A 57,671-nucleotide genomic window follows, 5' to 3' on the forward strand; every position below is an offset into this window, starting at 1 on the left:
TGGTGCTCGCCATGGAGCACGGGGTGCTGCCGCGCACCCTGCACGTGGACGAACTGTCCTCCCGCGTCGACTGGTCGGCCGGGGCTGTGGAGGTGCTGTCGCAACCGCAGGACTGGCCGGACTCCGGACATGTGCGCCGCGCGGCCGTGTCGGCGTTCGGTGTCTCCGGAACGAACGCCCACGTCATCCTGGAACAGCCCCTCGCAGATGAGCCGCCCATGGTTGGCGAAGCGGAGCCGGCGCTGGTGCCCTGGGTGGTGTCCGGGCGCAGCCGGGACGCGCTACGGGCGCAGGCCGGGCGGCTGGCCGAGTTCGTCGACCGGGCCGGTGAAGTGTCGCCGGTCGAGGTGGGGGCGGCGCTGGTGCGGTCGCGCTCGCTCTTCGAGCACCGTGCCGTGGTCTGGGGTGCCGAACGGCAGGACCTGGTGAACGCCCTGCGGTCCGTCGCTGCGGGGGAGGCGCCCGGCATCGGGGTGATCGGCTCGGTGGGGGAGAGCGGTCGTACGGCCTTCCTGTTCGCGGGACAGGGCTCTCAACGACTGGGCATGGGGCGGGAGTTGTACGACCAGTATCCCGCCTTCGCGGACGCCTTCGACGCCGTATGCGCGCACCTGGACACCGAACTGCCCCGCTCTCTGCGGGAGGTGGTCTTCGGCGAGGACCAAGAGGTACTGAACCGCACCGAGTACGCGCAGCCTGCTCTCTTCGCCCTTGAAGTGGCTCTGTTCCGGTTGCTGGAGTCGTGGGGTGTGCGGCCGGACGTGCTGGCCGGTCATTCGATCGGTGAGATCGCGGCGGCGCATGTGGCCGGGGTGTGGTCGCTGGCGGACGCGTGCAAGCTGGTGGCCGCGCGGGGCCGACTGATGCAGGCGCTCCCCGAGGGGGGCGCGATGGTGGCGGTGCAGGCCTCGGAGGACGAGGTGTTGCCGCTGCTCACAGGCGAGGTGGGCATCGCCGCTGTCAACGGCCCGCAGTCCGTGGTGATTTCAGGCACCGCGAACAAGGTCGAGGAGATCGCGGGACGCTTCCGCGCCGAGGGCCGTAAGGTCACCCCCCTCCGCGTCAGCCACGCCTTCCACTCACCGCTGATGGACCCGATGCTCGCGGAGTTCCGCGAGGTCGCCGCGAGCCTGTCCTACGGCCGCCCGAAGCTCCCCCTCGTCTCCACGGTCACCGGACTCGCCTCCACCGACGAGGAGTTGACCTCCCCCGAGTACTGGGTCGACCACGTCCGCCGCACCGTCCGCTACGCCGACGCCGTACGCACCCTCGCCGACGAACACGCCACCGCCCGCTTCCTGGAACTCGGCCCCGACGGCACCCTGAGTGCGCTCGGGCAGGACTCCGCGGTCGGCAAGCTGTTCGCCCCGGTGCTGCGCAAGGACCGCCCGGAGGCGGAGTCGGTCGTGGCGGCCGTTGCCGCCGCGTTCACCCTTGGCGCCGAGGCCGACTGGTCCGCCCTCTTCCCGGCCGCCGTCGCGCCGGTGGACCTGCCGACGTACGCCTTCCAGCACGAGACGTACTGGCCGGCCCCCGCGCGTCCGGAGCAGGTCGCCACCGGTGCGGGCGGGACCGACGCCCGTTTCTGGGAGGCGGTCGAGCGCGAGGATCTGGAGTCGCTGGCCGGGGAGTTGGATCTGGAGGCCGAGGTGGTGGGCGCCGTCCTGCCCGCCCTGACCTCGTGGCACCGCCGGAGCCGGGAACAGGCCGACCTGGACGCCCTGCGCTACCGCGTCGGCTGGCACCCCCTCACCGGCGTCCCCACCACCGCCGCTCTCTCCGGACGCTGGCTGGTGATCGAGCCCACCGAGGACGCCTGGGCGCGCTCGGTGACGGACGCGCTCACCGCGCACGGCGCCGAGGTGGAGCGCCTGCCCTACGAGAACGGCACCGGCCGAAGTGACCTCGCGGCGCTTCTCTCCGCCGCCGGGCCCGTCGCGGGCGTGGTGTCGCTGCTGGCCATCGCCGATGGCACGTGCGACGGCGCCCCTGTGGCCGTGCACGCGACTCTCACCCTCGTTCAGGCTCTCGGCGATGCGGGGGTGACGGCGCCGCTGTGGGCCGTCACGCGGGGCGGGGTGTCGGTCAGCCGGTCCGACGGCGCGCCCGATCCCGTACAGGCCGCCGTGTGGGGGCTCGGTCGGGTCGCCGCACTGGAGATCCCCGGGCGTTGGGGCGGCCTCATCGACCTCCCCGCGTCCGTCGACAGCCGCACCACCGGCCGTCTCGCCGCCGTGCTGGCCGGGATCGGGGACGACGACCAGCTCGCGGTCCGGGCGTCCGGCGTCTTCGGCCGTCGCCTCGAACGCGCCACCTCCACCAACGACACCGGGTCCTGGCGGCCGCGGGGGTCGGTGTTGGTGACGGGTGGGACGGGTGCGTTGGGTGCCCGTGTGGCCCGGTGGGCGGCGGGCAACGGTGCTGAGCATGTGCTGCTGGTCAGTCGTCGTGGTGCCGGGGCGCCGGGTGCGGTCGAGTTGCGGGACGAACTCACTGCGGCTGGTGCCCGGGTGACGATCGTGGCTTGTGATGTGGCGGATCGTGCGGCGGTGGAGGGGCTGCTGGCGGAGTATCCGGTGGATGCGGTGGTGCACGCCGCCGGCACGGTCGTGAACACGTCCCTGGATGCCGTCTCGGCCGACGAACTGGCCCAGGTGTGGGCGGGCAAGGTGGCCGGTGCCGTGCACCTGGACGCGGTGCTGGCCGATCGCCCGTTGGACGCGTTCGTCGTCTTCTCGTCCATCGCGGGGGTGTGGGGCAGTGGCGGGCAGGCCGGTTACGCGGCCGCCAACGCCTGTCTGGACGGGCTGGTCGAGGCACGTCGCGCCCGTGGGCTGGCGGGCACCTCCATCGCGTGGGGGCCGTGGGCGGAGGCGGGTATGGCCGCCGATGCCCAGGCGGCGGAGGCGCTGCGCCGCCGTGGCCTGATCGCACTCGACCCCGAGCGCGGAGTCGCCGCCCTGGCGCGGGTGGTGTCCGGCACGGATCCGGTGGTCGTGGTCGCGGACGTGGACTGGGCCCGCTTCACCCCGGCCTACACCAGCGTCCGCCCCAGCGCCCTCCTGACCGGCATCCCGGAAGCCCGGCCCGCACCCGACACCACCCCGGCCGACTCCACGACCGGCACCGGCCTGCGCGAACGGCTCGCCGCGCTGTCCCGTCCCGAAGCCGACCGCGAACTCCTGGACTCGGTACGCGCCGCGGCCTCCGCCGTGCTCGGCCACACCGGTGCCGACGCGGTCGAGGCCACCCGGTCCTTCCGGGACCTCGGCTTCGACTCGCTGACGGCTGTCGAACTGCGCAACCGGCTCTCCGTCGAGTCCGGCCTGACCCTCCCCAGCACGCTCGTCTTCGACCACCCGACCCCGGCCGCGCTCGCCCGGTTCCTGCGCACGGAACTCCTCGGCGACGGGACACAGGACGCCGGACAGAGCCCCGTACCGGTTGCCCCGACCACCGACGACCCGGTCGTCATCGTCGGTATGGCCTGCCGTCTGCCCGGCGGTGTCGCCGGACCGGACGACCTGTGGCGACTGGTCGCCGAGGGCACGGACGCGATCTCCGAGTTCCCGACCGACCGGGGCTGGGACCTGGACGCGCTCTGCGGCACCGGCGACGGCCGCAACGGCCGCAGCCACACCCGCGCCGGTGGATTCCTGGCCGACGCGGCCCAGTTCGACCCCGGATTCTTCGGTATCTCCCCCCGAGAGGCGCTCGCCGTCGACCCACAGCAGCGGTTGCTGCTGGAGGCGTCCTGGGAGGCGCTGGAGTACGCCGCCATCCGTCCCGACGCCCTGCACGGCAGCCGTACCGGAGTGTTCGTGGGCGCGGGCAGCTCCGGATACGGTGCCGGGCTGCGGGAGGTGCCCGAGGGGCTCGACGGACAGTTGCTGACCGGTGTCGCGGGCAGTGTGGTGTCCGGCCGTATCGCCTACACGTTCGGATTCGAGGGGCCGGCCGTCACCGTCGACACCGCCTGTTCCTCGTCCCTCGTGGCGCTGCACCTCGCGGCGCAGTCCCTGCGCTCCGCCGAGTGTGACCTGGCCCTGGTGGGCGGTGTCACGGTGCTCGCGGACCCCGGCGCGTTCGTGGAGTTCAGCGCGCAGGGCGGACTCGCCGCCGACGGCCGGTGCAAGGCGTTCTCCGACGGCGCCGACGGCACCGGCTGGGGCGAGGGCGTGGGTGTCCTGGTCGTGGAGCGGCTGTCGGACGCCCGCCGCAACGGGCACCACGTGCTCGCCGTTGTCGCCGGGTCCGCCGTCAACCAGGACGGCGCCTCCAACGGCCTCACCGCCCCCAACGGCCCCGCCCAGCAGCGCGTCATCCGGCAGGCGCTGGCGTCGGCGGGCCTCACCCCGGCCGACGTGGACGCCGTCGAGGCGCACGGCACGGGCACGGTGCTCGGCGACCCCATCGAGGCGCAGGCGGTCCTCGCCACGTACGGCCAGGACCGCTCCGCCGATCAGCCGCTGTATCTCGGCTCGTTGAAGTCGAACATCGGGCACACCCAGGCCGCCGCCGGTGTCGCCGGGGTCATCAAGACGGTCCTCGCGATGCGGCACGGAGTCCTGCCCCGCACCCTGCACGTGGACGAGCCGTCGTCCCACGTCGACTGGTCGGCCGGGGCCGTCGAACTCCTCACCGACGCCCGGGAATGGCCCGCGCACGAGGACCGCCCGCGCCGCGCCGGAGTCTCCGCGTTCGGCGTGTCCGGCACCAACGCCCACGTCATCCTCGAAGCACCCGCCACGCCCACCGCGCCTGCCGCACCCACCCCGCCCGCCGCCCCCGTGGCGCCCGCGCGGGAGCGGACGACCGACGAACCCGCCCTGCTGCCCTGGCTCGTGTCCGCCCGTACCCGTGCCGCCCTGCGCGCCCAGGCCGAGCGGCTGGCGAACTACCTGGACGAGCGCCCCGGCGCTGCCACCCCCACCGAGATCGCCGCCTCCCTGGTCCGTACCCGCGCGGTGTTCGAGCACCGGGCTGTCGTCCTCGGTACCGACCGCGACGACCTCCTGAACGGCCTGCGCGCCCTCGCCGAGGGCGACCGGAGCGAGGGCACCCTCGTCGGCTCCGCGCTCGCCGACGGCCGTACCGCCTTCCTGTTCGCGGGCCAAGGCTCGCAACGGCTCCGCATGGGACGGGAGTTGTACGACACGTACCCCGTCTTCGCCGACGCCTTCGACGCCGTATGCGCCCACCTGGACGCCGAACTGCCGCGCCCGCTGCGGGACATCGTGTTCGGTGACGACCAAGAGGCCCTCAACCGCACCGAGTTCGCCCAGCCCGCCCTGTTCGCGCTCGAAGTGGCCCTGTTCCGGCTGCTGGAGTCCTGGGGCGTGCGCCCCGACGTACTGCTCGGGCACTCCGTCGGAGAGCTGGCCGCCGCGCATGTCGCCGGGGTGTGGTCCCTGGAGGACGCCTGCCGGCTGGTCGCCGCGCGCGGTCGCCTGATGCAGGCGCTCCCCGAGGGCGGCGCGATGGTGTCGCTGCAGGCCTCCGAGGAGGAGGTGTTGCCGCTGCTCACAGGCGAGGTGGGCATCGCCGCTGTCAACGGGCCGCTGTCCCTTGTGGTCTCCGGCACCGAGGACGCCGTACACGAGATCGCGGAAGCCTTCGAGGCGCGCGGCCGCCGCACCCGGCGCCTGCGCGTCAGCCACGCCTTCCACTCCCCGCTGATGGACCCGGTCCTGGACGACTTCCGGGCCGTCGCCGAGTCGCTGACGTACGCCGCGCCCCGCATCCCCGTCGTCTCCGACGTCACCGGGGAACCCGCCACCGCCGAGGAGCTGACCTCCCCCGACCACTGGGTACGGCACCTGCGCCACTGCGTGCGCTTCGCCGACGGCGTGCGCACGCTGGCCGCGCAGCACGTCACCCGCACCCTGGAACTCGGCCCCGACGCCACCCTCACCACCCTCGCCGCGTCCGGCACCGACCTGGCGGACGCCCTGCACGTGCCCGCGCTGCGCGACGACCGTCCCGAGCCGCGCGCCCTGCTGGAGGCAGCCGCCACGTTGTTCACCCGGGGCGCCGCCGTCGACTGGACGGCCGCCCTGCCCGCCCTCGCCGAAGCGCCGTGCCCGGCGCTGCCCACCTACGCCTTCCAGCGCCGCCGGTACTGGCTGGAGGTGCCCGCCGGCACCGGCGACGCCGCCGCCCTCGGCCTCGACGCCACCGGGCACCCGCTGCTCGCCGCCGCCGTGCGGGTCGCCGACGGCGACGCCGCCGTCCTCACCGGGCGGCTGTCACTGCGCTCCCACCCCTGGCTGGCCGACCACCGGCTCGCCGGGCGGGTCGTCGTGCCCAGCACCGCCTTCCTCGAACTCGCCGTCCACGCGGGCGACCGCGTCGGCTGCGACGAGGTCCGCGACCTCACCCTCCAGGCACCGCTGACCGTGCCCGAGCACGGCACCGTCCGCGTCCAGGTCCGCGTCGGCGAACCCGACTCCCGCGGCACCCGGCCGGTCACGATCCACTCCGCCGACGGCGAAAGCCCGTACGACGACACCGTGTGGACGCTGCACGCCGAAGGACTGCTCGCCCCCGCCGCCGCACGGACGGGCGTGCCGTCGCTCGCCGAGTGGCCGCCGCCCGGCGCGGAAACGGTCGACATCGGGGACCTGTACGAGCGGCTCGCCGCCGGCGACGGCCCCGCGTACGGACCGGCGTTCCGCGCGCTGAAGACCGTACGGAGGCACGGCGACGACGTGTACGCCGAGGTCGCCCTGCCCGACGGCGAGCGTGACGCGGCCCGCCGCTACGCCCTGCACCCGGCGCTCCTCGACGCGGCACTGCAGCCCCTCGGGCTCGGCCTGCCCGCCGGACTCGACGAGCACCTGCTGCTGTTCGCCGTCCAGGGGGCCGTCCTGCATGCCGAGGGCGCCGCGGTCCTGCGCGTCCGTCTCGCCCGTACCGGCGACAACGCCCTGACCCTGCTCGCCGCCGACACCACGGGCGCACCCGTCCTCACCGTCGACTCCCTGCGGCTGCGGCCCGCGGTCACCGAAGAGACGCGTGCGGACTGCGCCGCGGTCACCGCCGAGATCCGTACGGACTCCGCCGAGACCCGCCCGCGCCCCCGCCGCCGCCGCCTCGCCGACGACTCGGCCGCCGTGGGCGAGAGCACCGCTCTCGTCGACCGGCTCGACGGCCGCTCCCCGGCCGAACGGCAGCGCGTCCTACTGGACCTGGTCCGCCGCACCACCGCCGCCGTCCTCAACTACGCCGACCTCGACGAGGTCGAGCCCGACCGCGTCTTCAAGGACCTCGGGTTCGCCTCCATCACCGCCGTCGAACTGCGCAACCGGCTCAGCGCCGACCTCGGCGTCCTGCTGCCCGCGACCCTGGTCTTCGACCACCCGACCCCGCTCGCGCTCGCCGCGCACCTCGACGACGAACTCTTCGGCACCGCGACCCGGGCGGCAGCGCCGGTCGCCGCCCGCGCCCGCCTCGACGACGACCCGATCGTGCTGGTCGGCATGGCCTGCCGCTACCCGGGCGGAGTCTCCAGCCCCGAGGAGCTGTGGGAGCTGGTGGTCAACCGCGGTGACGGCATCTCGCCGTTCCCCGCCGACCGGGGCTGGGACCTGGCGAAGCTGTACCACCCGGACCCCGACCAGCCCGGCACCTGCTACGCCCGCGAGGGCGGCTTCCTGCACAACGCCTCCCACTTCGACCCCGGCTTCTTCGGCATCTCCCCGCGAGAGGCCCTCGCCATGGACCCCCAGCAGCGCCTGCTGCTGGAGACCTCCTGGGAGGCCCTGGAGCGCGCCGGCATCGACCCCGCGTCCCGGCGCGGCAGCCTCACCGGTGTCTTCGCCGGCGTCACCTACCAGGACTACGTGAACATCCTCGGCGCCGCCAAGGACGACTTCGAGGGCTACATCGGCACCGGCAACTCGCCGAGCGTCCTGTCCGGCCGTATCGCCTACGCGCTCGGCCTGGAGGGTCCCGCGCTCACCGTCGACACCGCCTGTTCCTCGTCCCTGGTCGCCCTGCACCTGGCCGTGCAGTCGCTGCGGCAGGGGGAGTGCGAGATGGCGCTCGCCGGCGGTGTCACCGTGATGTCGACTCCGGGCTCGCTCATCGAGTTCAGCCGCCAGCGCGCGCTCGCCGAGGACGGCCGCTGCAAGCCGTTCTCCGCCGAGGCCGACGGCGCCAGCTGGGCCGAGGGCGTCGGCATGGTCGTCCTCGAACGGCTCTCCGACGCCCGCCGCAACGGCCACCCGGTGCTCGCCGTCGTCCAGGGCAGCGCCCTCAACCAGGACGGCGCCTCCAACGGCCTGACCGCCCCCAACGGCCCCTCCCAGCAGCGGGTCATCCGCGCCGCGCTGGAGGACGGCGGCCTCACCCCGGCCGACGTGGACGCCGTGGAGGCGCACGGTACCGGGACGACGCTCGGCGACCCGATCGAGGCGCAGGCCCTGATCGCCGTGTACGGACAGGACCGCCCCGCCGAACAGCCCCTGTGGCTCGGCTCGCTCAAGTCCAACATCGGCCACTCCCAGGCGGCGGCCGGTGTCGGCGGCGTCATCAAGACGGTGATGGCGCTGCGCCACGGCGTCCTGCCCGCCAGCCTGTACGCCGACACGCCCACGGAGGAGGTCGACTGGTCCGCGGGCACGGTACGGCTCCTCGCCGACGCCGTGCCGTGGCCCGAGACCGGCCGCCCGCGCCGGGCCGGCGTCTCCTCGTTCGGCATGAGCGGCACCAACGCCCACGTCATCCTCCAACAGGCCCCCGACACACCCGCCGAGGCCCCCGAGGGCGACGCCGAGGCGCTGCCGCTCGTCCCCGCCCCGCTGTCCGCCCGTACCGCCGACGGACTGCGCGCCCAGGCCGGACGGCTCCTCGCCCACCTGCGCGCCCACCCCGGCACCGCCCTCACCGACCTCGGCCTGTCCCTCGCCACCACGCGCACCGCCTTCGAGCACCGGGCCGTCGTCCTCGCCGCCGACCCCGGCGCATTGGAGCGCGGACTGCGCGACCTCGCCGAGGACCGCATGGTCAGCGACGTCGTACGCGGCACCGACCGGCGTGGCACCGGACCCGTCCTCGTCTTCCCCGGCCAGGGCGCCCAGTGGCCCGGCATGGGCCGTGAACTCCTCGACACCGCACCGGAGTTCGCGCGCCGCATCGCCGAGTGCGAGCAGGCACTCGCACCCTGGGTGGACTGGTCGCTGACCGCCGCCCTGCGCGGTGGACCCGACGCGCCCGACCTGGACCGGGTGGACGTCGTCCAGCCCGTGCTGTGGGCCGTCATGGTCTCCCTCGCCCACCTGTGGCGCAGTCACGGCGTCGAACCGGCCGCCGTCGTCGGCCACAGCCAGGGCGAGATCGCCGCGGCCGTCGTCGCCGGGGCCCTCACCCTGGAGGACGGCGCGCGGGTCGCCGCGCTGCGCAGCAAGGCCATCACCGCCATCGCGGGCGACGGCGGCATGATGTCCGTACCGCTGCCCGCCGAACAGGTCCGCCCGCGCCTGGAGCGCTGGGACGGCCGCCTCGCCGTCGCCGCCGTCAACGGGCCCGGCTCGGTCGTCGTCTCCGGCCACGCCGACGCCCTGGAGGAGCTCTTCGCGGAACTCACCGCCGAAGGCGTCCAGGCCCGCATGGTCGCCGTCGACTACGGCAGCCACTCCGCGCACGTCGAACCCCTGCGCGGCCCCGTCCTCGACGCGCTCGCCGGGCTCGAACCCCGCCCCGCCGCCCTCCCCTTCCGGTCCTCCGTCACCGGCGACTGGCTCGACGACGGCACCCCGCTCGACGCCGCCTACTGGTACACCAACCTGCGCGACACCGTCCGCTTCGAGGACGCCGTACGCGGCCTGCTCGCCGCCGGGCACCGCGCGTTCATCGAGGTCTCCCCGCACCCCGTCGTCGCGTTCGGGCTGCGCGAGACCATCGAGGACACCGCCACCGACGCCGTCGTCCTCGGCACGCTCCGCCGCGACCAGGGCGGCCGGGACCGCTTCCTGACCTCCCTCGCCGAGGCCCACGCCCACGGCGTCACCGTCGACTGGCAGCGCGTCTTCGCCGGCACCGGCGCCCGCCGCGTCGACCTGCCGACGTACGCCTTCCAGCGCCTGCGGTTCTGGCCCGAACTCCGCGACGACGTCGATGCGGCAGCCCCGGCCGAGGTCTCCGACGCCGTGGAGAGCGCCTTCTGGCGGACCGTGGAGGAAGAAGACCTCCACACCCTCACCGCCACCCTCGACCTCGGCGGCGACACCCCGCTGCGCGAGGTGCTGCCCGCACTGTCCGCCTGGCGGCGCGACAGCCGCGAGCGGTCCACCGTCGACGGCTGGCGCTACACCGTCCACTGGACCCCGCTCACCCAGGACACCGCGGGCGCGCCCCCGTCCGGCACCTGGCTGCTCGCCGTACCGGCCGACGGCCACCCCCTGGCCGACGCCGTCCAACGCGCCCTCACCGACCGGGGTGTGCCCGTACGCGTCGTCACCGTCGACGGCGCCGCGAGCGACTGCGACCGCGCGGCACTCGCCGCCCGCATCACCGAAGCCCTCACGGAGGGAACGACTCTCGTCCCCGACGACCTCGGCGGCGTCCTCTCCCTCCTCGCCCTCGACGAGACCCCGCACCACGACCACCCCTCCGTGCCCGCCGCACTCGCCGGCACGCTCGCCCTCGTCCAGGCGCTCGGCGACCTCGGCATCGCCGCACCCCTGTGGTGCGCCACCCGCGGCGCCGTCGCCGTCACCGCCGCCGAACCCGTCCTCAGCCCCGCCCAGGCACTCGTCTGGGGCCTCGGCCGGGTCGCCGCCCTGGAGCACTCCGACCGCTGGGGCGGCCTGATCGACCTGCCCGCCGACCTCGACCGCCGCTCCGGCGACCGGCTGTGCGCGCTGCTCGCCCGCCCCGACGGCGAGGACCAGACCGCCGTCCGCGCCTCCGGCACCTACGGCCGACGCCTCCACCGCGCCCCGCTCGCCGGAGCCACCCCGCCCGGCGAACCCTGGCGGCCGCGCGGCACCGTCCTCGTCACCGGCGGCACCGGCGCCGTCGGCGGCCACGTCTCCCGCTGGCTCGCCTCCCTCGGTGCCGAGCACCTGCTCCTCACCAGCCGCCGCGGCGCCGACGCGCCCGGCGCGGCCGAACTGCGCGACGAACTCACCGCCCTCGGCGCGGGCCGCGTCACCATCGCCGCCTGCGACGTCACCGACCGGGACGCCCTGCGCGACCTCCTCGACACTCTCCCCGAGGACCAGCCCCTCGACGCCGTCCTGCACGTCGCCGGACACCTCGACGACGGCGTCATCGACGCCCTCGACGCCGGCCGCATGGACCCGGTCCTGCGCACCAAGGCCACCGCGGCCCTCCACCTGCACGAACTGACCAAGGACAAGCCACTGTCGGCCTTCGTCCTGTTCTCCTCCACCTCCGGCACCATCAGCGGCCCCGGCCTCGGCAACTACGCCCCCGGCAACGCCTTCCTCGACGCGCTCGCCGCCCGCCGCCGCGCCGAGGGCCTGCCCGCCACCGCCGTCGCCTGGGGCCACTGGGCCGACGGAGGCATGGGCGAAGGCGCCGTCGGCGAACGCCTGCGCCGCTACGGCGTCTACGACATGCAGCCCGAACTCGCCTGCCAGGCACTCCAGCAGGCCCTCGACCACGACGAGACCTACCTCGCCGTCACCGACATCGGCTGGGACCGCTTCGCCCCCGCCTTCACCGGCTCCCGCCCCAGCGCCCTGCTCCGCGACCTGCCCGACGCCCAGCGCGCCCTCGCCCCGGCGGGCACCGGAGGGCCGGGGCAGGCCCCGGCCGACGCCTTCGGCGCCGACAACGCCGACGGACCCGCGCTGGTACGCCACCTGGCGGGCCTGCGCCCCGACGAACGCGCCGACGCCGTCCTCGACGTCGTACGCGGCTACGTCGCCACCGTCCTCGGCTACCCCGGACCGGAGGCCATCGAGCCGACCCGCGCCTTCAGCGACCTCGGCTTCGACTCACTGAGCGCCGTCGAACTCCGCAACGGCATGAACAAGCTCACCGGACTGCGCCTGCCCGCCACCCTGGTCTTCGACCACCCCAACTGCGCGGACCTCGCCCGGATGCTGCTCGCCGAACTCGGCGACACCACGGCCGAAGAGGACAGCCGCCTTCCCGCCCGGGTGGCCGCCGTCGACGACGACCCGATCGTCATCACCGCGATGAGCTGCCGCTTCCCCGGCGGCGCCGACAGCCCCGAGGAGTTCTGGCGGCTGCTCGCCGACGGCGCCGACGCCATCGAGCCGTTCCCCGCGGACCGCGGCTGGGACGTCGACAACCTCTACCACCCCGACCCCGACAACCCCGGCACCTGCACCGCCCGCGAAGGCGGCTTCCTGCGGGACATGGCCGGCTTCGACCCCGCCTTCTTCGGCGTCTCCCCGCGCGAGGCCCTGGCCATGGACCCGCAGCAGCGGCTGCTGCTGGAACTGGCCTGGGAGGCGTTCGAACGGGCCGGGATCGACCCGGTGAGTCTGCGGGGTTCCCGCACCGGAGTCTTCGCCGGCACCAACGGCAACGACTACACCCCGCTCCTCGTCGCCTCCGGCGAGGACGTCGGCGGTCACCTCGGCACCGGCAACGCCGCCAGCATCGTCTCCGGGCGCGTCTCGTACGTGCTCGGCCTGGAGGGGCCCGCGGTCACCGTCGACACCGCCTGCTCGGCCGCGCTCGTCGCCCTGCACCTCGCCGTGCAGGCGCTGCGGGCGGGGGAATGCGACCTGGCGCTCGCGGGCGGCGTGACGATCATGTCGACGCCGGGACTCTTCCTGGACTTCTCCCGCCAGCGGGGCCTGGCCTCCGACGGCCGCTGCAAGGCGTTCTCGGACGCGGCGGACGGGGCCGGGTTCTCGGAGGGCGCGGGGCTGGTGCTGGTGGAGCGGCTGTCGGACGCGCGGCGCCATGGGCGTCGGGTGCTGGCGGTGGTGGCCGGTTCGGCGGTGAACCAGGACGGTGCGTCGAACGGTCTTACGGCGCCGAACGGGCCTTCGCAGCAGCGGGTGATACGGGCCGCTCTCGCGGGGGCCGGGCTGAAGCCGTCGGACGTGGATGCCGTGGAGGCGCATGGCACGGGTACGTCGCTGGGTGACCCGATCGAGGCGCAGGCGCTGCTGGCGACGTACGGGCAGGATCGTGAACGGCCGTTGTGGCTGGGGTCGGTGAAGTCCAACATCGGGCACACGCAGGCTGCCGCCGGTGTCGCGGGCGTGATCAAGATGGTGCTCGCCCTGCAGCACGGGGTGCTCCCGCGCACGCTGCACGCCGAGGAGCCGTCGTCCCACGTGGACTGGTCCGCCGGGGCCGTGGAACTGCTCGACGAGCATGTGGAGTGGCCGAGTACCGAGGGGCGGACCCGCCGCGCCGGTGTGTCCTCCTTCGGTCTCAGTGGGACGAACGCCCATGTGGTGCTGGCGGAGCCGCCGATGCAGGAGGAGACCGGCTCGGAGGACGTCGACGGGTTGATTCCGTGGGTGGTGTCGGGGCGTACGGCTGCGGCGCTGCGGGATCAGGCGGGGCGGTTGGCGGAGTTCGTGTCGTCCGGCGAGGGCGTGTCGGTGACGGGCGTGGCGTCGTCGCTGGTGCGGTCGCGGTCGCTGTTCGAGCACCGGGCTGTTGTATGGGGTGCCGACCGGGAGGAGCTGCTGCGAGGGCTGGAAGCGGTGGCTTCGGGCGAGGTGGCTGTGAACTCGGTCAACGGCCTGGCCCGCCGTGATGTGCGCACCGCGTTCCTGTTCGCGGGGCAGGGTTCACAGCGGCTCGGTATGGGACGGGAGTTGTACGAGGAGTATCCCGTGTACGCCGATGCCTTCGACGCCGTATGCGCTCACCTGGACACCGAGCTGGCGCGCCCGCTGCGGGAGGTGGTCTTCGGTGAGGATCAGGAGCTGCTGAGCCGTACGGAGTACACCCAGCCCGCGCTGTTCGCGCTTGAGGTGGCGCTGTTCCGGCTGCTGGAGTCCTTCGGCGTCCGCCCGGACGTGCTCGCCGGTCACTCGATCGGTGAGATCGCGGCGGCGCATGTGGCCGGGGTGTGGTCGCTGTCCGACGCCTGCAAGCTCGTCGCAGCCCGCGGCCGTCTGATGCAGGCGCTCCCGGACGGCGGCGCGATGGTGGCGGTGCAGGCCTCGGAGGGCGAGGTGGTGCCTCTGCTCACAGGCGAGGTGGGCATCGCCGCCGTCAACGGCCCCCATGCCGTGGTCGTGGCCGGCGAGGCGGAGGCTGTGAACTCGGTTGTCACGCCCTTCCGGGACCAGGGCCGCAAGGTCACCCCCCTCCGCGTCAGCCACGCCTTCCACTCCCCACTCATGGACCCGATGCTCGCTGACTTCCGCAAGGTCGCCGAAAGCCTCACCTACGACGACCCGAAGTTGACCTTCGTCTCCACGGTGACCGGTGAGCCGGTCACCGCCGAGGAGCTGACGTCCGCCGACTACTGGGTCCGGCACGTCCGCCAGGCGGTGCGGTTCGCCGATGCGATACAGGCGCTCGCGGGGCAAGCCGTGGGCCGGTACGTGGAGTTGGGCCCCGACGGCACCCTCACCGCCCTCGCGCAGAACTGCCTGGACGATCCCGCCGTATCGGTACCGCTCCTGCGCAAGGACCGCCCCGAGCCCGAGTCCCTGCTGGCCGCGCTGGCAGCGCTGCACGTCGACGGCGCCGCCGTGGACTGGGCGTCCCGGCTGCCGGAAACCGCCCCCGTCCCGCTGCCGACGTACGCCTTCCAGCGCCGCCGCTACTGGCCGAACCTGACCGGCGTCACCCTCGGCGACCTCGGTTCCGCGGGCCTCGGTTCGGCCGAGCACCCGCTGCTCGGGGCCGCCGTCTCCGTGGCCGGCAGCGAGGAGGCGCTGTTCACCGGACGGCTCTCGTTGCGCACTCACCCCTGGCTGCGCGACCACGCCGTCTCCGGCACCGTGCTCTTCCCGGGCACCGGCTTCCTCGAACTCGCCCTGTGCGCCGCCGGACAACTCGGCCACGACCGCGTGGACGAGCTGACCATCGCCGCCCCGCTCGTCGTCCCGGAGCGCACCGGGCGCCTGGTGCAGGTCAGGGTCGGCGCGCCCGACGAGAACGACTCCCGCACCCTGGAGGTCTACTCGCGGGCCGAGGACGCGCTGGACACCGACCCCTGGACCCTGAACGCCAGCGGTGCCCTCGGCTCCGGACCCGCGCCCGCGGCCGGTGCGGAGGCCGACCTGACGGCCTGGCCGCCGCCGAACGCCGAGGCCGTCCCCGTGGACGACTTCTACGAGCGCTTCGCCGAGGCCGGGTTCGCCTACGGGCCCGTCTTCCGCGGCCTGCGTGCCGTGTGGCGGCGCGGCGAGGAGGTCTTCGCCGAGGTCGGTCTGCCCGACGACCACGAGCGGCTGGCCGGCGGCTTCGGCATCCACCCCGCGCTGCTGGACTCCGCACTGCACGCGATGATGTTCGTGTCGCTGGCCGAGGCCGGACAGGGACGGCTGCCGTTCTCCTGGAGCGGCGTGTCCCTGCGGGCGTCCGGTGCCCGTGCCCTGCGGGTCCGCATGGTGCAGGCCGGACCGGAGGCCGTCGCGCTCCACCTGGCCGACCCGGCGGGCGGCACCGTCGCCTCCGTCGAGTCACTGCTGCTGCGCCAGGTCTCCGGCGACCTCGCCGCCCGCGCCGGGTCCGACGGGCACCGCGAGAGCCTCTTCCAGGTCGACTGGGCCAAGGTCACAGCGCCCGGCACTGCCACCGTCGATGCCGCGGTCATCGGATCGGCCACGGGGCTGCTGCCCGGCGCGGCGGAGTCCTCCAGCTTGGCGGAGCTGCCCGCGCCGGTTCCGGCGGCGGTGCTGCTCCCCGTGACGGCCGACTCGGTTCATGCCGTGACCGGACAAGTGCTGGACGCCGTACAGACATGGCTCGACGACGAACGCTTCGAGGAGTCACGGCTCGTCGTGGTCACCCAAGGCGCTGTGGCGCTGGACGGTGCCCCCGCCGACCCCGCGCTCGCCGCCGTGTGGGGCCTGGTGCGGTCCGCCTGTGCCGAGGCGCCGGGCCGGTTCGCCCTGGTCGACACCGACGGCACCGACGCCTCGCGCACCGCACTCACGGCGGCCCTCGCCTGCGCCGAGCCCGAAATCGCCGTACGCGAAGGCGAGTTGTACGCGCCGCGACTGACCCGTGTCCCGGCAGTCGACGCGCTTCCGGTCCCGGTGGACGAGCCGGCCTGGCACCTCGACAGCACGGAGAAGGGCACGCTGGACACCCTCGCCCTGCTGCCGTTCCCCGAGGCGTCCGCCGATCTGGCCGAGGGCCAGGTCCGCATCGCCGTACGGGCGGCGGGCGTCAACTTCCGCGACGTGCTCAACGCGCTCGGCATGTACCCCGGAGAAGCCGGGCTGCTCGGCGGCGAGGGCGCCGGTGTGGTCACCGAAGTCGGGCCGGGAGTCACCGGGTTGGCCGTCGGTGACCGGGTCATGGGCATGTTCCCCGGCTCCTTCGGGCCGGTCGCGGTCGCGGATGCCCGGACTGTGGCCCGTATTCCGTCGGGGTGGTCGTTCGCACAGGCGGCATCGGTGCCGATCGTGTTCCTCACCGCGTACTACGCCCTCACCGACCTCGGTGAACTGCGTGCGGGTGAGCGGGTGCTGGTGCATGCCGCCGCCGGTGGTGTGGGCATGGCCGCGACCCAGGTGGCGCGTCACCTGGGCGCCGAGGTGTTCGGTACGGCCAGCGTCGGGAAATGGGACACGTTGCGTGCGGCGGGTCTGGATGACCGGCACATCGCGTCGTCGCGTGACACGGACTTCGAGGCGGCGTTCCTCGCTGCGACCGATGGTCACGGCGTGGACGTGGTCCTGGACTCGCTGGCCGGTGAGTTCGTCGACGCTTCGCTGCGGCTGTTGCCGCGTGGTGGGCGGTTCCTGGAGATGGGCAAGACCGACATCCGTGACCCGGGGTCGGTTCCCGGTGGTGTGCTGTACCGGGCCTTCGACCTGTGGGACGCCGGGCCGGACCGGATCGGGCAGATGCTCGCCGAGCTGGTGTCGCTGTTCGAGGCGGGTGTCCTGGAGCCGCTGCCGGTGACCTGCTGGGACGTGCGCCGGGCCCCGGACGCCTTCCGGTACCTGTCCCAGGCCCGTCACGTCGGCAAGGTGGTCCTGACCGTGCCGGCCCCGCTGGATTCGGAGGGCACGGTCCTGGTCACCGGCGGTACGGGTGGTCTGGGTGCGCTGGTCGCCCGGCACTTGGTCGCCGAGCACGGTGTACGGCGTCTGCTGCTGGCCAGCCGCCGCGGCACCGACGCGCCGGGCGCCGCCGAACTCGTACACGAGCTGACCGAGTTGGGCGCCCAGGTCGAGGTCGCCGCCGTCGACGTGGCCGACCACGACGCCCTGGCCGCCACCCTCGCCGGCCACCGGCTCACCGCCGTGATCCACACGGCGGGCGTGGTCGACGACGGCGTGATCCCCGCACTCACCCCGGACCGCCTCACCCGCGTCCTGCGCCCGAAGGCCGACGCGGTCACGCACCTGCACGAGCTGACCCGCGACGCGGACCTGTCCGCCTTTGTCGTCTTCTCCTCCGTCGCGGGCACCTTCGGCAGCGCGGGCCAGGCCAACTACGCCGCAGCGAACGCCTTCCTGGACGCCTTCGTGGCCTCCCGCCGCTCGGCGGGTCTCCCCGCCACGTCCCTCGCCTGGGGTGCCTGGGCGTCCGGGACCGGTATGACGGCCGAGCTGACCGAGGCCGACCTGCGCCGTATGGCACGCGGCGGCATGCGGCCGCTCAGCGCCGAACAAGGCCTGCGGCTCCTGGACGAAGCGGGGCTCGCCACCCTTCAGGCCCCCGCGCACCCGGCGCTGCTGCTGCCCGTCGACCTCGACCTCAAGGCACTGCGCGCCCACGCCGAGGCCGTACCGCCGCTGCTGCGCGGACTGGTGCGCGCCCCGGCCCGCAAGGCCGCCGACACCGGGGCCGCCGCGCAGGGCGAGGCGCAGGACCTCGGCGCACGGCTCGCGGCGCTCGCCCCGGCCGACCGGGAGCAGCACCTGATCGACCTGGTGTGCGCGCAGGCGGCGGCCACGCTCGGCCACGCCTCCGCCGACGAGATCGACCCGGAACAGGCGTTCAAGGAGCTGGGCTTCGACTCGCTCACCGCGGTGGAGCTGCGCAACCGGCTCAACGCGGCCACCCGGCTGCGGCTGTCGGCGACGCTGGTGTTCGACCACCCGACACCGACGGTGCTGGCCGGACACCTGCTGGAGCAGATCAGGGTGCCGGAGGAGACCTCCGGCACCCTGCCGGCCGACGGCCCGGCCGCGGCCCCGCTGCTGGCCGAACTCGACCGGCTGGAGGCCGCGTTCGCCGCGGCGGCCGTCGGCGGCGACGACCACGCGGCCATCGCTTCCCGTCTGCGGACGCTGACGGAGAAGTGGCAGGAACTCGCAACCAAGGGCGACGGTGCCGGACACGACAACGGCACCGGCTCCGGGCGGACCGGAGCGGCGGTCGCCGGCGTGGACGACGGAGAACTCGACTCCGTCGGCACGGCGGACGAACTGTTCGACCTCATCGACAAAGAACTCGGGATGTCGTGATCAGCCGCGGGAAACCGTTGGCATCGGCTCAGGGATGTGGCGTTGGTGGCTGAAGACGACAAGATGGACGACAAGTACGTCGAGTACCTCAAGCGGCTGACCGCGGAACTGCGGCAGACCCGTCGGCAGTTGCGCGAGGCGGAGGAACGGGACCGGGAACCGATCGCGATCGTCGCGATGAGCTGCCGCTACCCGGGCGGCGTGGACAGCCCGGAGGAGCTGTGGCGGCTGGTCGCCGAGGGCGGGGACGCCATCTCCGGCTTCCCCGCCGACCGCGGCTGGGACGTCGACGCGGGCTACGACCCGGACCCCGACAACCCGGGCACGTTCTACGCGCTCGGCGGCGGATTCCTGCACGAGGCACCGCAGTTCGACGCGGACTTCTTCGGGATCTCCCCGCGCGAGGCCCTCGCGATGGACCCCCAGCAGCGGCTGCTGCTGGAGATCTCCTGGGAGGCGTTCGAACGCGCCGGCATCGACCCCGGCTCGGTGCGCGGCAGCAGCACCGGCGTCTTCGTCGGCGCCGCGACCTCCGGGTACGGGGCGGGCGTCAGCGAGTTCCCCGACGGGGTGCAAGGGCTGCTGCTCGCGGGCAACGCCACCTCCGTCGCCTCCGGCCGTATCGCCTACACCCTCGGACTTGAGGGCCCCACCGTCACCGTCGACACGGCGTGCTCCTCCTCGCTGGTCGCCCTGCACTGGGCGTGCCAGGCGCTGCGCCGCGGCGAGTGCGACATGGCCCTCGCGGGCGGTGTCGCCGTCATGGCGACCCCGGCGATGTTCTACGAGTTCAGCAGGCAGCGCGGTCTTGCCCCCGACGGGCGCTGCAAGGCGTTCTCCGACGACGCCGACGGCACCGGCTGGGCCGAGGGCGCGGGCATGCTGCTGGTGGAGCGGCTCGCCGACGCCCGGCGGCTCGGCCACCCCGTGCTCGCCGTCGTGCGCGGCACCGCCGTCAACTCCGACGGCGCCTCCAACGGCCTCACCGCGCCCAACGGCCCCGCCCAGCAGCGCGTCATCCGCGCCGCCCTCGACGCCGCCGGACTCACCCCGGCCGACGTCCACGCCGTCGACGCGCACGGCACCGGCACCTCCCTCGGCGACCCCATCGAGGCGCAGGCCCTGCTCGCCGCGTACGGGCAGGACCGTGAACAGCCCCTGTGGCTGGGGTCGTTGAAGTCGAACATCGGGCACACCCAGTCCGCCGCGGGCGTCGGCAGCGTCATCAAGATGGTCCAGGCGATGCGGCACGGCACGCTCCCGCGGACCCTGCACGTGTCCGAGCCGTCCCGCCACGTCGACTGGGAGGCGGGCGCCGTACGCCTGCTCACCGAGCCCGTCGACTGGCCGCGCACCGACACCCCGCGCCGCGCCGGTGTGTCCTCCTTCGGCATCAGCGGCACCAACGCGCACGCCGTCATCGAGGAATCCCCGGCCGCCGAGGACGCGGACCCGGCGACCCCGTCGCGTGAACTGCCCGTCGTCCCCTGGCCGGTGAGCGCGCGCGGCGAGGACGCCCTGCGCGCCCAGGCCGCCCGGCTCCTCGACCACCTCCGCGAGCAGAGCGAGGCGCCGCGCCCGCTCGACGTCGGCCACGCCCTCGCCACCAGCCGCGCCGCCCTCGAACACCGGGCCGTCGTGCTCGCCACCGGCCACGACGACGCCGTACGGGAACTGACCGCGCTCGCCGCGGGCGAGCCCGGCGCCGCGACCGTACGCGGCCGTACCGCGCGCGGCGCCACCGCATTCCTCTTCGCCGGGCAGGGCTCCCAGCGCCCCGGCATGGGGCGCGAACTGTACGGCACCCACCCCGAGTTCACCGCCGCCTTCGACGCGGTCGACGCCGAACTGCCCTTCGACCTCAAGGCCGTTGTCTTTGGCGAAGACGCCGAGCTGCTGAACCGCACGGAGTACGCGCAGCCCGCGCTGTTCGCCCTGGAAGTGGCCCTGTTCCGGCAGTTGGAGGCGTGGGGGCTCACCCCGAAGTTCCTGCTCGGCCACTCCGTCGGCGAACTGGCCGCCGCGCACGTCGCCGGGGTGTGGTCGCTGCGGGACGCGTGCCGCCTCGTCGCGGCCCGGGGCCGTTTGATGCAGGCCCTGCCCGAGGGCGGCGCCATGGCCGCCCTCCAGGCCGACGAGGACGAGGTGCTGCCGCTCCTCACCGACCGGGTGTCCGTCGCCGCCGTCAACGGGCCGCGCTCCGTCGTGGTCTCCGGCGCCGCCGACGCCGTGGAGGCCGTCGCCGCGCACTTCCGCGCCCAGGACCGCAAGGTCACCCCGCTGCGCGTCAGCCACGCCTTCCACTCGCCGCTCATGGAGCCGATGCTCGCGGAGTTCCGCCGCGTCGCCGAGTCGCTGGCGTACCACTCGCCGCGGCTCACCCTGGTCTCCGACACGACCGGCGAGACCGCCCGCCCCGCCGACCTGTGCACCCCCGAGTACTGGGTGCGGCACGTCCGCGAGGCGGTCCGCTTCGCCGACGGCCTACGGCTGCTGGGCAAGCGACGCGTCACGCGGTTCGTGGAGCTGGGCCCCGACGGCACCCTCACCGCCCTCACCCGCGCCTGTCTCGACGGCGACGGCCTGACCGCCGTGCCCACGCTGCGCAAGGACCGGCCCGAGCCGACCGCGCTGATGGCCGCCGTCGCGGACGCCTTCGCGCACGGCGCCGCCGTCGACTGGGAGGCCGTCTTCGACGGTACCGGCGCGCGGACCGTGGACCTGCCGACGTACGCCTTCCGCCGCAGCCGCTACTGGCTTGAGCCCACCCCGGTGTCTGCGGAGGCCTCCGACCCCGGTCAGGACAACGGCTTCTGGTCGGCCGTCGAACAGGAGGACATCGCCGCGCTCGCGGACACGCTGGAGGTCGACGAGGGGCTGCTGCGGCCGCTCGTGCCCGCCCTGTCGACGTGGTGGCGGGGGCGCCGGGAACTCGGACGCGTCGACCGGCTGCGGCACCGGATCGCCTGGCAGCCGCTCGATGCCGCTCCCGAGGCCCGTCTCACCGGGCGCTGGCTTCTCGTCGCGCCCGACAGCGCCGACGCCGAACTCTCCGGCACGGTCCGGGACGCCCTCGCCGCCCGCGGTGCCGAGCCGGTGATGTTCCCGTACACGGTGGGGGAGGAGCGGGACGCGCTCGCGGGCCGCCTCGCGGAGACGGGCGCGCTGGCGGGCGTTCTCGCCCTGCCACCGCGCGTCGCGGAATCCCCTGCCGCCGCCCCCGCGGAAACCGACCCCTCCGCCCTCGCCCTGTCCGTCGTACGGCTCCTCCAGGCACTCGGCGACGCCGACGTGACCGCCCCGCTGTGGCTGGCCACTCACGGTGCCGTCACGACCGCCCGTTCCGACGCCGCGCCCGACCCCGCGCAGGCCGCCGTATGGGGCCTGGGCCGGGTCGCCGCCCTCGAACTCGGGAACCGGTTGGGCGGACTCGTCGACCTCCCCGGCACCGTCGACCGGCGTGCCGTCGAACGCCTCGCCGCCGTGCTTGCCGCCGGCGACGAGGACGAGGTCGCCGTCCGTGCCTCGGGTGTCCTCGCCCGTCGGCTGCGGCACGCCGAGGACACGGCCGCCGAGCCCGCCGGCTCCGGCTGGCAGCCCCGCGGCACCGTCCTGATCACCGGCGGCACCGGAGCACTCGGTGCCCGGATCGCACAGTGGGCCGCCGAGCAGGGCGCCGAACACCTCGTACTCACCGGCCGCCGGGGCTCCGACGCGCCCGGAGCCGCGGAACTCGCCGCCCGGCTCACCGCACTCGGCGCCCGCGTCACCGTCGAGGCCTGCGACGTGGCGGACCGCTGCGCCGTCGCCGGCCTGCTCGCCCGGCACACCGTGGACGCCGTCGTCCACGCGGCCGGTGTCACCGACAGCGTGCCGCTCGCCGAGATCGACGACGACCGGTTCACCCGCGTCCTCGCCGCCAAGGCACACGGCGCCGCCCACCTGGACGCCGTACTGGGCGACCGGCCCCTGGACGCCTTCGTGCTGTTCTCCTCCATCGCCGGCGTGTGGGGCAGCGGCGGCCAGAGCGCCTACGCCGCCGCCAACGCCTACCTCGACGCCCTCGCCGAGCGGCGCCGCGCCCGTGGCGCCACCGCGCTCTCCGTCGCCTGGGGCCCCTGGGCGGGCGGCGGCATGGCCGCCGAGGACGGCGCCGAGGAGTATCTGCGCCGCCGCGGCCTCGCCGCCCTGGACCCCGGCACCGCGCTCGCCGCGCTGCGCCGCGTCCTGGACCTGGACGCCAGCGGGCAGGTCGTCGCCGACGTCGACTGGGCCCGCTTCGCACCCGGCTTCACCAGCACCCGCCCCAGCCCCCTCCTGACCGGTGTCCCCGAGGCCGTCGACGCCCTGCGCGCGGGCCCGTCCGCCGCCGACCACGGCGGAGCCGGCTCGGCCCTGCGCGACCGCCTCGCGGGCCGCGCCCCCGCCGAACGCACCCGCGCCCTGCTGGAACTGGTCCGCAGCCACGCCGCCGCCGTCCTCGGCCACACCGACGCGAGCCTGCTGGAGACCCGGCGCGCCTTCCGTGACTCCGGCTTCGACTCGCTGACCGCGGTGGAACTGCGCAACCGCCTCACCACCGAGACCGGCCTCGCGCTGCCCGCCACCCTCGTCTTCGACCACCCCACGCCCGTCGACCTCGCCGCCCACCTGCACACCCAACTCTTCGGCGACACCCAGGAATCGGGCGGCGGCCTGCCCGCCGCGCACGGCGCCGACCGCGCCGACGACGACCCGATCGTCATCGTCGGCATGGGCTGCCGCCTGCCCGGTGACGTCACCGGACCCGCCGAACTCTGGGACCTGGTCGCGGGCGCGGGCGACGCCGTCGACGAACTCCCCACCGACCGCGGCTGGGACCTCGACGCCCTCTACCACCCCGAGCCCGGCCGCCCCGGTACCACCTACTGCCGGCACGGCGGATTCCTCACCGGCGTCGGCGACTTCGACCCCGGCTTCTTCGGGATCTCCCCGCGCGAAGCCCTCGCCATGGACCCCCAGCAGCGACTGCTGCTGGAGATCTCCTGGGAGGCCTTGGAGCGCGCCGCCATCGCCCCCGGCGCCCTGCGCGGCAGCCGCACCGGTGTGTTCATGGGCTCCAACGGCCAGGACTACCCGGCGCTGCTGCTGAGCACCCCCGACGCGGGCGACGGCTTCCTCGGCACCGGCAACGCCGCCGCCGTGGTCTCCGGCCGCATCGCCTACGTCCTCGGCCTGGAAGGCCCCACCCTCACCGTCGACACGGCTTGCTCGTCTTCCCTGGTCGCCCTGCACCTCGCCGTGCGGTCGCTGCGCTCCGGCGAGTGCGACCTGGCCCTCGCGGGCGGCGTCACCGTCATGTCGACACCGGGCGCCTTCATCGAGTTCAGCAGGCAGCGGGGCCTCGCCGCCGACGGCCGCTGCAAGGCGTTCTCCGACGACGCCGACGGCACCGGCTGGGGCGAGGGCGCCGGTGTCCTCGTCGTCGAGCGCCTGTCCGACGCCCGTCGCCTCGGGCACCCGGTCCTCGCCGTCGTCGCCGGGTCCGCCGTCAACCAGGACGGTGCCTCCAACGGCCTCACCGCCCCCAACGGCCCCGCCCAGCAGCGCGTCATCCGCGCCGCCCTCGCCGACGCCGGGCTCACCCCGGCCGACGTCGACGCCGTGGAGGCCCACGGCACGGGGACGACCCTCGGCGACCCCATCGAGGCCCAGGCCCTCCTCGCCACCTACGGCCAGAACCGCCAACAGCCCCTCTACCTCGGTTCGTTGAAGTCGAACATCGGCCACACCCAGGCCGCGGCCGGCGTCGCGGGCGTGATCAAGACGGTGGAGGCGATCCGCCACCGCGTCCTGCCGCCCACCCTGCACGCCGAGCGGCCGTCCACCCACGTCGACTGGTCCACCGGCGCCGTCGAACTCCTCACCGACAGCCGCGAGTGGCCCTCGGACGAGGGCCGCCCCCGCCGCGCCGGGGTCTCCGCGTTCGGCGTGTCCGGCACCAACGCCCACGTCATCGTCGCCGAACCGCCCGCGCCCGAAGAGGTCCAGGACGACAAGCCCGCCGAGCCCGCCGGCCTCCTCGCGTGGACCCTCTCCGGGGCCTGCGCCGACGCCCTCCAGGACCAGGCCGCACGCCTCCTCGCCCACATCGAGGCCCGGCCCGACCTCACGGACGCCGACCTCGCCCTCTCCCTCGCGACCACCCGCACCGCGCACGAACACCGCGCGGTCGTCCTCGGCGCGGACGGCGGCACGCTGCGCGCCGGGCTCAGCTCCCTGATCACCGGTGAGCCGAGCGCGGACGCCGTGACCGGCCGCGTCGATCCAGAGGGGCGTACGGCGTTCCTGTTCGCGGGACAGGGTTCGCAACGGGTGGGCATGGGCCGGGAGTTGTACGACACGCACCCCGTCTTCGCGGACGCCTTCGACGCCGCCTGCGCCCACCTGGACACGGAACTGCCGCGCCCGTTGCGGGAGGTGGTGTTCGGGGAGGACGCCGAGCTGCTCAACCGCACCGAGTACGCCCAGCCCGCGCTGTTCGCGCTGGAAGTGGCGTTGTTCCGGCTGCTGGAGTCGTGGGATGTGCGCCCCGATGTGCTGGCCGGTCACTCGATCGGTGAGATCGCGGCGGCGCATGTGGCCGGGCTGTGGTCACTGGCGGACGCCTGCCGCTTGGTGGCCGCGCGCGGCCGTCTGATGCAGGCGCTCCCGGCGGGCGGTGCGATGGTCGCCGTACAGGCCGCGGAGGACGAGGTGTTGCCGCTGCTCACGGACGAGGTCGGCATCGCCGCCGTCAACGGCTCGCGGGCCGTGGTGATTTCGGGCGCGGCCGACCAGGTCGAGGAGATCGCCGACCACTTCCGAGGCGAAGGCCGCAAGGTCACCACCCTCCGGGTCAGCCACGCCTTCCACTCACCGCTGATGGAGCCGATGCTCGCGGACTTCCGAGCCGTGGCCGAACAACTCACCTACAACCACCCCGAGTTGCCGATCGTCTCCACCCTGACCGGAACCGGCGCCGACCCCGAGGACCTGATGTCCCCGGAGTACTGGGTCCGGCACGTCCGCCAGGCCGTCCGGTTCGCCGACGCCACGCACACCCTGCACCGCGACGGCGTCACCCGCTTCCTCGAACTCGGCCCCGACGGCACCCTCACCGCCCTCGTCCACGCCGCGCTCCCCGACGCCCAACCCTTGGCGGTTCCCGCCCTGCGCACCGACCGCCCCGAGCCCCAGGCCCTGCTCACGGCGACGGCGACCCTGTACGCGCACGGAACCAACGTCACCTGGGCCGCCGTACTGCCCCCGGCCCGCACCGTCGAACTGCCCACGTACGCCTTCCAGCACGCCCGCTACTGGCCCCGCCCCGGCGCGCCCCTCGGTGACCTGCGCTCCGCCGGACTGTCCGCCGCCGGACACCCGCTGCTCGGCGCCGCAGTCACCCTCGCCGACAGCGGCGCCGCCGTCCTCACCGGGCGACTGTCCACCCGGCTCCAGCCCTGGCTGGCCGAACACGTCGTCTCCGGCTCGGTACTGCTGCCCGGCACCGCGTTCCTCGAACTCGCCCTGCACGCCGCCGACCGCGTCGGCTGCGCCACGGTCGAGGAACTCACCCTGCACACCCCGCTCGTGCTGCCCGAGCACGGATCCGCCCAGCTCCAGATCACCGTCGGCGCCCCCGACGACACCGGCCGCCGCGACATCGGCGTCCACTCCCGCCCGGCCGGCCACGCCGAGGACCTGGACGCCGACGACGAGCCGTGGACGCAGCACGCCACCGGCACCCTGCACCCCGACCCCACCGCCCCGGCCCCCGCGACCGAGACCAGCACACCCTCCGACGCCACCACGGTCCCCACCGACGGCCTCTACGACCAACTGGCCGCCACCGGACTTGCGTACGGCCCGCACTTCTGCGGCCTCACCGGCGTCCGCCGGCACGGCGACGACCTGTTCGCCGAGGCCACCCTGCCCGCCGAAGCCGCCGGCGACGCACGCCGCTACGGCATCCACCCCGCCCTGCTGGACTCGCTCCTGCACGCCCTGGGAACCATGGCCACCGACAGCACGGCAGGTCCGGGGCTGCCGTTCTCCTGGGAGGGCGTCACCCTCCACGCCACCGGCGCCACCGGACTGCGCGCCCGACTGCGCCGCAGCGCCTCGGGCGCCGTCGGCATCGACCTCACCGACCCGGCGGGCACCCCCGTAGCCACCGTCACCGCCCTCACCCTGCGCCCGCTCACCACGGCACCCGCCGCCCCGGCCGCGGGCGGCCACGCCGACCTGCTGCACCGGGTGGACTGGACCCCGCTGCGGGGCGACCACACACCGGTGTCGGACCTCCCGGCGACCGTGGCGGACATCCCCACCACCCTCCCCGACCGCAGGGTCACCGCAGGCGAGGACGTCCTCCTCCGCGTCGTACGGCCCGACGGCGACCCGGCGACCACCGCGCACACCGCGACGGCGGCCACCCTGGAGCTGATCCGGACCTGGCTGACGGAGGAGCGGTACGACGGCGCCCGCCTGGTCGTCGTCACCGAGGGCGCCGTCGCCCACGACAACGGCCCCGCCGACCCGGCGCTCGCCGCCGTGTGGGGCCTGGTGCGCGCCGCCCGCGCCGAGAACCCCGGCCGGTTCGCCCTGGCCGACCTCGACGCCGCCCCCGAATCCTGGACCGCCCTCGCCGCGGCCCTCGCCTCCGACGAGGCGGAGTTCGCGCTGCGCGCCGGAACCGCCCACATCCCGCGCCTGTCCCGCGCCACCGCCGACCACGAACTCCCCGTGCCCGCCGACGCGTCCGCCTGGCGGCTGGACATCGTGGAGAAGGGCACGCTGGAGGGGCTGGGCCTCACCCCCGTGGACGCCTCGGCGGAGTTGGGCGAGGGCCAGGTCCGCATCGCCGTGCGTGCCGCGGGAGTCAACTTCCGCGACGTACTCAACGCACTCGGCATGTATCCCGGTGACGCGAAGGACTTCGGTCTGGAGGGCGCGGGTGTGGTGACGGAGGTCGGTCCCGCAGTGACCGGACTGGCCGTCGGTGACCGGGTGATGGGCCTCTTCCCGGGTTCCTTCGGGCCGGTCGCGGTTGCGGATGCCCGGACTGTGGCTCGTATTCCGGCGGGGTGGTCGTTCGCGCAGGCGGCATCGGTGCCGATTGTGTTCCTGACGGCGTATTACGCGTTGAAGGATCTCGGTGGGCTGCGTGCGGGTGAGCGGGTGCTCGTGCATGCCGCTGCCGGTGGTGTGGGCATGGCCGCGACCCAGTTGGCGCGTCACCTGGGCGCCGAGGTGTTCGGAACGGCGAGCGTCGGGAAGTGGGACGCGCTGCGGGCGGCGGGGCTGGACGACCAGCACATCGCCTCCTCCCGCGACACGGGCTTCGAGGCGGCGTTCCTGGCGGCGACCGGTGGCGCCGGTGTGGACGTGGTTCTGGACTCGCTGGCCGGTGAGTTCGTCGACGCCTCGCTGCGGCTGTTGCCGCGTGGTGGGCGGTTCCTGGAGATGGGCAAGACCGATATCCGTGACCCGGGGTCGGTTCCCGGTGGTGTGCTTTACCGGGCCTTCGACCTGTGGGACGCCGGGCCGGACCGGATCGGGCAGATGCTCACCGAGCTGGTGTCGCTGTTCGAGGCGGGTGTCCTGGAGCCGCTGCCGGTGACCTGCTGGGACGTGCGCCGGGCCCCGGACGCCTTCCGGTACCTGTCCCAGGCCCGTCACGTCGGCAAGGTGGTCCTGACCGTGCCGGCCCCGCTGGATTCGGAGGGTACGGTCCTGGTCACCGGCGGTACGGGCGGGCTGGGCGCGCTGGTGGCCCGGCACTTGGTCGCCGAGCACGGTGTACGGCACCTGCTGCTGGCCAGCCGCCGTGGCACCGACGCGCCGGGCGCCGCCGAACTCGTACACGAGCTACGGGAGTTGGGTGCCCACGTCGAGGTGGCCGCCGTCGATGTCGCCGACCGCGACGAGCTGGCTGCCGTACTGGCCGGTCACCGGCTCACCGCCGTGTACCACACGGCCGGCGTCCTGGACGACGGTGTGGTCTCCGCACTCACCCCCGACCGTCTCGCCGGCGTCCTGCGTCCGAAGGTCGACGCGGTGACGCACCTGCACGAGCTGACCCGCGACGCGGACCTGTCCGCCTTCGTGCTCTTCTCCTCCGTGTCCGGCACCTTCGGCGGCGCCGGCCAGGCCAACTACGCCGCCGCGAACGCCTTCCTGGACGCCTTCGCCGCCTCCCGCCGCACAGCCGGTCTCCCCGCCACCTCTCTCGCCTGGGGCCCCTGGGCGCCCGGCGCCGGGATGACCGCCGACCTGACCGAGGCCGACCTGCGCCGTATGTCACGCGGTGGCATGGTGCCGATCACCCCGGAACGGGGCCTCGCCGCCCTCGACGCGGCTTGGCGGCGCACCGAGGCGGCGCTCGTGCCGATCGCGCTGGACCGGCGCGTGCTGCGCGACCGGCACGCCGTCGCGGCGCTGCCCGCGATGCTGCGCGGCCTCGCCGTCGCTCCCGCCCGCCGTACCGCCTCCGCTGCCGCCGGGGTCGACGCGGCCCAGGGCTTCCGGGACCGGCTCGCCGGCCTCGCGGAGGCAGAGCGCGCCACGGCCGTACTGGACCTCGTCCGTACCCAGACCGCGCTGGTCCTCGGACACGCGAGCGCCGAGACCGTGGAGCCCGCACGGGACTTCCGCGGCCTCGGCATCGACTCGCTGACCGCCGTCGAGCTCCGCAACCGGCTGAACACGGCCACCGGCCTGCGCCTCCCGGCGACCCTGGTCTTCGACTACCCGTCGCCGCAGGCCCTGGCCCGCCACATCGGCGGCGAACTCCTCGGCACCACCGCCGAGGCGACCGACCGGGCCCCTGTGGCACAGGCCGGTTCGGACGACGACGACTCCCGGATCGCCGTCGTCGCCATCGGCTGCCGCTTCCCCGGCGGGGTCCGCGGCCCCGAGGAGTTCTGGCAGCTCCTCGCCGACGGGGTCGACGCGATCGGCGCTCCGCCCGCCGACCGGGGCTGGCAGGCCGACGGCATCGAGGGCGGATTCCTGTACGACGCCGCCGAGTTCGACCCGGACTTCTTCGGGATCTCCCCGCGCGAGGCCCTCGCCATGGACCCGCAGCAGCGGTTGTTGCTGGAGATCTCCTGGGAGGCGCTGGAGCGCGCCGCGATCGATCCGCGCTCGCTGCACGGGTCGCGTACCGGTGTGTTCGTCGGCACCAACTACCAGGGCTACGGGTCGGCCGCCCATGCCGTACCCGAGGACGCGCAGGGCCAGTTGCTCACCGGGCACGCCGCGAGTGTCGCCTCCGGGCGGGTCGCGTACGTGCTCGGTCTGGAGGGGCCCGCGGTGACCGTGGACACGGCCTGCTCGTCCTCGCTCGTCGCGCTGCACTGGGCCGCGCAGTCCCTGCGGTCCGGTGAGTGCGATCTGGCGCTGGCCGGCGGTGTGACCGTGATGGCGACGCCGGGCGCCTTCGCCGACTTCGGCCGGCAGGGCGGACTCGCGGGCGACCATCGCTGCAAGGCGTTCTCCGACGACGCCGACGGCACCGGCTGGGGCGAGGGCGCCGGCATCCTGCTGCTGGAGCGGCTGTCCGACGCCCGCCGCAACGGCCACCCGGTGCTCGCCGTGGTCCGCGGCAGCGCCGTCAACTCCGACGGCGCCTCCAACGGCCTGACCGCCCCCAACGGCCCGTCCCAGCAGCGGGTCATCCGGGCCGCGCTGGACGCGGGCGGCCTCACCCCCGCCGACGTCGACGCCGTCGAGGCGCACGGCACCGGCACCTCCCTCGGCGACCCCATCGAGGCACAGGCCCTCCTCGCCACGTACGGGCAGGACCGCGAACAGCCCCTGTGGCTGGGCTCGGTGAAGTCCAACATCGGGCACACCCAGGCCGCCGCCGGTGTCGCCGGGGTCATCAAGACGGTCCTGGCGATGCGGCACGGGACGCTCCCGCGCACCCTGCACGTGTCCGAGCCGTCCCACCACGTCGACTGGACGGCCGGCCACGTGGAACTGCTCACCGAGGCCCGCCCCTGGCCGCGCGGCGACCGCCCGCGCCGCGCTGCGGTGTCGTCGTTCGGCATCAGCGGCACCAACGCCCACGTGGTCCTGGAGGAAGGCGCCGACTGCCTGCCCGGCCCCGCCCCCCAGGACGACGGCGTTGTTGCCTGGCCGGTCAGCGGCCGTACCCCCGCCGCCCTGCGGGCCCAGGCCGAACGGCTCCGCGCCCACGTCGCCGCCCGCCCGGAACTCGCCCCCGCCGACATCGCCCACTCCCTCGCCACCGGACGTGCCGTGTTCGAGCACCGGGCCGTCGTCGTCGGCGCCGACCGGGTCGAACTCCTCGCCGCGCTCGCCGCCGTCGCCCGCGGCGAGGAACCAGCGGGTGCCGTGCGCGGCCGGACCGGCGGCACCGGCCGCACCGCCTTCCTGTTCAGCGGGCAGGGCTCCCAGCGCCCCGGCATGGGCCGCGAACTCCTGGAGCGCTTCCCGGTGTACGCCGAGGCCTTCCACCGGGTCTGCGAGGCCTTCGCCCCGCACCTGGCGGTACCGCTCGCCGACGTCGTCCTCGCCGAGGAGGGCAGCAAGTCGGCCCGGTTGCTCGACCGCACCGCCTACACGCAGCCCGCCCTGTTCGCCGTCCACGTCGCCCTCTACGAACTGGTCCGCTCCTGGGGCGTCACCCCCGACGCGCTCATGGGCCACTCCATCGGTGAGCTGTCCGCCGCGTACGTGTCCGGTGTGCTGTCCCTGCCCGACGCCTGCCAACTGGTCTCTGCGCGCGGCCGGTTGATGGACGCGCTGCCCGAGGGCGGAGCCATGGCCGCCGTCGAGGCCACCGAGGACGAGGTGCGCCAACTCCTCGGCGGGCACGCGGACATCGCCGCCGTCAACGGCCCGCGCGCCGTCGTCGTGTCCGGGGACGAGGACGCCGTGTCCGACATCGCCGCCCATTTCGCCGGGCTGGGCCGAAAGACTAGGCGTTTGCGGGTCAGCCATGCGTTTCACTCAGCGCATATGGACGCGATGCTTCAGGAGTTCGAGGAGGTCGCGCGGAACGTGCGCTACGCCGCGCCCGCGATCCCGATCGTCTCCAACGTGACGGGCGAACGGGCCGACGGGGCCGACCTCGCCTCGCCGGACCACTGGGTACGGCACGTACGGGGCACCGTGCGGTTCGCCGACGGGGTGCGCACCCTGCGCCAGGACGGCGTGGGCGCCTTCGTCGAACTCGGCCCCGACGGCTCGCTCACCGCGCTCACCCTCGACACCCTCCAGGACAGCCCCGGGTCCGAGGAGCGCGCACCGATCGCCGTGCCCGTACTGCGCCGCGGCCGGCCCGAACCGGTCGCCGCGCTGCTGGCCGCCGGCGCCCTGCACGTACGTGGCCTCGCCGCCGCCCCGACCGGCCTGAGCGGACCCGGCCGTACGGTCGAGCTGCCCACGTACGCCTTCCAGCGCGGCCACTTCTGGCCCGAGCCCGCCGCCCCCGCCCCTGACCAGGTGGACGACGAGTTCTGGGCCGCCGTCGAACGCGGTGACCTGGGCGCCCTCGGCATCGCCACGGACTCCCCGGACGGACTCCTGCCCGCGCTCACCTCCTGGCGGCGCCGCCGCCGCGAACGCTCCGCGCCGGCCACCGGCACCTACACCGTGGCCTGGCGGCCCGTACCGGACGCCGACGCGCCCGCCCTGTCGGGCACCTGGCTGCTCGTGGTGCCCGCGTCCCACGCCGACGACCCCTGGACCGACGCCCTCACCGAGGCGCTGGCCGCGCACGGCGCGCACCCCGTGCCGCTCGTCGTGGACTGCGCCCTCACCGACCGCGCCGCCCTCACCGAAGAGTTGCGCAAGCTCCCCGAGCACGAGGAGTTGCGGGGCGTGCTGTCGCTGCTGGCCCTCGACGAGTCACGGCCCGCGAGCGATGACACCACCGCCACTCCGGCCGGTCTCGCCGCGCTGCTCGCCCTCACCCAGGCGCTCGGCGACCTGGAGATCGGCGCGCCCCTGTGGTGCGCCACCTCCGGCGCCGTCGCCACCGGCGACCGCGACCGGCCCGCCGCGCCCGCGCAGGCCGCCGCCTGGGGCCTGGGCCGGGTCGCCGCGCTGGAGCACCCGCAGCGCTGGGGCGGCCTCGTCGACCTGCCCGCCGCACCCGACGGGCGGACGGGAGAGCGGCTCGCCGCGGTGCTGTCGGGCTCGGCGGGCGAGGACCAGGTGGCCCTGCGCGGCACCGGTCTGTTCGCCCGGCGCCTCGTCCACGCCCGCCCCGCCGACGGCGACAGCGCCTGGCACTGCGCCGGACAGAGCGTCCTCGTCACCGGCGGCACCGGTGCCCTCGGCGCCCGCGTCGCCCGCCGCCTCGCCGAGCGCGGCGCCCGGCACCTGCTGCTCGTCGGCCGCCGCGGACCTGATGCTCCCGGCGCCGCCGAACTCGCCGCCGAACTGCGCGACCTGGGTGCGGAGGTGACCCTCGCCGCCTGTGACACCGCCGACGCCGACGCCCTCGCCGCACTGCTCGCCGAGCACCCCGTCGACGCCGTCGTGCACGCCGCCGGAGTCCTCGACGACGGGCTGCTCCAGTCGCTCACCCCCGAGCGCTTGGAAGCGGTCCTGCGGCCCAAGCTCGCCGCCGCCCGCAACCTGGACCGGCTCACCCGCGACCGCGACCTCGGCGCGTTCGTGCTGTTCTCGTCGTTCGCGGGCACCGTCGGCTCGGCCGGACAGGGCAACTACGCCGCCGCCAACGCCTACCTCGACGCGCTCGCCGCCCGGCGCCGCGCCGAGGGCCTGCCCGCCACCTCCGTCGCCTGGGGCCCCTGGGCGGGCGGCGGCATGGCGGCCGACGGACCCGACGCCGAGGCCCGGCTGCGCGCCGGGGGAGTGGTCCCCCTCGACCCCGACCTCGCACTCACCGCGCTGGACCGCGCGGTGACCGGCGGCGAGGCCGCGCTGACCGTGGCCGACCTCGACTGGGAACGGTTCGTGCCCGGCTTCACGGCCGTACGGCCCGCCCCGCTGCTGTCCGAACTCCCCGAGGCGAAGGCCCTGTTGAGGACGGCGTCGACGGACACGGACGATTCGGTGGGCGGTGAGCTGCGCTCCCGTCTGGCCGGACTGTCCGAGCCCGAACAGGAGCGCCTCCTGCTCCAGTTGGTCCGCGGGCACGTCGCGACCGTCCTGGGACACGGCTCCGCCGACGCCGTCGACCCCGAACGGGCCTTCACCGAGCTGGGCTTCGACTCGCTGATGGCGGTCGAACTGCGCAACAGGCTCGGCGTCGCCGCCGGACTGCAGCTGCCCGCCACACTCCTGTTCGACCAGCCCACACCCCGCGTCCTGGCCCGGCACCTGCGGTCCCTGACCGCGCCGGACGACACCGGCGCGCCCGCCGCCCTGGACGCCCTCGACCGGCTGGAGGCGGCCCTGGGCGGGCTCGCCGACAACGACGCCCGGCGCGACCGGATCGCCTCCCGGCTCGCGGCCCTCGCCGCCCGGATGACCGGCGCAGCCTCGACCCCGGAAACCAGCGGCGACCTCCAGGAACGCATCGAGTCCGCGGGCGCGGAGGAGATCTTCGCCCTCATCGACAACGACCTCGGCATCTCATGAGCGCACCCGAGACACGGCCCGACGCCCCGACCGCCATGAGCGCACGCGGGACACGGCCCGACGCCCCGACGGCCATGACCGCACGCGGGACACGGCCCGACGCCCCGACCGCCACGACCTCGCAGGTGGGTGAGTACGCGTGAACGAGCAGGAGAAGCTCCTCAGCTACCTCAAGAAGGTCACCGGTGACCTCCACGAGACGCGCAAGCGGCTGCGGGAGGCCGAGTCCGCGTCCCGGGAACCCGTCGCCATCGTCGCGATGAGCTGCCGTTTCCCCGGCGGCGCCGACTCCCCGGAGGGCCTGTGGCGGCTACTGGAGTCGGGGACGGACGCGGTCGCGGAGTGGCCCGCCGACCGCGGCTGGAGCCTCGCCGACCACTACGACCCCGAACCCGGCGCACCCGGAAGGACGTACTGCACCCGCGGCGGCGCGCTCCCCGGCGCCGGTGCCTTCGACGCCTCGTTCTTCGGGATCTCCCCCCGTGAGGCGATGGCGATGGACCCCCAGCAGCGGCTGCTGCTGGAGATCTCCTGGGAGGCGTTCGAACGGGCCGGCATCGACCCGACCTCGCTGCGGGGCTCCCGTACCGGTGTCTTCGCCGGCACCAACGGCCAGGACTACCCGGCGCTGCTGACCGGATCGCGGGAGAGCCTGGAGGGCCACGTCGGCACCGGCAACGCCGCCAGCGTCGTGTCCGGCCGGATCTCGTACACCTTCGGCCTGGAGGGCCCCGCCGTCACCGTCGACACCGCCTGCTCCTCCTCGCTGGTCGCGCTGCACCTGGCGGTACGGGCCCTGCGCGCCCGGGAGTGCGACCTGGCGCTCGCGGGCGGCGTGACCGTGATGTCCACGCCGGGACTGTTCCTGGAGTTCAGCAGGCAGCGCGGGCTCGCCCCCGACGGCCGCTGCAAGGCCTTCGCGGACGCCGCCGACGGCACCGGGTGGGCCGAGGGCGCGGGCATTCTCCTCGTGGAACGCCTCGCCGACGCCCGGCGCCTCGGGCACCCGGTGCTCGCCGTGGTCCGCGGCTCGGCGGTCAACCAGGACGGCGCCTCCAACGGCCTCACCGCCCCCAACGGCCCCGCCCAGCAGCGCGTCATCTGGCAGGCTCTCTCCGACGCCCGGCTCACCGCCGCCGACGTCGACGCCGTCGAGGCGCACGGCACGGGGACGACCCTCGGCGACCCCATCGAGGCGCAGGCCCTGCTCGCCACGTACGGGCAGGACCGCGAGCAGCCCCTGTGGCTGGGCTCGGTGAAGTCGAACTTCGGGCACACCCAGGCCGCCGCGGGTGTCGCGGGCGTGATGAAGATGGTGCTGGCGATCCAGCACGGGGTCCTGCCCCGCACCCTGCACGTGGACGAGCCGTCGTCCCACGTCGACTGGAGCGCGGGCCGCGTCGAACTGCTCACCGAACCCCGGCCCTGGCCCGACACCGGCCGCCCCCGGATCGCGGGCGTCTCCTCCTTCGGCGTCAGCGGCACCAACGCCCACGTCATCCTCGAACAGGCCGAACAGGCCGAGCAGGCCGAGCAGGCCGAGCAGACAGAGCAGACAGAGCAGACAGAGCCGTCCGAGGAGGCCGAACCCTCCTCGCCGGGCACCACCCTCCCGTACGTCGTCTCCGCCCGCAGCGCCGCCGCCCTGCGCGCCCAGGCCGCCGCCCTCCACGCCCACCTGCGCTCCGGCACCGACGCGACGCCCGCACCGCACGACGTGGCCTGGTCGCTCGCCGCCACCCGCGCCGCCTTCGAACACCGTGCCGTGGTCCTCGCCGACGACCGCGCCGCACTCCTGCGCGGTCTGGAGGCACTGGCCTCCGACGCGCCCGCGAACGGCCTGGTGCGCGGCGTCGCCGACGTCGACGGCCGCACCGCGTTCGTCTTCCCCGGCCAGGGTCCCCAGTGGCCCGGCATGGCCACGGAACTCCTCGACACCGACGCCGAGTTCCGCACCCACTTCACCGCCTGCGCGAGCGCCGTGGAGCAGTACGTCGACTGGTCGCCCGAGGCCGTTCTGCGCGGCGCGGACGGCGCGCCCACCCTCGACCGCGTCGACGTCGTCCAGCCCCTGCTGTTCGTCACCATGGTGGCGTTGGCCCGGCTCTGGCAGTCCCGCGGCGTCCGCCCCGACGCGGTGGTCGGGCACAGCCAGGGCGAGATCGCCGCCGCCTGCGTCGCCGGCGCCCTCACCCTGGAGGACGCCGCCCGGGTCGTCGTCCTGCGCAGCCGCGCCATCACCGCGATAGCCGGCCGCGGCGGCATGGCCTCCGTCCTGCTGCCCGTCACCGACGTCGAGCGGCGCATCGCCCGCTGGGACGGGCGGCTCTCGGTCGCCGCCGTCAACGGCCCCGCCTCCGTCGTCGTCTCCGGTGACGCCGACGCCGTACGCGAACTCGTCGCCGAACTCACCGAGTCCGGCGCGCAGGCCCGGCAGATCCCCGTCGACTACGCCTCCCACTCCGCCCAGGTCGAGGAGATCCGCGACCGGCTCCTCGCCGACCTCGCGCCCATCCGCCCGCGCGCCTGCGAGGTGCCGTTCTTCTCGACCGTCACCTGCGACTGGCTCGACACCGAACGCCTCGACGCGGCCTACTGGTACGAGAACCTGCGCCGCACCGTCCGCTTCGCCGACGCCGTCCGCGCCCTCGCCGCCCAGGACGTACGGGCGTTCGTCGAGTCCAGCCCGCACCCCGTGCTCACCGCCGCCGTCCGCGACACCCTCGACGAGGACGGCCGTACCGGCACCGTCGTCACCGGCACCCTGCGCCGGGGCGAGGGCGGCCCGCGCCGCTTCCTCACCTCCCTCGCCGAACTGTCCGTACGCGGCGGCGCACCCGTCGACTGGGCCGCCCTCATCGGCCCCGGCACCCGTGTCGCCCTGCCCACCTACGCCTTCCAGCACCGCACCTACTGGCCCACCCCGGCCGCGCCCACCGCGCCCCCCGCGACCGACCTCGACGCCCGCTTCTGGCAGACCGTCGAGAACGGCGAGGCCCCGCCGCTGGCCGCCGCCCTCCACCTCGACGAGGACACCCTCGCCACGGTGCTGCCCGCCCTGAGCGCATACCGCCGCCGCAGCCGCGAGACCGCCACGGCCGACGGCTGGCGCTACCGCGTCACCTGGAAGCCCCTGTCCGCCCCCCAGGCGCCCGTCCTCACCGGCACCTGGCTGGTCGTCGTCCCCGTCGGCCGTCCCGTGCCCGCCGTGACCGACGCCCTGACCCGCGCCGGCGCCACCCCTGTCACCGTGCCCGTCGCCGCCGACGACGACCGCGCCCGCATCGCCGACCTGCTCCGCGCCACCGGCGAGGACCGGCCGCACGCCGTACTGTCGCTGCTCGCCCTCGACGACACCGAGCACCCGGGGCTGCCCGGTCTGCCCCGCGGCTTCTCCGCCACCGTCGCCCTCGTCCAGGCCCTGGACGACCTCGGCATGGAGGCGCCCGTCTGGTTCGCCACCCGGGGCGCCGTCGCCACCGGCGCCCCGGACGGCCCAGACGCTCCCGAACAGGCCCTCGTCTGGGGCTTCGGCCGGGTCGTCGCCCTGGAACAGCCCCAGCGCTGGGGCGGCCTGATCGACCTGCCCGCCGAACCGTCCGCCGACCTGCCCGCCGAACCGTCCGCCGACCTGCCCGCCGAACCGTCCGCCGACCTGCCCGCCGAACCGTCCGCCGACCTGTCCGCCGACCTCGACACGGCCGCCGCCGACCGACTGACCGCCGCCCTCGCCGGAATCGGCCACGAGGACCAGCTCGCCGTCCGGGCCACGGGCCTGTTCGCCCGCCGCCTCACCCGCGCCGCCACCGGCGGCCTCGGCGCCCTGCGGGAATGGACCCCCACCGGCACCACGCTCGTCACCGGCGGCACCGGAGCCCTCGGCCGCCAGGTCGCCCGCCGCCTCGCCCGCCAGGGCGCCCCCGGGCTGCTGCTCCTCAGCCGCACCGGCCCCGACGCACCCGGCGCGGCCGAACTCGCCGCCGAACTCACCGCACTCGGCGCCGGACACGTCGACATCGTCGCCTGCGACATCGCCGACCGCGACCAACTCGCCGCAGCCCTGGCCGCGGTGCCCGCCGACCGGCCCCTCTCCGCCGTCTTCCACACCGCCGCCGTGCTGCGCGACGGCGTCATCACCACCCTCACCCCCGACCGGCTCGCCGACGTCCTCCGGGTGAAGGTCGGCGGCGCCCGCAACCTCGACGCGCTCACCGCCGACCTCGACCTCACCGCGTTCGTCCTGTTCTCCTCCACCGCGGGCACCATCGGCGCCCCCGGCCACGCCAACTACGCCCCCGGCAACGCCCTGCTGGACGCCCTCGCCCAGCAGCGCCGCGCCCGCGGACTGCCCGCCACCGCCATCGCCTGGGGCCCCTGGGCCGACGGCGGCATGGCCGAAGGCGCCGTAGGCGAACGCCTCCAGCGGCACGGCGTACGCCCCATGGACCCCGAACTCGCCCTCGGCGCACTCCAGTTGGCCCTGGACCACGACGACACCACGGTCGCCGTCACCGACATCGACTGGGACCTGTTCGCCCACGCCTACACGACCTCCCGCCCCCGCCCCTTCATCGACGACCTCCCCGAGGCCCAACGCGCCCTCACCGCCAGGTCCGCCGCCCACGACACCCCGGGTACCGCAGACCCGGACTCGGCTGCCGGGGACGACCTGACCCGGCGGATCGCCGCGCTCCCCGCGGCCGAACAGCGCGCCGCGTTCGAGGAACTCGTCCGCGCCCACGTCGCCGTCGTCCTCAACCACAGCGGCCCCCAGGACGTCGAACCCACCCGCTCCTTCCGCGAACTCGGCTTCGACTCCCTCACCGCCGTCGAACTGCGCAACGCCCTCAGCGGCGCCCTCGGTCGCCCCCTGCCCGCCACCCTCGTCTTCGACTACCCGACCCCCGCCGTCCTCGCCGACCACCTGCGCGACACGGTGGTCCCGACGGCCGCCCCGGCCGCCGACAGCGCGCTCCCCGCGCCCCCCGCGACCGACGACGACCCGATCGTCATCACCGCGATGAGCTGCCGCTTCCCCGGCGGCGCCGACAGCCCCGAGGAGTTCTGGCGGCTCCTCGCCGACGGCACCGACGCCATCACCGGCTGGCCCGAGGACCGAGGCTGGGACGTCGGCCCCGACGGCACCGCCCGCGAGGGCGGCTTCCTGCGGGACATGGCGGGCTTCGACCCCGGCTTCTTCGGCATCTCGCCCCGCGAGGCCCTGGCCATGGACCCGCAGCAGCGGCTGCTGCTGGAACTGGCCTGGGAGGCGTTCGAACGGGCCGGGATCGACCCGACGACTCTGCGCGGCTCGCGCACCGGCGTCTTCGCGGGCACCAACTACCAGGACTACGCCTCCCGACCCCTCGACCCGACCGCGGCGGCGGAGGTCGCCGGCCACCTCGGCACCGGGAACTCGGCCAGCGTCATGTCCGGCCGTGTGTCGTATGTGCTGGGGCTGGAGGGGCCCGCGGTCACGGTCGACACCGCCTGCTCGTCGGCCCTCGTCGCCCTGCACCTCGCCGTGCAGGCATTGCGGGCGGGGGAGTGCGATCTGGCGCTGGCGGGCGGTGTGACCGTCATGTCCACTCCGGGACTCTTCATCGACTTCGACCGCCAGGGCGGGCTCGCCTCCGACGGCCGCTGCAAGGCGTTCTCGGACGCGGCGGACGGGGCCGGGTTCTCGGAGGGCGCGGGGCTGGTGCTGGTGGAGCGGCTGTCGGACGCGCGGCGCCATGGGCGTCGGGTGCTGGCGGTGGTGGCCGGTTCGGCGGTGAACCAGGACGGTGCGTCGAACGGTCTTACGGCGCCGAACGGGCCTTCGCAGCAGCGGGTGATACGGGCCGCTCTCGCGGGGGCCGGGCTGAAGCCGTCGGACGTGGATGCCGTGGAGGCGCATGGCACGGGTACGTCGCTGGGTGACCCGATCGAGGCGCAGGCGCTGCTGGCGACGTACGGGCAGGATCGTGAACGGCCGTTGTGGCTGGGGTCGGTGAAGTCCAACATCGGGCACACGCAGGCCGCCGCCGGTGTCGCCGGGGTCATCAAATTGGTGCTCGCCCTGCAGCACGGGGTACTCCCGCGCACGCTCCACGCCGAGGAGCCGTCCTCCCACGTCGACTGGTCCGCCGGGGCGGTTGAACTCGTCAGCACGAACGCCGAGTGGCCGCAGCGGGAAGGGCTTGTGCGGCGTGCGGGTGTCTCGTCGTTCGGGATCAGCGGGACGAACGCGCATGTGGTGCTGGCGGAGGCGCCGGTCCAGGAGGTGACCGGCTCGGAGGACTCCGGGGGCATCGACGGGTTGATTCCGTGGGTGGTGTCGGGGCGTACGGCTGCGGCGCTGCGGGATCAGGCCGGGCGGTTGGCGAAGTTTGTGTCGTCGGACGAGGGGGTGTCCCTCGCGGGGGTGGCGTCGTCGCTTGTGCGGTCGCGGTCGCTGTTCGAGCACCGGGCCGTGGTCTGGGGCGCCGACCGCAAGGAGCTGCTGCGTGGCCTGGAAGCGGTGGCTTCGGGCGAGGTGGCTGTGAACTCGGTCAACGGCCTGGCCCGCCGTGATGTACGTACCGCGTTCCTGTTCGCGGGGCAGGGTTCACAGCGGCTCGGTATGGGACGGGAGCTGTACGACACGCACCCCGCCTTCGCCGACGCGTTCGACGCGGTGGACGCGGAACTGCCCTTCGACCTCAAGGCCGTGGTCTTCGGCGATGACGCGGAGGCCCTCAACCGCACGGAGCACGCCCAGCCCGCCCTGTTCGCCCTCGAAGTGGCCCTGTTCCGGCTGCTGGAGTCCTTCGGCGTCCGCCCGGACGTTCTCGCCGGTCACTCCATCGGTGAGATCGCCGCCGCGCATGTCGCCGGGGTCTGGTCCCTGGCCGACGCCTGCAAGCTCGTCACCGCCCGCGGCCGACTGATGCAGGCCCTCCCGGACGACGGCGCGATGCTCGCCGTGCAGGCCTCGGAGGACGAGGTGTTGCCGCTGCTCACAGATGAGGTGGGCATCGCCGCCGTCAACGGGCCGCGAGCGGTAGTGATTTCGGGCGCGGTCGACAAGGTCGAGGAGATCGCTGACCGCTTCCGAGGCGAAGGCCGCAAGGTCACCCCCCTCCGCGTCAGCCACGCCTTCCACTCACCGCTGATGGATCCGATGCTCGCGGACTTCCGCAAGGTCGCCGAGAGCCTGACCTACGACCGCCCGAAGCATGCCCTCGTCTCCACAGTCACCGGACTCCCGGCCACGGACGAGGAGTTGACCTCCCCCGAGTACTGGGTCGACCACGTCCGCCGCACCGTCCGTTTCGCCGACGCCGTACACGTGCTCGCGGAGCAGAGAGCGGGCCGGTTCCTGGAGCTGGGCCCCGACGGCACGCTGACCGCCCTCGCGCAGAACTGCCTGGAGGACTCCGGCGTATCGGCACCGCTCCTGCGCAAGGACCGACCCGAATCCGACTCCCTGCTGGGCGCGTTGGCGCAGCTGCACGTCGACGGGGCCCGCGTGGACTGGGCGTCCCGGCTGCCGGAAACCGCGCCCGTGCCGCTGCCGACGTACGCCTTCCAGCGCCGCCGCTACTGGCTGGACGCCTCCCCGCAGGCCGGTGATGTCACCACCGCCGGCCTGGAGCGCCCCGGCCACCCGCTGCTGTCCGCGGCCGTACGGGTCGCCGACACCGACGCGCTGGTGTTCAGCGGTGTCCTGTCGCTCCGTACGACCCCATGGCTGGCCGACCACCGGGTGCTGGGCCGGACGATCCTGCCCGCCACGGCCTACCTGGACATGGCCGTCCACGCCGGTGACGAGGTGGGGCTCGGCCAGGTGAGCGAGCTGACCCTGGAGACCCCGCTCGTGCTGCCCGAGCACGGTGCCGTGCGGTTCCAGCTGGCGGTCGCCGCCCCGGACGAGGACGGCCGACGCCTGTTCACCGTCCACTCGCGCCCTGCCGACGCCGACTCCGCCGAGCCCTGGACCCGACACGCGCAAGGAGTGCTGGCGCAGGACCCGGAGGACGCACCCGACACGCCGCTTACCGCCGCCTGGCCGCCCCCGGGCGCTCAGCCGGTCGAACCGTCCGCTCACGACGACTGGTACGAGCAGTTCAGTGCGGGCGGTTTCACCTACGGTCCCGCCTTCCAGGGGCTCGGCAAGGTCTGGCGGGGCGACGGCGAGCTGTTCGCGGAGGTCGCCCTGCCGGACACCCACCGCGCCGAGGCCGCCCGCTACGGCATCCACCCCGCCCTGCTCGACGCGGCCGTCCAGACGCTGCTGGTCCAGGCCCTCGACGGCGGCGAGGCGACGGCCACCCTGCCCTTCGCCTGGCACGGCGTCCGCCTCCACGCGACCGGCGCGAGCGCCCTCCGCGTCCGTCTCGCACCGGAGGACGGCCGCCCCGACGCCTACAGGGTGCACGTCGCCGGAGCCGACGGCCGCCCCGTCGTCACCGCCGACGGCCTCGTACTGCGGCGGATCACCGACGTTCCCTCGGCCCGCCCGACCCCTCCGCTGCTGGTCCAGCGCTGGCGCCCCGCCGACCCGCAGCCCACCGCCCCGGCACCCGAGACCGTGCGCTGGGCCCTGCTGGGCGAGGGCGACGGAGGCCTGGCCGAGGCGCTGGACGCCTCCGGCGTGCACCTGGAGTGCTACGCCGACCTGGCCTCCCTGGCGGCGGCCGTCGGCACGGGCACCGCGGCACCCGGCATCGTCCTGGCCTCCTTCACGGCCACCCCCGGTATCCCCGCCCCGCAGGCCACCCGGGAGCTGCTGACCGAGGCGGCCGGGCTGCTCCGCGACTGGGTGGACGACGAGCGCTTCGCCGACTCGCGCCTGGTCCTCGTCACGCGCGGCGCACTCGGCGCCACGCCCGACGAGGACGTGACGGACCTGCCCGCCGCCGCCCTGTGGGGGCTCGTGCGGTCCGCGCAGCTCGAACACCCCGACCGAGTGAACCTGTTGGACCTGGACACGGCCGCCGCCGCGCAGGCCCTCACGGCCGCCGTGGCCGCCGGACACCCCCAGGCCGCCGTCCGCGCGGGCACACTCCTGCTGCCCGACCTCCACCCGGTGGACCGGGCACCCCGGGAACCGGAAGGCTTCGCCCACGGCACCGTCCTGGTCACGGGAGCCACCGGCGCCCTCGGCGGCCTGGTCGCCCGGCACCTCGTCACCGCCCACGGCGCCCGCCACCTGCTGCTGGCCTCCCGGCGCGGTACGGACGCCCCCGGCGCCGCCGCCCTCATCGCGGACCTGGCCGAGCGTGGCGCCGAGGTCACCCTGGCCGCCTGCGACGTGGCGGACCGGGCCGACCTGGAGGCGCTGCTCGCGCGCATCCCCGAGGAGCAGCCCCTCACAGCCGTCGTGCACATCGCCGGCGTCGTCGACGACGCCACGCTGACCTCGCTCACCGACACCCAACTGGACGCCGTACTGAGGCCGAAGGCGGACGCGGCCTGGCTTCTGCACGAGCTGACGCGCCCGCAGAAACCGTCTGCCTTCGTCCTGTTCTCCTCCGCCGCCGGTACCTTCGGCGCGGCCGGGCAGGGCGCGTACGCCGCCGCCAACACCTTCCTCGACGCCCTGGCCCGCCACCGCCGTGCCCAGGGGCTCCCCGCCACCTCCGTCGCGTGGGGGCTGTGGGCCGCCGACAGCCAAATGACGGCCGGGCTGGCCGACGCGGACCGGGAGCGCATGGCCCGCAGCGGTATGGCACCGCTGAGCGACGAAGCCGGACTCGCCCTGCTCGACCGGGCGTTGGGCCTCGACGACCCGGCCGTGGTCGCCGTCGCCCGGCAGGAGGCCCCTCGCACCCGCACCCGCCGTTCCGCGGCCGCCGCTCCCGAGGACGGCGGTCGCGCCCTCGCCGGCCGGCTGGCCGGACTCGACCCGGCGCAGCGGCTCGCCGCCCTCGTGGACGCCGTACGCGAGCAGGTCGCCGTCGTCCTTGGCCACGACTCCACCGACGAGGTGCTGCCCGACCGGCACTTCGCCGAACTCGGCTTCGACTCGCTCACCGCGGTCGAACTGCGCAACCGGCTCGGCCGACTCACCGGCTTCCGGCTGCCACCCACCCTCGTCTTCGACGCCGACACCCCGCAGGCGCTCGCCGCCGACCTCGCCGGACGATTCACCGCGGACGAGACGCCCGCCACCCCGGAGCCGACCCGCACCCAGGACGCCCACGACACCATCGGCTCCCTCTTCCGCACCGCATGCCGGTCCGGCCGGGTCGACGAGGGCTTCGCCCTGCTCCAGGCGGTCGCCGAACTGCGCCCCACGTTCGACGCCCCCGAGGAGGTGCCCGGTGCCGGGCTGCGGCTCGCCGCCGGGGACGAGGGCGCCCCGCTGATCTGCTTCAGCTCCTACGTGGCGCTGGCCGGTGTCCACCAGTACGCCCGGTTCGCCTCCGCCTTCCGTGGGCGGCGCGACGTGTGGGCGCTGCCCACACCCGGCTTCGGCCGCGGCGAACCCCTGCCCGCCTCGCTGGACGTCGTCGCCCGCACCCAGGCCGAGTGGGCGCTGCGCTGCGCCGGGGAGCGGCCCTTCGTCCTCACCGGCTCCTCCTCCGGAGGCGTCCTCGCCCTGGCCGCCGCCCGGTACCTGGAGAAGGAGGGGCGGCCGCCGCTCGGGGTGGCGCTGCTGGACACCTACATGCCGCGCGCGGACTCGCCGTTCACCCGGTTCTCCCAGGAGATGCTCGCCGGGATGTTCGACCGCGAGTCGATGTTCGCGGCCATGGACGCCGACCGGCTCTCGGCGATGAGCTGGTACATCAACATGATCGGCGAGTGGGACCCCGGCGCCCTGTCCGTGCCGGTGGTGCTGGTGCGGCCCAGCGAGCCCCCGGTCACCGTCGCCGGGGGCGAGCCGGGGGAGTGGCGCAGTTCCTGGGAGGGCGCCGACCGCGCGGTGGACGTGCCCGGCAACCACTTCACGATGATGGAGTCGCACGCCACGGACACCGCGGGCGCCCTCACCACCTGGATCGACACGGTCCTGCCGCCGTACACCGCAGGCCGGGAACCGGCCCACCGAACCGAGGGAGCATGATGCGGGTCCTGTTCGTCAGCCTGTCCGAGAAGTCCCACATCTATCTGATGGCCCCGCTGGCGTGGGCACTTGCCGCCGCCGGTCACGAGGTGCGGGTCGCGAGCCAGCCCATGGCCACCGACACGATCACCCGCGCCGGGCTCACCGCCGTGCCCGTGGGCAGCGACCACGCCATCCACCGCGACATGGCCGCCTACCGCGAGTCGCAGGACTACCGCACCGCCAACTGGAGCCGCTGCGAACGCGAAGACGTCGACTGGGCGGAGCTGAAGGAGCGGTACGAACTCAGCGTCCCCTACGCCTTCGCCGTCTACAACGACTCCATGATCGAGGACCTGGCCGCGTTCGCGCAGAGCTGGCGGCCCGACCTCGTCGTACGGGACCCGCTCGCCTACGCGGGCGCGGTGGCCGCCCGGATCAGCGGCGCCGCGCATGTGCGGCTGATGTGGTGCGCCGACGTGTGGGGGCGGACCCGGCAGACGTACCTCCACCTCATGGCCGAGCAGCCCGAGTCGGAGCGGGTCGACCCGCTCGCGCAGTGGCTGAGTTCCCGCTGCGAGCCGTTCGGGTTCTCCTGCGACGAGGAGATGCTGCACGGCCAGGCCACCATCAGCACCCTGCCGTCCTCCCTCGCCGTACCCACCGCCTCCCCGGAACTGCCGATGCGGCACGTGCCGTACAACGGGCGTGCCGTGGTGTGGGACTGGCTGCGCGAGGCCCCCAAGAAGCCGCGCGTCTGCCTGAGCCTCGGCGCCTCCAACACCGAGGACTACGGCGGCGATTACGTGTCCGTGCCCGAGATCCTCGACGCGCTCGCCGACGAGGACGTGGAGGTCGTCGCGGCGCTGCTGCCCGCCCAGCGCGAACAGCTCGGAACCGTCCCGGACAACGCCCGCGCCGTCGACTCGGTCGCCCTGCACACCCTGCTGCCGACCTGTTCGGCCCTCATCCACCACGGCGGCTACGGCAGTTTCGCCACCGCGATGGTGGCCGGGGTGCCGCAGCTGATGCTGTCCACCCTCGTCTCCGACCACGAACTGCGCGGACGCGCCCTCGAACGCGCGGGCGCGGGCGTGTACCTGCACCACAGCGACGCCACCGCGGAGCACGTCCGCGACCACATCCGCCGCCTCACCGGCGGCACCGACGCCGCGGACGCGGCCCGGCGGGTGCGCGCCCAGTGCGAGGCCATGCCCAGCCCCGCCGAGGTCGTCGCCTCCCTGGAACGGCTGGCCGAGGTCAGCTGAAGCGCCCGCCCCCAACTCACGAGAAGGAAAAGACACATGAAGATCACTGTGGACCGTGAGCGCTGTGTCGGCGCCGGTCAGTGCGTGCTGGCCGCCTCCGACGTCTTCGACCAGAGCCGCGAGGACGGACTGGTCGAACTGCTGGAGCCGGAGCCGTCCGAGGACCGGCGCTCCGCCGTCAACGAGGCGGAGCTGATCTGCCCGTCCGGCGCCATCGAGATCCAGCCCTGACGGCCGGCCCCAACCCGACGACACGTAAGGCGGGACGGAAACCGTGAAGGCTCTCGTGCTGTCGGGAGGTGCGGGGACCCGGCTGCGGCCCATCACCCACACCTCCGCGAAACAGTTGGTGCCGGTCGCCAACAAACCCATCCTCTTCTACGGCCTGGAGGCCATCGCCGACGCCGGGATCACCGATGTCGCGATCGTCGTCGGCGAGACCGAAGACGAGATACGGCAAGCCGTCGGCGACGGCTCCGACTTCGGCATCGACGTCACCTACCTGCGCCAGGAGGCCCCGCTCGGGCTCGCCCACGCGGTGCTCATCGCCCGGGACTTCCTGGGCGACGACGACTTCGTGATGTTCCTCGGCGACAACTTCGTCTTCGGCGGCATCAACGACTCCGTCGACGAGTTCCGCAAGACACGCCCCGACGCCCAGCTCCTGCTGACCCGCGTCCCCGACCCGTCCGCCTTCGGCGTCGCCGAACTCGACGAGCAGGGACGCCTGATACGGCTGGAGGAGAAACCCGCCCGGCCGCGCAGCGACCTCGCGCTGGTCGGCGTGTACCTGTTCGGGCCCGCCATTCACGACGCCGTACGCGCCATCGAGCCGTCCCGGCGTGGCGAGTTGGAGATCACCGACGCCATCCAGTGGCTGCTCGACCGCGACCGCGATGTGCGCACCACGGTCATCACCGGCTACTGGAAGGACACCGGGAACGCCGCCGACATCCTCGACGTCAACCGCCGACTGCTGGACCTGCTGGAGTACCGGGTCGAGGGCGACGTGGACGACGCCAGCGAGATCGTCGGCCGGGTCCGTATCGAGCCCGGCGCCGTGGTGCGCGGCTCGCGGATCGCGGGGCCCGCCATCATCGGCTCCGGCACCCTCGTCCAGGACTCCTACATCGGCCCGTCGACATCCATCGCCGAGGACTGCGTCATCCGCAACAGCGAGATCGAGTTCTCCATCGTGCTGCGGGAGTCCAGCTTCGACAGCATCAGCCGGGTGGAGGGCTCCCTGATCGGCCGCAATGTGCACGTCTCCCGGGGCCCCCGGGTGCCCGCCGCGCACCGGCTGGTCATCGGCGACCACGGGCGGGTGGAGATCTCCTCATGACCACCCGCATCCTGGTGACCGGCGGCGCCGGATTCATCGGCTCCCACCATGTGCGCACCCTCCTCGGCCCCGCCGGCCCGGACGACGTCGCGGTCACCGTTCTCGACAGGCTCACCTACGCGGGCAACCCCGCCAACCTGGACGCGGTCCGCGGCCATCCCGCCTTCTCCTTCGTCCAAGGGGACATCTGCGACCGGGAGCTGGTCGACGACCTCATGGCCCGCCACGACGAGGTCGTGCACTTCGCCGCCGAGTCCCACGTCGACCGCTCCATCGACGACTCCACCGACTTCGTCCGCACCAACGTCCTGGGCACCCACACCCTCCTCGACGCCGCCCTGCGGCACGGGGCGCGCACCTTCGTGCACGTCTCCACCGACGAGGTCTACGGCTCCATCGACACCGGCGCCTGGACCGAGCACAGCCCCCTGCTGCCCAACTCGCCCTACTCCGCCTCCAAGGCCGCCTCCGACCTGCTCGCCCTGTCCTACCACCGCACCCACGGCCTCGACGTACGCGTCACCCGCTGCTCCAACAACTACGGCCCCCACCAGTACCCCGAGAAGGTCATCCCCCTCTTCGTCACCAACCTCCTCGACGGCCTGAAGGTCCCCCTGTACGGCGACGGCGCCAACGTCCGCGACTGGCTGCACGTCGACGACCACGTGCGCGGCATCGAACTGGTCCGCGCCCGCGGCCGGGCCGGTGAGGTCTACAACATCGGCGGCGGCACCGAGCTGACCAACAAGGAACTGACGGGTCTCCTCCTCGACGCCTGCGGCGCGGGCTGGGAACGCGTCGAGCACGTCGCCGACCGCAAGGGCCACGACCGCCGCTACAGCCTCGACTGGACCAAGATCCGTGAGGAGCTGGGCTACCGGCCCCGCACCGACTTCACCGCCGGCCTCGCCGCCGCCGTCGACTGGTACCGCACCCACCGTGACTGGTGGGAGCCCCTGAAGACAACTCCCGGGACACCTGAGTGAGCGACCTGCACGAGATCGTCGTCATCGGCGCCGGAGCCGCCGGTGCCACCACCGCCGAGAGCCTGCGCCGACAGGGCTACGACGGCCGCCTCACCCTCGTCGGCGCCGAACCCCACCCGCCCTACGACCGGCCCCCGCTGTCCAAGCAGATCCTCACCGGCCACTGGGAACCCGACCGCATCCGCCTGCGCGCCCCCGAGGCCTACGAGCGCCTCGCCATCGACCTGCGCCTGGGCAGCACGGTCACCGGCCTGGACCGCACCGGCCGCACCGTCCACCTCGCCGACGGCACCCGGCTGCACACCGACGCCGTCGTCGTCGCGACCGGCGTACGGCCCCGGCGGCTGCCCCGCACCGACCACCCCGGCCGGTCGGAGGCCCCCGCCGGAGTGCACGTACTGCGCACCCTCGACGACACGCTCGCCCTGCGCGAGGCTCTCCGCGCGGGCCCGCGCCTGGTGGTGGCCGGTGCCGGACTGCTCGGCACCGAGGCCGCCGTCGCCGCCCGCGCCCTCGGCGCCGACGTCACCCTCGTCAGCTCGGCGCCCGTACCGCTGCTCGACCTGCTCGGGCCGCAGGCCGCCGGACTGGTCGCCGCCACCCACCGCGACCTCGGACTCCGCGTCCACCAGGGTCGCGTGACCGCCGTACGCGCCGCCCGCGACACCGTCACCGGCGTCCAGCTCGCCGACGGCAGCGTGCTCCCCGCCGACGTGGTGCTCGTCGCCACCGGCTCCGTGCCCAACACCGAGTGGCTGCACGGCAGCGGCGTCCCCGTCGGCGACGGTGTCGTCTGCGACGTGCTGTGCGCGGCCGAGCCCGGGGTGTGGGCCGCGGGCGACGTGGCCAACCGCCCCGACCCGCGCACCCGTCGACGCCGGCGCCTGGAACACCGTACGCACGCCACCGAACAGGCCATGGCCGTCGCCCGCAACATCCTCGCCGGCGCCGCGGCCCGCCCCTTCGCTCCGCTGCGGTCCTTCTGGACCGACCAACACGACCTGAGAATTCAGGTGTTCGGCGACCTCACCGGCACCGACCGCTGCCACATCCTCCAAGGTGCCCCGTCGGAACGGCAGTTCACCGCCGTGTACTGCTCGGGCGAACGCGTCCTGGGAGCCGTGGCGGTCAACATGCCCCGCGAGGCACTGCGGCTGCGCACGGCCGTGGAGACCGGCGAGCTTCCGACCACGGACCACCGGGCCGACCCGACGCCCGCGGGGGCGACGGAGACCTGAGACGGACGAGAGTCCCGGGACCTGGGGGTCCCGGGACCTGGGGAGCGGGCACGCGTCAGCGGTGATCGTGCTCCCGGCGCTCAGCGGTGATCGTCCTCGCGGCGCCCCCGGGCCTTCGTCTGTTCCGGCACCCCCCCGGGCGACAGCATCGCCCAAAGCCCCGCCCGCGCGTGGTAGATGTTCACGATCACCAGCATCAGCAGCGTGAACACGCCGTACTGGACACCGTTGAGCGCCGGGACCATGTGCACCGGCAGGGTGTACGCCATCAGCGTGCGGACGCCCGAGTCGACGATCAGGCCGATGCCCCAGATCACCGTGGTGACACGCCAGATCCGGCGGAAGTGCGGCTCGGCGTCCCACAGTTCGTCCCAGTCCCGGCCACCGCGGGCCCGCCGCTCCAGCAGCCGACGGGAGAAGCCGAACGCCAGCGGCCGTCTGCCGCGCAGGGACACCAGGAAACCCAGCCCGGCCACCCCGGTCAGCCACCCGTCGCGCACCAGCAGGAGCCGGGCGCTGCCGCTGGTCAGCGACACGACGATGCTGAGCACCAGCATCACCGTCACGAACACGCCCAGCACATCCACGCGCCGGGTCCTGGCGAACCGCACCAGAGTCGCCGTCGCGGGCACCGCCGCGCCCGCCGTCAGCGCGAGCACATCGCCCACACCGGCCGCCGTCAGGCCGTAGTACAGGCCGATCGGAACACCGAAGTCCACCAGGACGGTCAACAGCACGGGCGGACCCGACGAGGAGCCGGACACCGTACTCGCGCCGCTGGTCATGCGCACTCCGTCCGACGGGGCCGTACACGAACGATTGCCACGCGCCAGCGTACGTGCGCACCCCACCGGCGGCCCACGGCGAACGGCCCCCTCGGGCCAACCCTTTGGAATTCCCTAGACCTCGACGACGACCGGCCTGCCCGCCGCGCCCCGCTGCTAGCGTCGGGCGCCAGGTCGACCCCCTGCGCACTGACCGCCTGTCCCGCCGCGTCCGCAGACACACCGAACTCTGCACAGCCGGCTCGGCGTTGAGACCTGTCACCCTCCGCTGAACCAGGAGACACCCGTGACCGACGTTCGAACGACCCCCGAGTCGCCTGCGCCGACGGAAGCCATCCCCACACCCGGACCGATGCGGCTCAAGGACATGCGCGAGGTCGTGCGCAACGTCCCGCGCTACCTCACCGGCCTGCGCGACAAGCACGGCCCGCTGGTCCGCGTACCCATGGGCAAGACCGACGCGTTCCTGGTCAGCGACTTCGACGTCGTCCAGGACGTCATCATCGCCTCCAGCCGGCGCTTCGACAAGGACGCCCAGAAGACCGGCCCCGGTCCCGACGACTGGGGCTCCACCCTCGAACGCGTCCTCGGCAAGGGCCTGGTGACCAGCGTCGGCACCTACCACCGCCGCCAGCGCCGCCTCATCCAGCCCGTCTTCCACCGCCAGCGCATCGCCGGCTACGGCACCGCGTTCGCCACCATCGCCGACGAGGCGAGCGCCAGGCTCACCGACGGCGAACGGTTCAACTTCCACGAGGCGATGTACGAACTCGCCCTCGGCATGGTCACCCGCACCCTCTTCGACGTCTCCCTCGACAGCGAGGCCGCCGACCGCATCCGCACCGCCTTCCCCCGCGAGGGCGGCCCCCTGCGCTGGGAACTCAGCCCCTTCGGCAAGATCCTGCTGCGCCTGCCGCTGCCCGCCAACCGGCAGTTCAAGCGCGGCCTGAAAGCCGTCGACGACATCGTCTACGGCATGATCGAGGAACGCCGCAAGGGCCCCGGCGACGGCGAGGACCTGCTGTCCGTGCTGCTCACCGTCACCGACGCCGACACCGGCGAACACCTCACCGACACCGAGCTGCGCGACGAGGCCATCACCCTGCTGATGGCCGGCCACGAAACGTCCTCCGGCGCCCTCACCTGGGCCTACTACCTCCTCGGCACCCACCCCGAGATACGCGAACGCCTCCACGCCGAGATCGACGAGGTCCTCGGCGACCGGCTCCCCACCGTCGACGACCTGCCCCGGCTGAAGTTCGCCGACGCCGTCTACTCCGAGGCCCTGCGCCTGTACCCGCCGGCCTGGGTCCTCGTACGGCGCGCCCTGGAGGACTACACCGCCAACGGCTACCACATCCCGCGCAACAGCGTCCTCATGGTCAGCCCGTACGTCCTGCACCGCGACGCCACCTGGTGGCCCGAGCCCGAGCGGTTCGCCCCCCAGCGGTTTCTGCCCGAACCCGACCCCGACGACCCCCTCACCGGGCACGCCAAGGCCCCCGGCCGCCCCAAGCTGGCCTACCTCCCCTTCGGCGCCGGACCCCGCCAGTGCATCGGCAACGTCTTCGCCCAGATGGAAGGCGTCATGGCGCTGGCGACCCTGAGTAGGCACTGGGAGTTCGAGCCCGTCGGCGACCCTCCGGACCGGGTCACGAGCGACTTCACGCTCCAGCCCCGAGGGGGCCTGGACATGGTCGCCCACCGCAGGCGCCGAACGGCCGCCAACGGCCGCTGACCAGCGGCGAACTAGTAGAAGTCTCCCTAGATCGACGGCTGCCCGCGGGACTCGCCCGCAGGCAGCCGCCAGTATGACAAGCATCGCAACCACCGATTGTCCCGCGGACGGCGCGACAGTCGGATCCGGCCGGATTGCACGGCCAGAAAATGAGCTGGATCCGTAGGGCGGAGGCAGTGGCCGTGGCGCCAGAAGACGCACACGCACGGGAAGACGTGTCGGAACCCCTGGACGGTACCGCCGTGGGCGACCGCGACTCGATCGCTGTGGTGGGCATCTCCTGCCGCTTCCCCCAGGCCCCCGACCCCGAGGCGTTCTGGCGGCTGCTCGCCGACGGCACGAGCGCCGTCACAGAGACCCCCGCCAACCGCCTCGGCACCGCCTCCGCGCCCCGCCGCGGCGGCTGGCTCGACCACGTCGACCGCTTCGACGCCGCCTTCTTCGGCATTTCCCCGCGCGAAGCCGCCGCGATGGACCCCCAGCAGCGCCTCGTCCTCGAACTCGGCTGGGAGGCCCTGGAAGAGGCCGCCGTCGTCCCCGGACGGCTGCGCGGCAGCCGGACCGGCGTCTTCGTCGGCGCCATCTGGGACGACTACGCCGCCCTCACCCGCGGCCTCGGCCCCGACGCCGTCGGCCGCCACACCCTCAGCGGCCTGAACCGCGGCCTCATCGCCAACCGCCTCTCCTACGTCCTCGGCCTGCGCGGCCCCAGCCTCACCGTCGACGCCGGACAGTCCTCCTCCCTCGTCGCCGTCCATCTCGCCTGCGAGAGCCTGCGCCGCGGCGAGAGCGAACTCGCCCTCGCCGGCGGCGTCAACCTCGTCCTCGCCCCCGACAGCGACCTCGCCTCCGACGGATTCGGCGCCCTCTCCCCGGACGGCACCTGCTTCACCTTCGACGCCCGCGCCAACGGCTACGTCCGCGGCGAGGGCGGCGCCCTCGTCCTCCTCAAGCCCCTCCACCGCGCCCTCGCCGACGGCGACCGCGTCCACTGCGTCATCCGCGGCAGCGCCACCAACAACGACGGCGGCGGCGACGGACTCACCGCACCCCTGCGCGAGGCCCAGGAAGAAGTCCTGCGCCTCGCCTACCGCGACGCCGGACTCGACCCGTCCCAGGTGCAGTACGTCGAACTCCACGGCACCGGCACCCGCCTCGGCGACCCGGTGGAGGCGGCCGCCCTCGGCACGGTCGTCGGCCGCGCCCGCACCGACGGTTCACCCCTGGTCGTCGGCTCCGTGAAGACCAACATCGGCCACCTGGAAGGCGCCGCCGGAATCGCCGGCCTGCTCAAGACGGTCCTGTCCCTCCGCCACGGCCGCATCCCCGCCAGCCTCAACCACCGGCACCCCAACCCCGAGATCCCCTTCGACGAACTGAACCTGCGCGTCGCCACCGAGCCCCTGACCTGGCCGCAGGGAGCGGAACCGCGCCGGGCGGGCGTCTCCTCGTTCGGCATGGGCGGCACCAACTGCCATGTCGTACTGGAGGAATGGCGGGAGCCCCGCGCTGCCGCCCCCACCGCTGCCCCGGACTCGGACCTGCCGTGGATTGTCTCCGGCCGCACAGGCAAGGCCCTGCGCGCCCAGGCCGAACGCCTTCTCGCCCACCTGGAGACCCACCCCACCGCCCACCCGGCCGACCTCGCCCACTCCCTCGCCGAGACCCGCACCCGCTTCGAGCACCGGGCCGTCGTCCTCGGCACTGACGTCGCCGACCTGCGGCGGGGCCTGACAGCCGTCGCCTCCGGCACGCCGAGCACCGACGTGTTCACCGGAGTCTGCGAACCGGGCAGCGCGGGGACCGGCTTCCTGTTCGCCGGGCAGGGGGCACAACGCCTCGGTATGGGGATGGAGTTGTACGAGACCTTCCCCGTGTTCGCCGACGCCTTCGACGCGGTGGACGGGGAACTGCCCTTCGACCTCAAGGCAGTTGTGTTCGGGACGGACGCACAGGTCCTGAACCGCACCGAGTTCACCCAGCCCGCCCTCTTCGCCCTCGAAGTCGCCCTGTACCGGTTGCTGGAGTCCCTCGGGATACGGCCGACCGTGCTGTTCGGTCACTCGGTCGGAGAGATCGCCGCCGCGCACGTGGCCGGACTGTGGTCACTGGCCGACGCCTGCCGCATCGTGGTCGCGCGCGGCCGTCTGATGCAGGCACTGCCCGAAGGCGGCGCCATGGTGTCGCTCCAGGCCACCGAGGACGAGGTGCTGCCGCTGCTGGCGGGCCGCGAGGACGAACTCGGCATCGCCGCGGTCAACGGCCCGTCCGCGATCGTCGTCTCCGGTGCCGCCGACGCCGTGGAGTCGGTCGCCGCGCACTTCCGCGGCCTGGACCGCAAGGTCACCGCGCTGAGGGTCAGCCATGCCTTCCACTCGCCCCTGATGGAGCCGATGCTGGACGCGTTCCGCACGGTCCTCACCGAAGTCACCTACGGCCACCCCGCACTCCCCATCGTCTCCGACGTCACCGGCCGCCTCGCCACCCTCGACGAGCTCACCGACCCCGAGTACTGGGTACGGCATGTGAGGCAGCCCGTCCGGTACGCCGACGGCGTCCGAACCTTGGAGGCCCAGGGCGTACGGCACCTCCTCGAACTCGGCCCGGACGGCACGCTCACCGCACTGGCCGAGCAGACCCTGACGACCGACGACATCGCCGCCGTCCCCGCCCAGCGCAAGGACCGCCCCGGCGCCCGCGCCCTCCTGGAGGCGCTCGCCGCCCTCCACACCACCGGCGTGCCCGTCGACTGGACCCCCGTCCTCTCCGCCCACGGCGGCCGCCGCACCGAGCTGCCGACCTACGCCTTCCGCCGCCGCCGCTACTGGCTGCCCGACACGGTGACCGCTCCCGGGGCCCCCGCGAAGCCCGTCGAGCCCTCCGTGCGCCCCACCGAGTCCGAGGACGAGGATGTGGAGGACGCCGCCTCGGCACTGCGCGCCCGCCTCGACGGGCTGCCCCGGCGGGAGCGTGCCACGGCCCTGCTGGACCTGGTCCGCTCGCACGCCGCCGCGATCCTCGGCCACGACTCCGCCGACGAGGTCGAACCCCGGCGCACCTTCAAGGACCTCGGTTTCGACTCCCAGACCTCCGTCGACCTGCGCAACCGCCTCCGGGCCGCGACAGGCCTGCGCCTCCCGGCCTCCCTGCTCTTCGACCGCCCCACGCCCCAGGCCGTCGCCGCCCACATCGAGGACCAGCTCTCCCCGGCCACCGGCCGGACGGACGCGGAGATCGTCGCCCGGTCGGGCGACGCGGACGACGACCCGATCGTCATCGTGGGCATGGCCTGCCGCTTCCCCGGTGGGGTCGGCTCGCCCGAGGACCTGTGGCGGCTGGTGAGCGAGGGCGGCGACGCAATCGGCGCCTTCCCGACCGACCGCGGCTGGGACCTCGACAGCCTCTACGACCCCGAACCCGGAACCCCCGGCCATGTCTACGTCCGCCAGGGCGGCTTCCTCCACGACGCGACCCGCTTCGACGCCGGGCTCTTCGGTATCTCGCCGCGTGAGGCGCTGGCGATGGATCCGCAGCAGCGGCTGCTGCTGGAGACCTCGTGGGAGGTGTTCGAGCGGGCCGGAATCGACCCGGCGAGCCTGCGCGGCTCCCGCACCGGTGTCTTCGCCGGCCTCGTGGAACAGGGCTACGGAACACGTCTGAAGGACGCGGTCGAGGAGTCCGACGGTTACGTCCTCACCGGCACCACGCTCAGCGTCGCCTCGGGGCGCATCGCCTACACCTTCGGTTTCGAGGGGCCCGCGGTCACCATCGATACGGCTTGTTCGTCGTCGCTGGTCGCCCTGCACCTGGCCGCCCAGGCCCTGCGCTCCCGCGAGTGCGACCTGGCGCTGGCCGGTGGTGTGACGGTGATGGCGGGCCCGGAGATGTTCGTGGAGTTCTCGCGTCAGCGGGGGCTCGCGGGTGACGGCCGTTGCAAGGCGTTCTCCGACGGGGCGGACGGTACCGCCTGGTCGGAGGGTGTGGGTCTGCTGCTGGTGGAGCGGCTGTCGGACGCGCGGCGCCAGGGGCACCGGGTGCTCGCGGTGGTGGCCGGTTCGGCGGTGAACCAGGACGGTGCGTCCAATGGGCTTACGGCGCCGAACGGTCCGTCGCAGCAGCGGGTGATACGGCAGGCGCTCGCCGGTGCCGGGCTCGGTCCGGCCGATGTGGACGCGGTGGAGGCGCACGGCACGGGTACGCCCCTCGGCGACCCCATCGAGGCACAGGCGCTGCTCGCCACCTACGGCCAGGACCGCTCCGCTGATCAGCCCCTGTTCCTCGGCTCGTTGAAGTCGAACATCGGTCATACGCAGGCCGCCGCGGGCGTGGGCGGTGTGATCAAGATGGTCATGGCGATGCGGCATGGTGTGCTTCCGCGCACGCTGCACGTGGACCAGCCGTCGTCGCACGTGGACTGGTCGGCGGGGGACATCGCCCTGCTGACGGAGAACGCCGAATGGACTCGCCCGGACGGCCGTCCGCGCCGGGCCGGTGTCTCGTCGTTCGGCATCAGCGGCACGAATGCCCACGTCATCCTCGAAGAAGCACCCGAGACCGAGAACGACACGCGGCCCGAAGCCCCGTACACCGCCCCTCGCCGTACCGTCCCCCTGCCCCTCTCCGCCGCCGACCCCGACGCCCTGCGCGCCCAGGCCGCACGTCTGGACGCCTTCCTCGCCGACGACGAGCACCTGACCCCCGCCGATCTCGGTCTGTCCCTGGCCACGACCCGCAGCACGCTGGACCACCGCGCGGTGCTGCTGGCCACTGACCGGACCGAGCTCCGCGAGGCCCTGGCCGCCCTGGCCGCCGGCGAAAGCCACCCCCGCCTGATCACGGGCACCGACAACCGCGCGAGCCGCCGCCTCGCCTTCCTCTTCGCCGGTCAGGGTTCCCAGCGCCTGGGCATGGGCCGCGAACTCCACGAGACCTACCCGGTGTTCGCGGACGCCTTCGACGCGGTGGACGCGGAACTGCCCTTCGACCTGAAGGCGGTTGTTTTCGGCGACGACGAAGCGGTCCTGAACCGCACCGAGTTCACCCAGCCCGCGCTGTTCGCCCTGGAAGTGGCCCTGTTCCGGCTGCTGGAGTCGTGGGGCGTCCGCCCGGACGTGCTCGC

Annotated in this window: 10 protein-coding genes and 1 pseudogene (1 of these 11 running past the window's edge); 10 read left to right on the top strand and 1 reads right to left on the bottom strand. The window is 74.2% G+C overall.

Annotation, left to right across the window (positions count from 1 at the left end; genetic code table 11):
• The 8 genes and pseudogenes from ACZ7L7_RS17625 to ACZ7L7_RS17660 form a co-directional block, all read left to right on the top strand.
• Positions 1 to 18,575: type I polyketide synthase (locus ACZ7L7_RS17625; protein ID WP_472076398.1), on the top strand; the 18,575-nt coding region annotated here is incomplete at its 5' end.
• A 63-nt stretch (positions 18,576 to 18,638) separates the two neighbouring features.
• Positions 18,639 to 34,181: a type I polyketide synthase gene (locus ACZ7L7_RS17630; RefSeq protein ID WP_472076508.1), complete on the top strand. Its 15,543-nt coding sequence runs from the start codon at positions 18,639 to 18,641 to the stop codon at positions 34,179 to 34,181.
• 175 nt (positions 34,182 to 34,356) lie between these two features.
• Positions 34,357 to 45,216: pseudogene (locus tag ACZ7L7_RS17635) on the top strand (SDR family NAD(P)-dependent oxidoreductase); the annotation flags it as partial.
• On the top strand, positions 45,213 to 46,463 hold the full coding sequence (locus tag ACZ7L7_RS17640; protein WP_285516707.1) for an activator-dependent family glycosyltransferase: 1,251 nt from the start codon (positions 45,213 to 45,215) through the stop codon (positions 46,461 to 46,463). The pseudogene ACZ7L7_RS17635 and the gene ACZ7L7_RS17640, both read left to right, overlap by 4 nt.
• A gap of 36 nt (positions 46,464 to 46,499) precedes the next feature.
• Positions 46,500 to 46,694 (top strand): ferredoxin, encoded by a 195-nt coding sequence (locus ACZ7L7_RS17645; RefSeq protein ID WP_285516706.1) that lies wholly within the window; start codon positions 46,500 to 46,502, stop codon positions 46,692 to 46,694.
• A 43-nt stretch (positions 46,695 to 46,737) separates the two neighbouring features.
• On the top strand, positions 46,738 to 47,805 hold the full coding sequence (locus ACZ7L7_RS17650; RefSeq protein ID WP_285516705.1) for a glucose-1-phosphate thymidylyltransferase: 1,068 nt from the start codon (positions 46,738 to 46,740) through the stop codon (positions 47,803 to 47,805).
• The gene (rfbB, locus tag ACZ7L7_RS17655; RefSeq protein ID WP_285516704.1) at positions 47,802 to 48,791 is read left to right on the top strand and encodes a dTDP-glucose 4,6-dehydratase; all 990 of its coding nucleotides are present in this window, start codon (positions 47,802 to 47,804) and stop codon (positions 48,789 to 48,791) included. The genes ACZ7L7_RS17650 and rfbB overlap by 4 nt, the downstream gene beginning before the upstream one ends.
• Entirely contained in the window at positions 48,788 to 50,029 is a 1,242-nt protein-coding gene (locus tag ACZ7L7_RS17660) for an NAD(P)/FAD-dependent oxidoreductase (RefSeq protein WP_352230241.1), read from the top strand. The genes rfbB and ACZ7L7_RS17660 overlap by 4 nt, the downstream gene beginning before the upstream one ends.
• A gap of 80 nt (positions 50,030 to 50,109) precedes the next feature.
• Here ACZ7L7_RS17660 and ACZ7L7_RS17665 read toward each other — a convergent pair whose 3' ends face one another.
• Positions 50,110 to 50,814 carry a VC0807 family protein gene (locus ACZ7L7_RS17665; RefSeq protein WP_285516703.1) on the bottom strand — a complete coding sequence of 235 codons (705 nt, stop codon included), beginning with the start codon at positions 50,812 to 50,814 and terminating at the stop codon, positions 50,110 to 50,112.
• A gap of 286 nt (positions 50,815 to 51,100) precedes the next feature.
• On the opposite strand from ACZ7L7_RS17665, the gene ACZ7L7_RS17670 reads away from it, so the two are divergent.
• Positions 51,101 to 52,552 (top strand): cytochrome P450, encoded by a 1,452-nt coding sequence (locus ACZ7L7_RS17670; RefSeq protein WP_453608781.1) that lies wholly within the window; start codon positions 51,101 to 51,103, stop codon positions 52,550 to 52,552.
• Between the two features lie 242 nt (positions 52,553 to 52,794).
• A protein-coding gene (locus ACZ7L7_RS17675; protein WP_472076402.1) for an SDR family NAD(P)-dependent oxidoreductase crosses the window boundary here: on the top strand, positions 52,795 to 57,671 show its start. The gene runs 17,011 nt beyond the window's last position; 4,877 of the gene's 21,888 nt are visible here — the first part of the coding sequence; it begins with the start codon at positions 52,795 to 52,797; its stop codon lies off the right edge, out of view.

It is taken from the genome of Streptomyces sp. NPDC110618, from assembly GCF_055657065.1.

What these genes read in the sequence shown, in the direction of transcription:
- ACZ7L7_RS17645 (WP_285516706.1), top strand. Translation starts at nt 46,500, where the DNA reads ATGAAGATCACTGTGGACCGTGAGCGCTGTGTCGGCGCCGGTCAGTGC.
- ACZ7L7_RS17640 (WP_285516707.1), top strand. Translation starts at nt 45,213, where the DNA reads ATGATGCGGGTCCTGTTCGTCAGCCTGTCCGAGAAGTCCCACATCTAT.
- ACZ7L7_RS17630 (WP_472076508.1), top strand. Translation starts at nt 18,639, where the DNA reads ATGGACGACAAGTACGTCGAGTACCTCAAGCGGCTGACCGCGGAACTG.
- ACZ7L7_RS17665 (WP_285516703.1), bottom strand. Translation starts at nt 50,814, where the DNA reads ATGACCAGCGGCGCGAGTACGGTGTCCGGCTCCTCGTCGGGTCCGCCC.
- rfbB (WP_285516704.1), top strand. Translation starts at nt 47,802, where the DNA reads ATGACCACCCGCATCCTGGTGACCGGCGGCGCCGGATTCATCGGCTCC.